The following is a 55,558-nucleotide window of genomic DNA, read 5'->3' on the forward strand; positions in this document are numbered from 1 at the left end:
TGTTCCTCAACGGCTTCGAGATTCTCGACCACTAGGGCTAGCAGGGCGGCAAGATCGTCCTGATTGACTTCTACTGTCGGGATCGCGCCGTGCGGTTGGTACTCGACCAGTTCATGCACCAGGGCCAGTGAGCGACGGGCGCGCTGAAGTTGAGTCAGCGCGGTTTCATCGAGTGCCCACCAGTCACACAGGGCATAGGAACGCAGAGATTTGCGAATCATATCGGCTGCCTCACTCATTTACGGCGGCCCACCACTGGCGAGCCTCGGCTTTGCGCTGATCCAGGTACCCGGCGAGATCGCCGGCACTGACCAGCCACGGGGACTTTTGCGAATCGACGGCGCGATAGGCTGGCACTGGCAGAGCCTGGGCGGCAGCGCGGGCACTGGCCGTGCGCGCGTTGACGCCAAAATAGCGCGGCGCGACCTCCTCGAGAGGGATTTCGGCGCGACCGTCGAATTCGGCGAGCAAGCCAAAGTAGGTAGGTCCCATCACTTATCCCCCTTTTCGCTGAGTGAGTGGCCAACGTTATCGAGGTTGTCGGCGATTTCCTGAATGAGTTCGATGTGGCCTCGTGTTGCAGCGATGTCGATGTGACGGCCGATTCGACACTCTTCCTCTAAGGTGTGGGCCAGATGGCGAAGGGCGAGCTGGCTGGTCCTCAACTCGGCGTGGAGCTGATGGCGTAGCCGTGTCTTGGCGGCTTTCAGGTGTGCATTCATCAATGCACCTCCTCGGCTATCGAGGCCGTTGGAGCGGTGGTTTGATTGGGAGTTATTACAGGGTGGGAGTCGTCGAGCGGGTAGAGCAGCCGCAGTAGCTCGGTGTGCGTGGCTGGGTCGATTGCGCCGAGTACTAGTGCCATGCGAGCCATGCCCAGTATCTCTTCACGTTGCTCGGGTCGGCGATTGATTCGGTAGGCCACCAGGCGGGCACCAATGGCGTGGACGGCACGCTGATGCGCGGAGACCTGACGGTAATAGCGGTGGGCACCAGAATTGCATTCCGGGCAAGAGTTGATAATATCCATGATGTCTGTTCCATCCCAATAGTGTTCGGACATTGAGGCCCTGGGTGTTGGCGCACCTGGGGTCTCGTCGTTTCTAACCGGCACGCTGTGTGCTGTGTTGCATGACTTCCTTCAGTAGCTGATTGATCAACCAGGTTTGGGGTCGATCATCCGCTTTCGCTTTTGTCTCGATCCAGGCTTTCACCGCGGGCTCTAGCCGGATCTTCATCTGTGGATCTGTTCGTTTCATCGTCAGGTCCTTAGTGCACCTAGTAGGTCCTTGAAATGTACCTACTAGGTTTATTGCCGTCAACACCTATGTGGTCCATTATTCACATCATGACGACACAGCAGACCGACCCTCAGTACAAACTGCGCATGCCAGCGGAGTTGCGGGACTCTCTCAAAGAAGCCTCGAAAGCGAATAACCGATCTATGAACGCGGAAATCGTTGCGCGTCTTCAGCAGAGCTTCGAGGTAGAGCATCGCGAGGCTATGTACGATGATGTGCCGCCCAAGCTGATGCTGAAGTTATTGGAAGGCTTCCGTTATCAGCTGATGGAGCAAATCAAGGATGGCACTGCCGAACCAGGCTTCCCTCACCTGGACCCTGGCTATGTGGAGATAAAAACGGGCCCGGATGAGGATGACTCCGGCTCTAAGTCTTAGGGAAAAGCCCATCCCGCACATAGCAAAGCGCCGCCCATCTGGGCGGCGCTTTTGTTTGGGCTCGTGCCTGAGGCTGTCATTGCCGGTAGGCTGGCCGGTGCCGACCTTAACCAGGAGTAAGCGCGATGCGTGTCAGATGCCCACACTGCGATGAAGGACTCAAGACCCAGCCGGAGAAGCTAGACCCGGCTCCGATCGATGAGGCGACGACGGTGCTCGCACAGTGTGCCAACCCGTTCTGTGGCTGGGGTGGACATCTGAAGGTCTCGTTGGAGCGGGTCACGAAGTCCAGCCGTTTGGAAGCCGCCACGGAAGCTACCGACGTCTAGAAACGCGAGCGCCCCGCCGACGACAGCCGGCGAGGCGCTATCTTGTTCACACGATTGATGTGGTCAATGGCTTGGTCGCGACTCGGGCTCGCCAGCGGCCCTGATGATGGAGAGGGTTACACGTGGAAGCCGCGGTGTGTACCGTCAGGCATCTCTACATCCAGGCGGACTTTCCCACCAATGGCCTCAACGTAACGCTTGAGGGAGCTCAACCGGAGATCCTGACCACTTTTCTCCATACCTGCAATGGTCGGCTGTTTGACGCCTAGAGCCTCAGCCATATCCGCTTGCGTCATTTCGACCAACTGGCGAATTTCCGATAGGCGGAGTTCTAGGAGCATTGCATCAGCTTTCGCCTTGGCGCGATTGACGAGCTCCGGATTCTCGTTGGCGACGAGTTGGTTCAGTGTACGAGCCATAGTTTTCACCTCACTTCAGTGACTCCAGGTGGGCAGCGTACTCCCGGTCTGCCACTGGGATCATGTCATCATAGAAACGCTTATTGCCGCTCTTGTTCCCGGCGCAGAGCAGTACACCTGTCCGCTGAGGATCGAAGGCGAAGAAGGCCCTTAGAGGCTGGCCCTGGCTCTGAATCCTCAGCTCCTTCATGTTGCGATATTGCGAGCCGTTCACAGTGTCAGCGTGAGGACGAGGCAACATCGGCCCTCTTTCCTGCAGCATCAAGAGCGCTGCAAGTACGTTCTCCCGGTTGATGTCGTCCAGTGAGAAGTACCACTCTTCAAACGTCTCGGTCTGCTCTATCGGCCACATTGCTTCACCCTTCACTTATAGGATTAAGGCTATATAGGTTAAATCCTATTGTCAAGCCGACGCGGCCTCTGCCCAGATTCCGGCGTGCCAGCTGTTCGAGAGGTTTTGTGGTGAAGGCTACCAGCGACGTTTAGAACAACCGTGCAGGCGCTGCCCGAGACTCGGAGGGAAAGTGGATCAAGCCATTTTCTGTGTGTCGTTGCTACGGATTCGCTACAGAATGTCTGAAAGTCCCGCCGTTTAGGGCTTTAGGTCCAATCCATCATCGGGGCCACGGAAAATCGGCGGGCCCGCGCTAGCGAGTCTTGCGCTGATTTTTCAATCATGTATGGCCTCCAAGAAAAAGGATGTACAGAACGGTAGCGGGTGCAGTGGCCGCGTATTGTACGCCATACAGGGCGATCGACAATATCAGGGAGTTTGAGAGGACGGTTCCACTGGCATGTGGTGCTGGAGGCGTCTTTTACACTCTGAAACTTTAAAGTGGCATTGTTTAATCCAGATCAGTTTAACTACTGAAATTCTTCTGCCATGGTGAAGATGTCCGCCATGGAAAGGTGGAGAGCAAGGAAGACAGGTAAAAAGGACGCCTAAAGAAGCACGGAAAGCATAGAGTACGAACAGGAAGTTCGTGACAACTGCAAGGAAATGCAGATTTGTGCGAAAGCCCGGCCGGTATCGGTCGGGCTTTTTTGTGTCAGGGTGATTGGTTGCGTTGATCTCTGAGCTCACGTTGCGAGTCTTCCAGACGGCGCCGAGAGCGCTTGAGTTGACGCTCTTGCCGCTGGCGCTCGTCGAAACGTTCATCGCGATGTTCGCTGCGGTTCAGTGACTGGCGACGCTCGATCGTGGTGGCGCGGTCGCTGCTGACGTCACGTTGCAATTGATTGCGTTGTCGACTTTCGTTGAGTGAGTCGCGCTGACCAACGTCATCAGCCAGCACCGGCCATGCCAGGGCAAACAGTGTCACCAGCAGAATGGCTTTCATCATGATGCCTCCCGTTGATGAGGTCTGCACAGTATGGACCAAGACGTACTCCATGGTATCCCTGAGACGGTCGGAAAAGCCTGCCGGTGGGTGTCAATCGCTGTCGTTACGCTGTTTCCAGCGAGCTTGAAGGCGCCCCGCGATTCGAAAAGGGAATGGCTGGTTTGGGTCGACGGTCGTGCTATGCGAAGGGTCGACGATGCGCAACGTTTCCGGCTCCGGCTGGCTCAGGTATTGGATCATGAGCGCATGGCGCCATTCGAGCAGGTAAAGACCTTCCTGCTGGAAGCTTGAGGTGGGCCGAATGGCGGCGATATCGCCTTCCTCGAGATAGGCGAATGTCTCACCTGCGCCTGGTGTTACTAGGTGACATCCCCGCACGAGGGCGTCGATGGCGGTGCCCGAGGCGGGGAGAGGGGCGGCGAGCGTGTGAGCTTCCCACGGCACCGGGGGCATGGTGTGTAGTGCCAAGAGGCGTGCATTGCCGAGCACGTCCTCGGTGATACGTTGAGAGGCCGTGGGTGTTGCGACGGCAGTGCTATCTTCGAGTAGCCGTTCAAGCGGACAATGCAGCGCATCGGCCAGCGCGATGAGTCGCTCGTGTCCGACTTGTTTTATCGTGCCGGATTCCCAATAGGAAATCGTGACATCCGATACGCCGACACGTCTGGCTAAGGCGGCCTTGCTCAAGCCGGCGTCTATCCTTAGCTGCTTGATCCGGGGTCCCAGTGCGTCCATGTAGACATCTCGCCATGAGGTGAACGCGTTAGCATAGCCAGCCAATGCCAAAGTATGTTTCGGGTTGGGGGTTATGAACTGCACGCAGTGCGTATGCCCTATCTGGATTGCAGTGTAGGGAGGGAGAGAATGAGGAAGAAAAGAGCGCCGGCCGTCCCGGAGAACAGCCTAATGGCGCAAAGAAAAGCTCGTTTCACTGAAGACACCACACGGCGCAGGAAAGCCGAAGCCGTCGAGCACCGTTAGCGTGCGCGTGGCAACTTCGCTAGAAAAAGCCACGCATGTCGGGAGCGATACATCGCTTGCCCGAGCGCACCCAGTATAGGCAGTCGGCCTTTGCGTAATAAGAGGGTACAATCGAAAACTAGTGTTTCCGATTTGGAAACTAGTATGTCGGAGTATCTTCAACATGACGACACTGGATGCATTGCGTGTCTTCGTCGAGGTCGTTCGTGCGGGCAGTTTTACCGCAGCGGCACGGCGTCTGAGTATTTCCAAGTCGTTGGCTTCCAAGCGCGTGGCTGCACTCGAGGATGAGTTGAGCGTCAGTCTATTAAATCGCTCGACGCGTTCACTGCGCCTCACGGAAGCCGGACAGATCTATTACGAGCATGGGCTGCGGGTCATCGAAGAGTTGCAGACGGCGGAGGCGCAGGTACAGTCGGTGACGTCGCAACCTCGAGGGCAACTCAAGGTCAGTGCCCAAGTGAGCTTCGGCTTCATGTACTTGGCGGCGCCGACCACGGCCTTCATGCGTCGCTATCCCGAGATGTCGGTGGAAATCCTGCTCGAGGATCAGCGCTTCGAGCCCATCGATGAGTCGGTGGATCTGGCCATTCGCATGGGGCCGATGCCGCCGTCGAGTCTGGTGTCGCGTCCACTGTGCAAAGTGGTCTATGGCTTGTATGCCGCGCCGGATTATCTGGCCCGCGTTGGGCGGCCGCTGCACCCCAAGGACATCGCCGAGTTCGATACAGTGTTCTACGGCAATTACGATCTCGGCGCTCACTGGCGCTTTTCGCTCAATGGACAGCCGCTGGATATCGAGCCTAACTCTCGTCTGGTGATCAATAATCTGCTGGGCGTGGTCGAAGCGGCCAAGGCGGGATTCGGCTTGGCCTATCTGCCGACATTCGCGGCGCGTGCGGCGGTGGAGGAGGGGCAGCTGACACCCCTCTTGCAGCCGTATTGGAACGAGCATGGCAGCATGTTGGTGTTGTTTCGCTCGCGCAAATATCTGCCCGACAAGACCCGGGCTTACCTGGATTTCATCACGGAGTGGTTTCGCGAGCACCTGGCCTTGTGAAGAACGTGCTGGACGAGTGCCATAGGGCCTATCCGATGCGTTTGTCTCGGCGGTACTGATGCCGGGTAGGTGCATGCGTATAATGATGCCATCGTCAGTCACCAATGATCGGGAACTTCATGACCGTACGTACACGTATCGCGCCGTCGCCGACCGGCGATCCTCATGTCGGCACGGCCTATATAGCGCTGTTCAACCTATGCTTCGCGCGTCAGCATGGCGGGCAGTTCATCCTCCGCATCGAGGATACGGACCGAGTGCGCTCGACGGCCGAGTCGGAGCAGATGATCCTCGACTCCCTGCGCTGGCTGGGACTCGAGTGGGATGAAGGTCCCGATATCGGCGGTCCTCATGGTCCGTATCGGCAGAGCGAGCGTGGCGATATCTATGCGCAATATGCACAGCAATTGCTCGACGCCGGGCATGCTTTCAAGTGCTATCGGACCAGCGAAGAGCTCGATGAACTGCGTGAGACGCGTAAGGCGGCGGGGCTGCACCTGGCGCTCAAGCCCGCCGATCTGGCGCTTGCCGACGAGGAAGTAGCGCGTCGCGAGCGTGAGCAATGGCCTTATGTAGTGCGCATGAAAGTGCCGGGCGAGGGCAGTTGCATCGTCAGCGACATGCTGCGGGGTGAGATCGAAGTCGACTGGGCGCAGGTCGATGCCCAGATCCTGCTCAAATCCGACGGTATGCCGACCTATCACTTGGCCAATGTCGTCGACGACCATCTGATGGGCATCACGCATGTCATGCGCGGTGAGGAGTGGATTAACTCGGCGCCCAAGCACAAGCTGCTGTATGAGTACTTCGATTGGCCGATGCCGACGCTGTGCCATATGCCATTGCTGCGCAATCCAGATAAGTCGAAGCTATCCAAGCGCAAGAACCCGACCTCGATCAATTATTATCGGCACATGGGCTTTTTGCCTCAGGCGGTGACCAACTATCTGGGCCGCATGGGTTGGTCGATGCCCGATGACCGCGAGAAGTTCACCCTCGAGGAAATGATGGAGAACTTCGATATTCAGCGCGTGTCGCTGGGCGGCCCGGTGTTCGATCTGGAGAAGCTCACTTGGCTCAACGGCGTCTATATCCGCGAGGATCTGGACGATGCCGCCTTGCTGGAAGCCCTGAGAGAGTGGGCCTTCAACGAGGAATACGTTAACCAGATCTTGCCGCAGGTACGTCCGCGAATCTCGACGCTCTCCGATGTCATGCCGCTGGCCGGGCATTTCTTTTCGGGGGTACCGCCGCTCGAGGCGTCCAGTTTCGAAGGCATTAAGCTCGAGCATGAGGACCTGCTCAAACTTCTGCAGTTTTTGACCTGGCGTCTGGAGGGCGTCCCCCGTTGGCACAAGGATGTCTTGCTCGACGAGGTCAAGTTCCTGGCCGAGGCGTTCAATATGAAGATGAAAGCGTTCTTGGCGCCGGTCTTCATCGCCGTCACGGGTAGTGCGACTTCCACCTCGGTGCTGGATGCCATGGCGATTCTCGGTTCGGACATGACACGGGCGCGCCTGCGTCATGCCACCCAGGTGCTGGGGGGCATTTCCAAGAAGCAGGCCAAGCGCTTCGAAAAAGAATATCGGGAGCTGTAAGCTCGAAGAGCGATGCTGCGCGCCTGGAAGAAGGGAGGACGTTGCTACGCAGCTTGAAGGGGGAAGAACAACCCAGATACTGCCTTCTTCCTTCTTCCTTCTTCCTTATCGAAAGATATTGACGAAGCCAGGGGGAATCAGTATTCTACGCACCGTCTTGAGGCGCGGGGCCTTAGCTCAGATGGGAGAGCGCAACACTGGCAGTGTTGAGGTCAGCGGTTCGATCCCGCTAGGCTCCACCAAGCATCAAGACAATGCGTCCCATTCGTCTAGTGGTCCAGGACACCGCCCTTTCACGGCGGTAACAGGGGTTCAAACCCCCTATGGGACGCCACCTTTTTTCTTGCCCGCAGTAGTGGCGATATCGAGACGCGAAAGCGTCTTTTTTTGTCTCTGCTTCCCGTTCGTGATTAGACGTTTTTATACGTTTTTCCCCTTGACACCTCTGTGACCTTGTCCACTGCCGTGCAGTCTTTGCCTTCGTGTTGTGCATAACACCGGCGAAGGCCCGTCATGTTGCGCGTTTTTGAAAAAAATGCCGTTTTTCAACTACTTATAATAGGTCAAAAATTAATCGATTTGAGCGTAACCGCCTTGTCATGGTGTTTCTGGCGAACTACCTAAAGGTTTTGAACAGGTTTATCCACAGAAAGTGTGGAAAACGCTCAGAGGCGTCAGAACAGAAGAGCAAGGCGGTGGGAGCGAGGGGTTCTAGGGGGCGAGAACCCGGGAGTCAAACGCAACGGACCGCCTAGAAGGCGGTCCGTGATGTTTGCATGCAGTAAACCTGGCTAGGAGCTTCTCAGCCGGTTTTAGGCTAGCAAGTTACTTGGCGGGGTAGTCCCGCTGGGAATGGCCGATATAGAGCTGACGCGGGCGGCTGATGCGATAGCTACCGCTGATCATCTCGTTCCAGTGAGACGTCCAGCCAATAGTCCGGGCCATAGCGAAGATGACGGTAAACATGTTGGTCGGAATGCCAATCGCCTTGAGGATGATGCCGGAATAGAAGTCGACGTTCGGGTAGAGCTTGCGCTCGATGAAGTAGTCGTCTTCCAATGCGATCTGCTCGAGCCGCTTGGCGATCTTGAGCTGCGGGTCGTCGGCCATGCCGAGTTCGCCCAGCACCTCGTCGCAGGTTTCCTTCATGACCTTGGCGCGCGGGTCGAAATTGCGATAGACGCGGTGGCCAAAGCCCATCAGCTTGAATGGATCATCCTTATCCTTGGCGCGGTCGATGAAGCGTTGGATGTTCTCTTCGGACTCATCACCGATCTCGTCGAGCATGTTGAGTACGGCTTCGTTGGCGCCACCATGGGCCGGGCCCCATAGCGCAGCGATGCCGGCACTGATGCAAGCAAAGGGGTTGGCGCCCGTTGAGCCCGCCAGACGCACCGTGGAGGTGGAGGCGTTCTGTTCATGGTCGGCGTGGAGCATGAAGATCCGGTCCATGGCCTTGGCGAAAACCGGATTGACCTCGTAGCTTTCACACGGATTGCCGAACATCATGTAGAGGAAGTTTTCCGCGTAATCGAGATCATTGCGCGGATAATTGAATGGCTGTCCGATATTATACTTGTAGCACATCGCAGCCAGGGTCGGCATCTTGGCGATCAGGCGAATTGCACTGACGCGGCGCTCTTCTTCCTTGGTGATGTCCAGATTGTCATGGTAGAAAGCGGCTAGGCCACCGACGACGCCGCACAGGATCGCCATCGGGTGGGCGTCGCGGCGGAAGCCCTTGAAGAAATTGACGAGTTGTTCGTGGACCATGGTGTGATTTCTCACGGTGGCCGCGAAGTCGTCGTATTGCGCCTTGCTGGGGAGCTCGCCGAACAACAGCAGATAACAGAGCTCGACGTAATTGGAATGTTCGGCCAGTTGGCCGATGGGGTAGCCGCGGTGCAGAAGAACACCCGCAGCACCATCGATATAGGTGATGCCTGATTCGCAGGAGGCGGTGGCGACGAAGCCTGGGTCGTATGTGAACAGACCTTCGCTGGTCAGGCCGCGGACGTCGATCACATCAGGCCCGACGGTGCCGGAGTAGACAGGGAACTCGATCGTCTTGTCCAACCCTTCTACCGTCAACTGCGCTTTCCTGTCAGCCATTATGGCCTCCTCTTTTACCTAAGTCTTTGTCTTGCTTGCCATGCCAGCGAAAATAATGCGCCTACTATAGAACCACGCGGTGGATTGTCAATTGGGCCTAGGGCGCCTGTGACCATGGCGCCGCCGCGCATCTCGTGTCCCGGCGTGGCGATAGGTGGCGATAGAATAAGGGGGCGAGCAAGGTTCCTACCCGGAAGTGCCACCCTATTTGACGCGTCCATGGGGATGGCTGCAAGAGCTATCTCATTTGTCATGACATCGCCCGGTCCTTATAATCTTATCCCGCGCGACTGGCAGGAGCATGGCTTGGTCATGTAAGCCCTCGACCAAGGCCTCCCCCTCAAACCACCGCCCGCACCGGGTACAGCCCTAGCCGCTGGCGGGCCAAGAGAGTGTGATGAGCCGTGAATAGCAAAAGACCCGTAAATTTAGACCTGACGACGATAAAATTTCCACTTCCCGCACTGACCTCCATTGCCCACCGCATTACCGGTGTCATCCTCTTCGTGGGATTGATCTTCGGTTTCTGGGCCCTCGACGCGTCACTGTCGTCTCCCGAAGGATTCGAAGCAGTGCGTGACACCCTCGCCAACAACGTACTCGCCAAACTGATCGCCTGGGGACTGCTCTCGGCGCTTGGCTTCCACTTCGTGGCCGGCATCAAACACCTGCTGATGGATGCAGGTATTGGCGTGGATCTCGAGGGCGGACATCGCAAGGCGCAGATCACGGTCGTGATCAGTGCCATCTTGGTGGTTCTGGCAGGAGTCTGGGTATGGTAACCAACATCACGAACCTCGGTCGTAGTGGCCTGTCCGATTGGCTGATCCAGCGAGTCTCGGCCATTATTCTAGCGGTCTATGCCGTGTTCATGGTCCTGTATCTACTGTTCCATCCGGGGCTCGATTACGCCACGTGGAGCGGCCTCTTCTCGCAGACTTGGATGCGCATCTTCTCCCTGCTGGCCTTTATTTCCATCGCGGCGCACGCATGGGTCGGTTTGTGGACGGTGTCCACCGACTATCTCAAGCAGGCGGGTGCACGCTTTGCATTTCAAGCGGTCGTCATGCTGGCCATCTTCGTTTTTCTGGTGTGGGGCGTTCAAGTCCTTTGGGGAGCCTAATCCATGTCCAATATGCGTAGCCTGACATTCGACGCAATCATCATCGGTGGCGGTGGCTCCGGCCTGCGTACCGCGCTCGAGCTGGCCAAGTCTGGCAAGAAGACCGCGGTGCTTTCCAAGGTCTTTCCAACGCGCTCGCACACCGTTTCCGCCCAAGGCGGTATTACCTGCGCCATCGCTTCCGCTGATCCCAACGACGATTGGCGCTGGCACATGTACGACACCGTCAAAGGCGGTGACTATATCGCCGACCAGGACGCCGCTGAGTATTTGTGTTCCGAAGGCCCCAAGGCGGTCTTCGAGCTGGAACATATGGGACTGCCGTTCTCGCGTTTCGATAACGGCCGCATCTATCAGCGCCCTTTCGGTGGCCAGTCCAAGGACTTCGGTAAGGGCGGCCAGGCCGCGCGCACATGCGCTGCTGCTGACCGTACCGGCCATGCGCTGCTACATACGCTGTATCAGAACAACCTGAAAAATAACACCGTATTCCTGAATGAATGGTACGCGGTGGATCTGGTCAAGAATGCTGATGGCGATGTCGTGGGCTGTATCGCCATGTGCATCGAGACCGGCGAAATCGTGCATATCAAGTCTAAGGCGACGGTGTTGGCGACCGGCGGCTCGGGCCGCATCTACGCGTCCACGACCAACGCGCTGATCAATACCGGTGATGGTATCGGCATGGCGCTTCGTGCTGGCTTCCCCATGCAGGACATGGAGATGTGGCAGTTCCACCCCACCGGTATTTACGGGGCAGGGGTCTTGGTCACCGAAGGCTGTCGTGGCGAGGGTGGCTACCTGATCAACAAGGACGGCGAGCGTTTCATGGAGCGTTATGCGCCGAACGCCAAGGATTTGGCCGGCCGCGATGTCGTGGCTCGCGCCATGGTCATGGAGATCCTCGAAGGGCGCGGTTGTGGCGAAAATGGTGATCACGTCATGCTTAAGCTTGATCATCTGGGTGAAGAGGTCCTGGGTAAGCGTCTGCCGGGCATCGTCGAACTCTCCAAGACATTCGCCCATGTCGATCCCGCCCAAGACCCGATACCGGTCGTGCCGACGTGCCATTATATGATGGGCGGCGTGCCGACCAACGTCCACGGCCAGGCGATCATGCAGGACGCCGATGGTAACGATCAGATCGTCAACGGACTGTTCGCCTGTGGCGAAGCGGCATGTGTATCCGTACACGGCGCCAACCGCCTGGGCGGCAATTCACTGCTCGACTTGGTGGTCTTCGGACGTGCCGCTGGCATGTTCATCGAACAAGCGCTCAATGAAGGGATCGATTACCTCGAGGCGGCTCAGTCCGATATCGATAGCGCTATGGCCCGTCTCAACCGTTGGGATGAATCGAGCGGCGGCGAAGCAATTCCTGAGCTGCGTGCCGAGCTGCAGGAGGTCATGCAGAACGAGTTCGGCGTCTTTCGTCAGGAAGACACCATGCAGGAGGGCGTAAAGAAACTGGCCGACCTCCGCGAGCGCATCGGTAACGCGCATCTGGCCGATAAATCCAATGCCTTCAATACCGCGCGTGTCGAAGCGTTGGAGCTCGACAATCTGCTCGAGGTAGCGGAAGCCACGGCAATCTCCGCTTTGGATCGCAAGGAAAGCCGCGGCGCACATTCGCGCTACGACTATCCGGATCGCGACGACGCCAATTGGCTCAAGCACTCCATGTACTTCCCGGTCGAGAAGCGGCTGGGGCAGCGTGACGTGAACTTTGCGCCGAAGACCGTCGAGACCTTCGAGCCGAAAATCCGCACCTACTAAGGGGTTGTCCAAGATGTCTACGCTTCAGATATCCATTTATCGCTACAACCCGGAAACCGATTCCGTGCCCTACATGCAGGAGTTCCAGCTGGATACGCAGGGCCGCGACATCATGGTTCTCAATGCGCTTGAAATGATCAAGCAGCAGGACAGCTCCATGGCGTACCGGCGTAGCTGCCGCGAAGGGGTTTGCGGTTCCGATGGTATGAACATGAACGGCAAAAATGGCTTGGCTTGCGTCACGCCTTTGTCCGAGGTAGTCAAGGACAATAAACTGGTGCTGCGCCCGCTGCCCGGTTTGCCGGTTATCCGCGACTTGGTGGTCGATATGGGGGTGTTCTACAAGCAGTACGAGAGCATCCAGCCCTATCTGCAGAACGATACCACCGAGCCGACGATGGAGCGGTTGCAGTCGCCGGAAGAACGCGAAAAGCTCGATGGGTTGTACGAGTGCATCCTATGTGCCTGCTGCTCTACGGCCTGCCCCTCCTTCTGGTGGAATCCGGACAAGTTCGTGGGGCCGGCTGGCTTGCTGCAGGCTTATCGCTTCCTCGCCGATTCGCGCGATACCGCCACGAGCGAGCGTTTGGCACGGCTCGAAGATCCGTTCAGTCTGTTCCGGTGCCGTGGCATCATGAATTGCGTGGCGGTGTGCCCTAAAGGGCTCAATCCGACGCGAGCGATTGGCAAGATTCGTGAGATGTTACTGTCTAATGCCACTTAAATCGCGCCGCGTGGCTTGTTATCATTGGCAACAAGCCTCTTCCTGCGACATGGCGTCGCAGGAGGCCGGTCCTGCGACCGCCGTTAGCCGGTGCCCTGCGCACCGGCTTTTGACGATAAGTGGACCCTAGCGTCGCGTGTGACGCCAACCTGCACCCGCAGGTCCCAAGTGACGCCGGCACGTCCGGGCGTGCCAGCGCCAAGAACACCCATCAGTGCATAGGGTGACCAAGAGATGCAAGAAGGCATAATGGAGTTGATGTGGCGCACTTCCCATGTCAGCGGCGGTAACGCCCACTACGTGGAAGCGCTCTACGAGCAATACCTCGTCGAGCCCTCTGAGGTTCCCGACGAATGGCGTAACTATTTCGATCAGTTACCTCGTCCGGAAGGCGCCCCCACTCATGACGTTCCTCTCAGTCCGATTCGAGATCAGTTCTATCAGTTGGCACAAAACCGTCGTGGCAAACCCGCCGCCGGTGTCGCCGACAGCAGCGAGAACAAGAAGCAGGTCAAGGTTCTCCAGCTGATCAACGCATACCGCTTCCGCGGCCATCAGCGTGCCGATATCGACCCGCTGGGGCTTCGCAGCCCGACCCCGATCCCTGATCTGGATCTTTCCTTCCATCAGCTGACCGACGCTGACATGGAGACGTCCTTCCAGACTGGCTCGCTGTTCCTGGGCAAGGATCAGGCGCCGCTCAAGGAAATCGTCGACGTCCTTGAGAAGACGTATTGCCGCAGCATTGGCTGCGAGTTCATGCATATCGTCAACACCGACGAGAAGCGTTGGTTACAGCAACGCTTCGAATCGGTGCGTTCCAAGCCGGACTACAGCGTCGATGTGCGCAAGCACATCCTCGAACGTTTGACGGCGGCGGAAGGATTGGAAAACTATCTCGCGTCCAAGTATCCAGGCACCAAGCGCTTCGGTCTGGAAGGCGGCGAGACCTTCATCCCGATGGTCGACGAAATCATCCAGCGCACTGGCAATTATGGCACCAAGGAAGTCGTCATCGGCATGGCGCACCGGGGCCGCCTCAACCTGCTGGTCAACTTGTTGGGTAAGAGCCCGTCGGAACTGATCGATGAGTTCGATGGCAAGAAAGTCATCCAACAAGGCTCAGGGGATGTGAAGTACCACCAAGGCTTCAGTTCCAACGTCATGACTGAAGGTGGCGAAGTTCACCTGGCATTGGCATTCAATCCCTCGCACCTCGAGATCGTCTCGCCGGTAGTTGAAGGCTCCGTGCGCGCTCGTCAGGATCGTCGCGAAGACGGTGAGGGCGCCAAGGTGTTACCGGTGGTGGTGCATGGCGATGCCGCCTTTGCCGGCCAGGGCGTGGTCATGGAGACATTCCAGATGTCTCAAACTCGCGGCTACAAGACCGGCGGTACCGTGCATATCGTCATCAATAACCAGGTCGGTTTCACCACATCACGGCCCGATGACGCACGCTCCACTGAGTACTGCACCGATATCGCCAAGATGGTCCAGGCGCCGATCTTCCATGTGAACGGCGATGACCCCGAGGCGGTGGTGCATGCCACTCAGGTAGCCGTCGATTATCGTTACCAGTTCAACAAGGACGTGGTGATTGATCTCGTCTGCTACCGCAAGCGCGGTCACAACGAGGCCGACGAGCCTTCCGGGACTCAGCCGCTGATGTACCAGAAGATCAAGTCGCACAAGAGTTCGCGTGAGCTCTACGTGGCGCGCTTGGTACAAGAAGGTATGATCAGCGACGACGACGCGGCCGCCATGGTCGAGAAGTATCGCGATGATCTGGTGGCTGGCAATCACGTCGCCAATGCGCTGGTCAAGAAGCCTAACACCGAGCTATTCGTCGACTGGACGCCCTACCTTGGGCACACCTGGACTGGCGACGCCGATACGTCGATCGACATGGCGCGTATGCAGGCACTTGCCTCCAAGATGTGCGAAGTCCCCGACGATGTTCAGGTACAGCGCCAGGTGGCCAAGATCTATGAGGATCGCCGCAAGATGGCCGCTGGTGATCTTGCCATCAACTGGGGCTTCGGCGAGACGCTGGCGTATGCCACCTTGCTGGATGAAGGTCACCCGATTCGTCTGACGGGCCAAGATACAGGGCGCGGCACCTTCTCGCATCGTCATGCCGTCGTGCATAACCAGAAAGACGGTTCGACCTATGTACCGCTGGAGTACATCAAGGAAGATCAGCCGAATTTCACCATTCGCGACTCCCTCCTGTCCGAGGAAGCGGCGTTGGCGTTCGAATATGGGTATTCCACGACCGCGCCCAAGGCTTTGATCATTTGGGAAGCCCAGTTCGGTGACTTCACCAACGGGGCGCAGGTGGTGATCGACCAGTTCATCTCCTCTGGCGAGACGAAATGGGGACGGCTGTGTGGCCTCACCATGCTGTTACCGCATGGCTATGAAGGGCAGGGCCCCGAGCACTCCTCGGCGCGTCTTGAGCGCTTCTTGCAATTGTGTGCCGAGCACAATATGCAGGTCTGCATGCCGACCACGCCGGCCCAGATCTTCCACCTCCTGCGGCGTCAGGTGATTCGTCCGCTGCGCAAGCCGCTGGTGATCATGTCACCGAAGAGCCTGCTGCGTCACAAGGAAGCAACTTCGACGCTGGAAGATCTGTCCAACGGCCGCTTCGAAATGGTACTGCCGGATCAAGGCAAGCTCGACGCGGAGAGTGTCAAACGCGTGGTGTTGTGCTCGGGCAAGGTCTACTACGACCTGGCGAGCTACCGTGCCGAAAATGGCAGCAACGATGTTGCGATCGTGCGTTTGGAACAGGTTTACCCTTTCCCCAAGGAAGAGCTGTACGAGGTCTTCAAGACCTATCCGAACCTCGAACAGGTCGTTTGGTGTCAGGAAGAGCCGCTCAACCAGGGTGCCTGGTATCAAAGCCAGCATCATATGCGTCTGGTGGCCGATATGGTGCAGGAAGGCTTGGGGCGCGACCTGAAGTTCGCGGGGCGTCCGGCATCCGCTGCGCCGGCATCTGGATACATGTCCGTCCATGTTGAACAGCAGCGCCAGCTGGTGGAAGACGCTATTACTGGCTGAGGCGTTCCATCGGGATCGAGAGAAAACACTAAGGAAACGACATGGCTACTGAGATCAAAGCGCCGAATTTCCCGGAATCCGTTGCCGAGGGCACTATCGCCACTTGGCACAAGAAGGTCGGTGATAGCGTTGAACGTGATGAGCTGATTGTCGAGATCGAGACGGACAAGGTCGTTCTCGAAGTCGTGGCGCCTGACGCCGGCACCGTGACCGAAATCAAGGTGGAAGAAGGCGATACGTGCGACTCTGAGCAGGTGCTTGGGATGCTGGGCGCCGCGAGTGAAGGCGGCGGCGAAAAGCCCGCTGAAGGCTCTAAATCCGCTGAGGGCTCTAACAAAGAAGAGATCGGCGAGAAGCAGGACGCGCCAGCCGCCAAGTCTGACGATGCCAAGCCGGCAGCGTCCGGTAAGCAGCATGACGTCAAAGCGCCGAGCTTCCCGGAATCCGTTCAGGAAGGGACCGTGGCCACCTGGCACAAGCAGGTCGGTGAAGCGGTGAAGCGCGACGAGATCCTCGCGGACATCGAGACCGACAAGGTGGTGCTCGAAGTCGTCGCCCCGGCCGATGGCGCCCTCAGTGAGATCAAGGTGCAGGAAGGCGAGCAGGTCGAGTCCGAAGCGGTGCTAGCGTCGTTTGCCGAGGGCGCTGGCGGTGATACGGGGGGTGGCGAGACTGCTGCATCCGACGATACGGCGAGCGAGTCGAAAGACACTGGTGGCGGCGACGAAAAAGTCGGCGACAAGATCCTGGCTCCGGCGGCGCGTAAGCTGGTCGCCGAGCACGATCTGGACGCCAGCAAGATCGAAGGTACTGGCAAGGGCGGTCGCGTTCTGAAAGAAGACGTTCAGAAGGCCATCAAGGACGGTTCCGCCAAGAAGAGCGCCAAATCCGAGGGCGGCGACGTCAAGGCGGCTGCCGCGCCCGCGCCCGCTGTCGAGGGCGAGCGCCCCGAGCAGCGTGTTCCGATGAGCCGTCTGCGTCAGACCATCGCCAAGCGTCTGGTGCAGGCGCAGCAGACCGCCGCCATGCTGACCACCTACAATGAGGTGGACATGAGCGCGGTGATGAACCTGCGCAGTCAGTACAAGGAAACCTTCCTCAAAGCGCACGATACCAAGCTCGGTTTCATGGGCTTCTTCGTCAAGGCGTGCACCGAGGCCCTCAAGCGGTTCCCCGACGTGAACGCGTCGATCGACGGCAGCGATATCGTCTATCACGGCTATCAGGACATCGGTGTCGCCGTGTCCACGCCGCGTGGCCTGGTCGTGCCGGTGCTGCGTGATACCGACAGCATGAAGCTCGCCGATGTCGAGAAGAGCATCGTCGACTTCGGTAAGCGCGGTCGCGACGGCAAGCTCGGCATTGAAGATATGCAGGGCGGCACCTTCACCATCACCAACGGCGGTATCTTCGGGTCGCTGCTGTCGACACCGATTATCAATCCGCCGCAGACCGCGATCCTGGGTATGCACAAGATCCAGGAGCGTCCGATGGCCGTCGACGGCAAGGTTGAGATTCGTCCGATGATGTATCTCGCCATCTCCTATGATCACCGCATGATTGACGGCAAGGACGCGGTGCAATTCCTGGTCACGATCAAGGAACTGCTCGAGGATCCCGCACGCTTCTTGCTCGACGTGTGATGGTTGTCGCCGAACAATGCGTTGCGACTAATTAACTGAATTCGAACAGGATGATTTCATGGCCGATAAATTCGATGTGATCGTTATTGGTGCCGGGCCTGGCGGGTACGTGGCGGCCATTCGCGCTGCTCAAATGGGCCTGAAGGCCGCGTGCGTCGAGAAGTGGGTCAACAAGGAAGGCAAGACCGTCCACGGCGGTACCTGCTTGAACGTGGGCTGCATTCCCTCGAAGGCCTTGCTGGAAACCTCTCACAAGTTTGTCGAAGCCCGCGATCATTACGCGGAGATCGGCATCGATGTGGGCGAGCCGACTCCCAACATTGCCAAGATGCAGGAGTTCAAGGAAGGCGTCATCGCCAAGAACGTGGGCGGCATCAGCGCGCTATTCAAGGCCAATGGCGTCACAGCGCTGGAAGGCGCCGGTAAAGTCGTCTCCGACAAGCAGGTCGAAGTTACCGGTCAAGATGGCGAGACGACCACCTACGATGCCGAGAACATCGTGATTGCTTCCGGCTCCGTGCCGGTCGATATCCCACCGACGCCTTTGACTGAGGGCTTGATCGTCGATTCCAGCGGCGCGCTCGAGTTCAACGAAGTACCCAAGCGCCTCGGTGTGATCGGTGCCGGTGTCATCGGCCTCGAATTGGGCAGTGTCTGGAATCGCCTGGGCAGTGAAGTCACGGTCCTCGAGGCGATGGACACCTTCCTGCCAATGGTTGACAAGGACATTGCCAAGGAAGGCCAGAAGCTGTTCAAGAAGCAGGGCATGGACATCAAGATGGGGGCTCGCGTGACGGGCTCCGAGATCAAGGACAAAGAAGTCGTGGTCAAGTATTCCGACGCCAACGGCGAGCAGGAACAGACCTTCGACAAGCTGATCGTGTGTGTGGGACGTCGTCCCTACACCGAGGGCCTCCTTAGCGATGATGTCGGCATCAAGCTCGATGAGCGCGGTTTCGTGTTCGTCGATGATCAATGTCGCACTAACGTATCGGGTGTCTACGCCATCGGCGACGTGGTGCGTGGCCCGATGCTGGCGCACAAGGCTTCCGAAGAAGGCGTAATGGTGGCCGACATCATCGCTGGCCACAAAGCCGAGATGAACTATGACGCTATCCCCAGCGTGATCTATACCGCGCCGGAAGTCGCCTGGGTCGGCATGAACGAGCAGGACGCGAAAGAGGCCGGTATAGAGGTCAAGACCGGCTCCTTCCCATTCTCTGCCAACGGACGTGCGCTGGCCAATAATGCATCAGAAGGTATGGCCAAGGTCATTGCCGATGCCGAGACCGACCGCATCCTGGGGCTGCACATCATCAGTCAGCATGCCGGGGAGCTCATAGCGCAAGGCGTCATCGCCATGGAATTTGGCTCCAGTGCCGAAGACCTGGCCCTGACTTGCTATGCGCATCCGAGCACCTCGGAAGCCGTGCACGAAGCGGCGTTGGCGGTGGATGGCCATGCCATTCACATGGCCAACCGCAAGAAGCGTAAATAAGCGCTTCAACGAGCGTTTCAGTGTAGAGACGCGTCGCTCCCGCCGAGGCGGGAGCGAACAGGGGTAGCGGTGGCCTGAGGCTTTGAAAGCTCGAGGCCATCGTTATCATTCGAGTCACATGCAACCAATGGCATGACACGATGAACCTTCACGAGTATCAGAGCAAACAGCTGTTTGCCGATTATGGTCTACCGGTGTCCAAGGGTTTCGCCGTGGATACCCCCGAAGAAGCTGCCGATGCGTGCAAGAAGATTGGCGGTGACAAGTGGGTCGTCAAAGCCCAGGTTCACGCAGGTGGCCGTGGCAAGGCGGGCGGCGTCAAGCTGGTCGAAAGCGCCGCGGATGCCAAGGCGTTCGCCGAAAAATGGCTGGGCGAGAACCTGGTGACCTTCCAGACCGATGAGAAGGGCCAACCGGTCACCAAGATCCTGGTCGAAAACTGCACCGATATCGCCAACGAGCTTTATCTGGGCGCCGTCGTCGATCGCGGCACGCGTCGTATCGTTTTCATGGCCTCCACCGAAGGCGGCGTTGAAATCGAGAAGGTCGCCGAAGAGACGCCTGAGAAGATTCTTAAGGCCGAAGTCGATCCGCTGGTTGGGGCTCAGCCGTACCAGGCGCGTGAACTGGCTTTCTCTTTGGGCCTGGAGGGCGCACAGATCAAGCAGTTCACCAAGATCTTCTTGGGCCTGGCCAAGCTTTTCGAGGAAAAAGACCTCGCGCTGCTCGAAATCAATCCGCTGGTGATCAACGACAGCGGCGACCTGCACTGCTTGGACGCCAAGATCGGCCTCGATGGCAATGCGCTGTATCGTCATCCCGATTTGCAAGCCATGCGTGACCCGTCTCAAGAAGACGAGCGTGAGGCGCACGCTCAGGCGTGGGAGCTCAACTACGTCGCTCTGGAAGGTAACATTGGCTGCATGGTCAATGGCGCCGGTCTGGCCATGGGCACCATGGACATCATCAAGCTCAATGGCGGGCAACCTGCCAACTTCCTGGATGTTGGCGGCGGTGCCACCGAAGAGCGTGTGGGCGAAGCCTTCAAGATCATCCTCTCCGACGATTCCGTGAAGGCCGTTCTGGTCAACATCTTCGGCGGCATCGTGCGTTGCGACATGATCGCCGAAGGCATCATCGGTGCCGTCGAGCAGGTCGGTGTCAACGTGCCGGTCGTGGTGCGTCTCGAAGGCAACAACGCCGAGCTGGGTGCCGAGAAATTGGCCTCCAGCGGACTGAACATCATCGCTGCTACCAGCTTGACCGACGCGGCCCAGCAGGTCGTCAAAGCAGCGGAGGGCAAGTAATGAGTATCCTGATCGACAAAAGCACCAAGGTCATCTGCCAAGGCTTCACCGGTGGCCAGGGGACCTTCCACTCCGAGCAGGCGATTGCCTACGGCACTCAGATGGTGGGTGGCGTGACGCCGGGCAAGGGCGGCCAGACGCACCTCGGTCTGCCGGTGTTCAACACCGTCAAGGAAGCCGTCGACACGACTGGCGCCGAAGCTTCCGTGATCTATGTGCCCGCACCGTTCTGCAAGGATTCCATCCTTGAGGCCGCCAATGCTGGCATCAAACTGATCGTGTGCATCACAGAGGGTATTCCGACTCTCGACATGCTCGACGTCAAGGTCAAGTGCGACGAGCTGGGCGTACAACTGATTGGCCCGAACTGCCCGGGCGTAATCACGCCGGGCGAGACCAAGATCGGGATTATGCCAGGGCATATTCACAAACCCGGTAAGGTCGGCATCGTCTCGCGCTCTGGCACCTTGACCTATGAAGCGGTCAAGCAGACCACCGATCATGGCTTCGGCCAGTCCACTTGCGTGGGCATCGGTGGCGACCCGATTCCGGGTTCTACCTTCATCGACATCCTCGAGAAGTTCGAGCAGGACCCGCAGACCGAAGCGATCGTGATGATCGGTGAGATCGGTGGTACTGCTGAGGAAGAAGCCGCGGCGTATATCAAGGAGCACGTCTCCAAGCCGGTGGTCTCCTATATCGCGGGCGTGACGGCGCCTCCAGGTAAGCGCATGGGCCATGCCGGCGCCATCATCGCGGGAGGCAAGGGCACGGCGGACGAGAAGTTCGCGGCGCTTGAATCCGCGGGCGTCAAGACCGTGCGTTCGCTCGCCGAGATCGGCGATGCGCTGAAGGAAGCGACTGGCTGGTAAGTTGCCTCCCTCTCTAGCGGTCCATGGGCCGCTGGGCAGCGAGCATGACGAAGGGCATCCCCATGGGATGCCCTTCGTCGTTAGAGGTGCTACACGAACATGGCCTGCGTTCGCCGCCTTGCGTAAAAATGCGCGCGTGATTACCGACGACGGGCCAGCAACTTGGCGAAGGCTCGACCTGCCATTGCCAAGAAGACCGGCGCGCCGGCGATGAGGTAGAAATAGTAGGTCACGAAGCGCCAGATGAGAACGGCAGCAGCGGCGCTTTGCTTGCCGATCAAGGGCGCTAGCAAGGCGGTGGAGGTCAGCTCGGCGCCGCCTGCGCCGCCGGGCAGAAAACTCAATTGGCCCGCTGCCATGGAGAGCATCTGTACCAGAAAGGTCCAGGCCCAGTCGATGTGCGCACCCAGCCCCTTCACTGCCAGATACAGGATGCTGTAACGCAGCATCCAGTGGGCACAGCACAGAGCGAAGACCGACAACAAGGTTAGACGAGGCAGGCGCAGCGTCTCGATCAAGGCATTACGGAAATGCAGTAAGCGGCGGGCGAATCCGAAGCGTGCCTTGCGACGCACCTTGAGACGTTCGAGCCAACCGCCGGTTATCTGCAGTACGCGCGTGTAATGGCTTATGACCAACCACAGCAGGATGAAGCCGCACACCAGCAACAACGACGGCAGACCCACCAGCCAGCCGAGGTTGAGATCGATGGCCTCGATGACGACATAGAGCGCGACGCCGATCAATGCGGAAAGAAAGAAGAGCAGGTCGGTCAACTGGTCGACGGCAAAGATCGCCGAGGCTTGCACGGGACGAACCCCGCGCCGGGCCAACAAGCCTAGGAGCGTCAGCAAGCCCCCGGTACCGCCGGGTGTGGCGCAGATGGCAAACTCGGTGGACATCACGATGCCTACCGCGCGTGTCTGGCCGAGACGTCCGGCGCGCCCCGCCAGCAGCAGGCGAAGCCGCAAGGCATTGATGTTCCAGCAGATAACGATCAACAGCAGCATCAATACCAGTTGTTGTAAGGGGAATGCGGCGAGCTCGCCGAAAAGCGCGCGCCCACCGAACAACAGTGGGATGCTGATAGCCGCCACCAACCCGATAACCAGCAATATCACCAGGCGCTTCATGCGGCGTGCTGCTCCCTCCGACGTTGCCCCGTCACCCAATCGTATTTGGTGATGGGGCGACGTCCTTCGTGGATCAGGCGCTCCAGGACAGCGAGCCAGTAGGCCTGAACGCGAGCATGACGCATGTCGACGGGGTGTAGTCCCAGGCGCAGCAGCGGTGCCTGGCGGCTACGCCAGCGCTGTGTTTCGCTGGCCAGTCGTGACAAACCACGACGCCAGGCGCTACGGGCACTCCAGACCAGCCCTGGCGCCTCGAGGCGCGTGAAGTTGGGCAGCATATACAGATGTTGCGGGTCGCTGGTGTAGCAGAAGTCGCGCTGGGCCAGCGCGCGTCGCGCCCCTTGGCTCATCAGCCAGGCCGGTGCCACGAATCCGGTGAGTGGCCAGCCCTGTGATCGAAAGAGCTCTATGCCCTTGTCCAGCCGCTGTGCTGCCTCGTTTTCGTCGAGGGCGTAGAACTCGCCTTCCCAGGTATAAAAACGCCGCATGAACCAGTCGCGAGGCGTGCGCGGTGAGGGCGCGTCGTCGCAATGGTAATAGCCGTGCAATGCCAGTTCATCGCCCATGGCTCGACGGCGTTGCAAGTTCTCGAGGAAAGCGCCATCGCGGCGACAATCACCGCGATGATGAAAATCGGGCACCACCAGCCAGGTGATAGGAATCGGACCATGTCGACGTGCCAGGGCGTCGACCTTGGCCACGAAGTCGATGTAGTCGGGCCAGGTCTCCGGCGCGATATCGTGGAGGACGAGGGAAAGGTGGCGATCAGCCATGCTGAAGACTCTCCGTGTTGACGCGTTGTCCGGTCAATTCACGATAATGATGCATCAGACTGGAGACCACGATATCCCAGTCGTGGTGGCGTTCGACATGCAGGCGGGCATGCCGCCCTTGTTCCTCGGGCGCATTGGCGCTGAGTTCGCGCACGGCGCGCGCCATGTCGTCCGCCGAGTGAGGTTCACATAGCAGTCCGCAGCCTAGGGGTACGTTCTCGGCCAGAGCACCTGCGCGTGCCGCGACGACCGGAATGCCACTTGCCATGGCTTCCAGGGCGACCAAGCCGAACGTCTCCTGAGTACCGGCATGCAGCAGCATGTCGCTGCTGGCCAGCCACTCGGCGACATCGACGGTGGCCGTGTAGCGGCCGATGACGCTGACGTTGTCGGGAACGCGTTGCGGCATCTGCGGCCCGATCAACAGAAGGTGATAACCCTTGCCAAGGCGTCGCGCCGTTTCCAACAGGACCGGCAGGTTCTTCTCGCGGGAGCCGCGTCCCACGAAGATCAGCAGGCGCGTATTGTCGTCGAGTCCCAAACTCTGGCGGTAGGAATCTTGGCGGCGCTGGGGCGAGAAGGTTTTCAAGTCGACCCCTAGCGGCTGCAGGGCGACATTGTCGAGGCCGAGGCCATGCAATTTATCGGCGATGACGCGGCTAGGTGCGAGGACACGGCTGCAATGCCGATAGAGGTTTTCGACATAGCGCTCAAGGGCCATGCGTGTCCAATTCCCGAGACGGTTGCCGATCAGGCTAGGAAGGTCGGAATGGTAAAATCCGACCACGGGCACGTCCAAGGTCCGGCCGGCATCAAGCGCGGCCCAGGCGGTAACATAAGGGTCGCCGGCTTCGATGAGATCCGGCGCCATCTGGATCAATTCGCGTCGCCAGCCCTCTCGTTTCAGCGGAAAGCGATAACCTTGGCTGAAAGGTAGCGGTGGCGCAGGGATTTCATGAATGGATTCACTGACCGCATGGTGGGCGCCGGGAATCAGTAGGCTGGACGTCACGCCAGGCAGTATCGCCAAACGGTTGCGTTTGGCCTCGAGATAGGTACGCACTCCACCGCTGGCAGGGGCGTAGAACATCGTGATATCGGTGATATGCAAAGCGTGACTCCTTGAAACCTTCCCGGTTGGTTACGGAGTGTGACCGCTCGGTCCTGTAGGGCTTGTCGTAGGAGTGTCACCGCGCTGTCATGAGATTACGCTGGCACATGCCATGCCTTGCGTCCACTTCTTGAGACGCAAGGCATAGCGAGCTTCAGACGGCGGGACGCGCGACCAATGAGCGTGTCGCCTCGACAGCCTCGGCCAGTGCGACCTGAACGCTGTCGCCGAGCTTGTAGCGCGGCTGGCCCTCGATCTGGATACGGCCTTCCTTGTCGTCGATGGCGACCTTGTCGCGTTCACTGTGCATGAAGGGCGCCGGGATGAACGCCGTGGCGCCATTGGCGGAGAGCCGCACCCGCATGCCGCCACGGTTGATGGCGATGATCTCGGCGTCGAAGACTTCGCCATTTTCGGCGGAGGGGCCGAGATAGCGAACATAGAGCCAATCCTTGACGTCACGTTCCGCCATACGATTCAGACGCCGACGCTCGGTGAGCTGCTCGGTCAATGTCTGACTGGCCTCGGCGGGTGCGTCCTCACCTTTGAGTACGCGCTTGATCAAGCGGTGATTGACCATGTCGCCATACTTGCGGATGGGCGATGTCCAGGTAGCGTATGCCGGCAGTCCCAACCCAAAGTGCGGGCCAGGCTGGGCGGACATGTTGGTATAGCCTTGGAAACGGCGCAGACGTGCGTCGAGCCAGGCATCCTCACGTGCTTCCAGGGCGCGGCGCAGCTCGCGATAGCGCGAAAGCTCCAGCAACTGTTCGCGTTCCACGCTGATGTCCTGGGCGGCCAGGAACTCGATCGCCTGATCGGCCTTCTCGGGCTCGAACGCCTGGTGCACGTTGAAGATGCCATGGCCCACGCGCGAGGCCAGTAGGTCGGCGCAGCAGGCGTTGGCCGCGATCATCGACTCCTCGATCATGCGCTGAGCGGTGCGACGTTCCTCGATACGGACCGCCAACACGTTGCCCGCGTCATCGACGTCGAAGGCATAATCGGGGCGATCCTTGAACACCAGCGTGTGTTCCTCGCGCCAGGCGTTGCGGGCCTCGGTCATCGTGGCCAAGGCCTTGAGCTGCGTGGCCATGGTCTCGTCGTCGGGAGCCCAATCGCCTTGGCCTTCCAGCCAGTCGGAAATCTGGTCATACACCAGACGGGCATGCGAACGGACATTGGCGGCGAAGAAGCGATAGTCGCCGAGGGTGCCGTCGCGCTGGATATCCAATGTGCAAACCAGGGTCGGGCGATCCTCGCCTTCCTTCAGCGAGCACAGCTCATTGGCAAGCGTTTCCGGCAGCATGGTGACGTTCTGGCCGGGTAGATACACCGTGAAGGCCCGTGTTTGCGCTTCCAGGTCGACCGGGTCGCCCTCGCGGACATAGGCAGTGGGGTCGGCGATCGCCACGCTGAGACGCCAGCCATCTTCGTGTGTCTCGATATGCAGCGCGTCATCCATATCGCGTGTCTTTTCACCGTCGATGGTGAAAAAGGGTGCCGCGGTCCAGTCCTCGCGCTCGAGACCTTCATCGTGCAGCGGCCATTGCTCGCCGAATTGCGGCGATGCCTGTTCCAACGCATGGCGTGCCAGAGTCACGCGCCATGGCACGGCAGGGTTATCGGCCTTGACGACGAGCTCGTCGACCTGAGCGAAGAACCCGCGGTCGTCAGGCTTGAGCGGATGACGCACCAAGTGTGCTACGACCCAGTCGCCGTCGCCGAGCGTACTTTCGTCGAGCGAATTCTTTAAGCGTGCGCGCAACTGGTTGTTGATCAAAGGATGATCGGGAACGACGCTCAGGCGCCCATCGCGCTTGACCAGTCGCGCCACGAAACGGTCGAGCCCCGCTTCGAGGAGCGTATCGGGCTCGGCGGAGGTCTTGTCTCCCTCCTGCTTGATCAGCGCATCGACGCGGTCGCCATGCAGTACCTGCTTCATGGCGGGCGGTGGAACGAAATAGGAAGTACCGTCCTCGGCTTCGAGAAAGCCGAAACCGCGATCGGTGGCCTTGATCACCCCTTGAACACGCGGGGTGGTTTCACGAATCTGTTGCTTGAGCTGTGCAAGCGCGGAGTTGTTCTGCAGCATCGAGACACATTCGGTTGGGGGGAGTAGGTCGATACTATACGGGTTCGTGTATTCCCCGCCAACCGACGGCTGGCGGGGAAAGGCGGGGATACACGTGATGTCCCGCCGAGCGCTGGATCAGCGCAGCGCCTCATCAATCGCCGTATTGCCATCGAGCAGGGAAAACTCACGTTGGCGCAGTTCGCGATTGCGCACTACCTCGAGCAACGCATGCGCGACATTGGCGCGTGAAATGCGATTGTCATCGGCGTTGGCGACATCGGTCGTGACACGTTGCGTCGCGGCCTCGTCGGTCAATCGGCCCGGCTTGAGGATCACGTAAGGCACCCTCGATGCACGCAGATGGGCATCGGCGGCATGCTTGGCGGCCATGTAAGGGCGTAGCTTGGCCGGTGCCTCAAGCACTTGATCGGCGCGCATCGCGCTGACCATGAGGAAACGCCCGATACCCAGTGACGCGGCCAGATCGATCGCGCTTAGCGCACCATATAGGTCGATCATCAACGTCTTGTCGGGGCCGGTATGCGGGCCCGAGCCCGCCGCGAAAACCACCTGATCGCAGCCATAAAATGCTTTGCGGAAGTCACCTTCCAGATCGGCGAGAACCGTTTCGATACCTCGCTCTTGGAACCACGCCTGCTGCGACGTATCGCGAATCATCGCGCGAATCGGCACGTCGGCCTCATGCGCGAGTTCACAAAATTGGCGGCCGATCTGGCCGTTGGCACCGATTACTAGCGTCTTCATGGGGCTCTCCTCAGTGTTGTCGATGACTATTGCATGCGGTTCTCGGCGCCGGTAATCAAGTCCGAAAGGCGCTTGTGTCTACCCGCTGCGCTCCTCACTCCTTTCTTCCTTAACGCCTTCTCTTCTTCCTTCTTTTTTCTCTTGCCTCTTCACATGGCTTTATAGATACCACTACAAGACCAATTGGTATTTGACTGGTATTAAGGAGGCTCTATATTGGTTATTAAGAACCGATATGAGAGAGCGTCTTCATGGACCCACGTTTTGTCGAGATGACGCTGGATCCCGATCTGGCGACGCCGCTTTATCATCAGTTGGCGCGGCAGTTGGGTGATGCCATCGAGGCGGGAGCCTGGCAGGCCGGCGAGGCTTTACCCTCAGAGCGCGCATTGGCTGAAACGCTCGAGGTTTCGCGCATTACCGCGCGCAAGGCGTTGGAACGACTCGCCGAGCAGGGCCTGATTCGGCGTACGCACGGTTCGGGTACGTTCATTGCGCCACGCTTCAATCAGCCATTGACGCGTCTGACGAGTTTTTCTGAGTTGTTGACGCAGCGTGGCTTCACGCCCCGTTCGCGTTGGCTGTCTCGTCAATTGGGCATGCCGAGTACCGAAGAGGCCTTGCGCCTCGGGCTGCGAGGCGGCACTCAGGTGGCGCGTCTCAAGCGTCTGCGCCTAGCCGACGACGTGGTGATGGCGGTCGAGGAAAGCTGCCTGCCCGAATCGATACTGCCTGAGCCGGAAGACGTCGGACAGTCGCTTTACGCGACGCTGGAAGCGCGCGGCAAGACGGTGGAACGCGCTCTGCAACACCTGACTGCCGTCAATGCCGACGCCGAACTGGCCGCTTTGGCCGAAGTGCCCAAAGGGGAGGCGTTGCTCAAGGTCACTCGACTCGGCTACCTCGCCGACGGCACCCCGGCGGAGCTGACCATCACGTACTGCCGCACTGACTACTACGACTTCATGGTCGAGCTTCAGCGGGCTCGATAACCAACGCGAACGCGCGTCTGTGGGCGCGTTAAAAAGGTAGGCCAATGCATTACGGCAACATCCTCACCCCCGAAGGCTGGCGCCTGGGCGATATCCACTGGTGCGATGGACGTATCGCGCGCATTGACGGTGCGCCGGTCGACCCGGCGGACAACGATGCCCTCTATATACTGCCTGGCTTCATCGACCTGCATGTGCATGGCGGCGGTGGCGCCGACACCATGGAAGGCGGCGAGGCGGTGACCACGCTGGCGCGTACCCATGCGCGCTTCGGCACCACCAGCCTTTTAGCGACGACCATGACCGCCACCGACGCCGAGATACGCCACGTACTTGGCGAAATCGGTTCCTTGATGGAGCAGTCACCCGGCAAGGGCGCACGCATACTCGGCGTACATCTCGAGGGGCCCTATATCAATCCCGGTAAGCTCGGTGCTCAGCCGCCTTATGCACGGCCTGGTGAAATCGCCGAGATCGACGCGCTGTGTGCGTTGGCGCCGATTCGGCTGGTGACCCTGGCGCCGGAACTCTCTGGTCACTATGCGCTGATTCGCCACCTGAGTGAGCGCGGCGTGCGCGTGCAGCTTGGCCATACCCTGGGCACCTACGAGCAGGGCGTGGCGGCGATGGAGCATGGCGCTTGCGGTTTCACCCACCTTTATAACGCTATGACCGGTTTGCATCACCGCCATCCGGGGATGGCGGGAGCCGCCTTGGCACATGCCGACTTCGCCGAGCTAATCCCCGACTTGTTGCACGTCCATCCCGGGGCGATTCGCGTCGCGCTCCGAAGCATCCCGCGTCTTTACGCCGTCACCGACTCGACCGCTGCGGCCGGCATGCCCGATGGCGAGTACCGGCTTGGCGAGCAGGCGGTGACTAAATGTCTAGGCGGGGTGCGCCTAGCCGACGGCACGCTCGCCGGAAGTACCCTGACCATGGATCAGGCGCTGCGCAATCTGGTCGAGATCGGCCTATCACTGGCCGAGGCCAGCGAGCGCGTATCGCGCCATCCTGCTGACTTTCTTGGTCTGCATGATCGCGGCCGGTTGGCTGCTGGCTGTCACGCCGATCTGGTCGTGCTCGATCGCAATCTGGCCGTCGACTGTGTCTACGTCGAGGGCCAGTGCGTGGCTGGCGATCATCCCCAAGACGCTTCAACGACCCGCCCAGGAGACGATGCATGAGTTCGATGATGCTCAATGAAGCGCATGATGCTCCCGAACGCGTCGCCGCTCAATTGACCCACAACGCCGAACCGCTGGCCGAACTCGGCGAGTGGCTGCGGCAATGCGACCCGCAGGGTGTGGTCACCGTGGCGCGCGGTAGCTCCGACCATGCTGCCAGTTACTTCGCCTATCTATGCATGCAGAGCCGAGGGATTCCGGTGGCCTCGCTGCCGCCGTCGCTGACTACCCTGGCGCGGGCGCCGTGGAAGCTTGACGGCCAGCTGGCGCTAGCGATCTCGCAGTCCGGCCAGAGCCCTGATCTGATCGAAACCCAAAAAGCGCTGGCCGCTGGCGGAGCGCAGACGCTGGCGCTGGTCAATACGCCCCAGTCACCGTTGGGTGAGGTCAGTGATCGCGAGATTGCGCTGCATGCCGGCGAGGAGCGCAGTGTTGCCGCGACCAAGAGCTACCTGGCCACGCTATCGGCCTGCGCTCAGTTGCTCGGTCACTGGAACCGGGATCGTGAATTGCTCGCCGTGCTCGAGGCGCTACCTACACGGCTACGCGTGGCGGCCGAGCAGAATTGGTCGCCGGCCATCGAGGCACTGCGCGATGCCGACAAATTAATGGTGGTAGGGCGCGGCGCCGGGTTGGCCGTCGCCCAGGAAGCGGCGCTCAAGTTCAAGGAGACCTGCGCCCTCCAGGCTGAGCCATTCAGCGGTGCCGAGGTCAAGCACGGACCGATGGCGTTGATCGGCCCCGGCTACCCAGTGCTGGTATTCGCCCCACCGGGACCCGAGCAGGCCGGCCTACTTGAGCTCGCCGAATGGCTTAAAAGCGTCGGCGCGCGGGTGTTGCTGGCCGCCGACGAAGATGTTGCCCAGCGTGAGCTGACAGTCACCGATGCTGGCCATGCGGTGCTTCAGCCGCTGTCGGTCATCCAGAGTTTCTACGTCATGGCCGCTCAGCTAGCGGTGGCACGGGGTAGCGATCCCGATCAACCGCGTCATCTCAAGAAGGTGACCCGTACCCGCTGAGCGTTGTCCATCGCTCTCAGCCAAACGATGCGCGACAACGATTCTTTCTAAACGTCGTTTCCTACAGCGACACAGCGACGTTCTTTACAACAACAATGCCGGAGGCAACATGGCTTCATCACTCGATATTCAGGCACCGGTGGATGGCGTGCTCGTCGCCCTCGACGCGGTGCCCGATCCGGTCTTTGCCGGCGGCACGCTCGGCGAGGGCATGGCCATCGATCCGCTCGGCGACACGCTGCATGCGCCTTGCGACGGCGAGATCGTGCATTGTGCACGTACCGCCCACGCGGTGACGCTTCGCAGTGCGGGTGGCGTCGAGCTGCTCATTCATCTGGGGCTGGATACCGTCAATCTCGACGGTGCGGGCATCGAGCTGCTGGTCGAGGCCGGGCAAAGGGTCGAGGCCGGCGCGCCGTTATTGCGTTTCGATGCCGACCCAGTCGCCCAGCAGGCGATGAGCCTGATCACGCCATTGATTATCGCCGAACCGTCCGGTTGGCGTCTGACACTCCTCAGTACACAGCACAGCGGTGACATGGTGCGCCAGGGCGAGTCGATCATGCGTCTCGAAGCGGCTTCTACCTCACCGAACATTGCGCCGGAACCGGTCGAGGCATCGCCTCGGCAAACGCAGGAAGCGACCCGCGAGGTGACGCTGGGACTGGCGACCGGATTGCACGCGCGGCCTGCGGCCCGGCTACGCGCCATCGCCCACGAACAGAATGTCGATCTCGAACTCGTCCACGGCGAAACGCACGTCGATGCGCGCAGCTTGAGCCGGTTGATGAATCTAGGGCTGGTGAACGGCGATCGTGTAACGCTGATCGCGCGAGGCGAATGTGCCACGGCGGCGTTGGATAACGCCGAGCGGCTGCTGAGCGAAGCCGAGGCCGATGATCCCGTAGCTAGTACTGCCGAAGTGCCTGCCGCCGAGGCTGGGGTAGGGCAGTTGGCTGGGCTCGTCGCTAGCCAAGGGCTCGCGGTCGGGCCGCTGCATCATTATGTGGCGGCATTACCCACAGTGCCGCAAGTCGGAGGCGTTCCGGCGCATGAGCGCGAGGCGCTGGGCGTGGCATTGGAGAACGTCGGTCATTCGCTCGAGACGGCGCTGGAGCAAGCCAAGCGCAGCGCACGAAGCAGTGAGGCCGAGATCCTCGAGGCGCACTTGGCCTGGCTCGATGATCCGGCGCTACGCGAGGCCGCAGAAGGTTACATCGACAGCGGACGCAGCGCCGGGCAGGCCTGGAAGGAGGCCCTCGATGATGAAGCGGTGCGTCTGCAGGCGATTGGCAACCAACTGCTGGCGGCGCGAGTTGCCGACCTGCGCGACCTACAGCATCAAGTGATGGCGCACCTGGGGTCGGCGCCGAGTGTCCCACAGGTGCCGGCCGACGCCATCGTCATCGCCGACGATCTGACGCCGTCGGAACTGACGGCCTTGGCCGCTCAGCGTCCGGCGGGCATCTGCTTGGTGGCGGGGGGCGCCACGTCGCACGTGGCGATTCTCGCCCGTGCCCGGGGCCTGCCGTGTTTGGTGGCGATGGGCGCGATGCTGGAGTCGGCCGAAGGAGAGATGGCGATTCTCGATGCTGAACGCGGCCTGCTCGAACCGCAACCGGATAGCGCCAGTCTCGAGGCCATGCTTGAGCGTATCGCTGAGCGTGAGCGGGCTCGAGGCGCTGCCCGCGAGTCGGCAAGACAGCCTGCGACGACCCGTGACGGGCGCACTATCGAGGTATGCGCTAACGTCGCCGGCGGCGCCGAGGCGTTTATCGCCGCCGAGGAGGGCGCCGACGGTATCGGCCTGCTGCGCAGCGAATTCCTGTTCCTCGACCGTGATCGCGCGCCGAGCATCGGCGAACAACGCGATGAGTATCAGGCCGCGCTCGATGCACTAGGCGGCAAGCCGGTGGTCGTACGAACGCTGGATATCGGCGCCGACAAGCAACTGGGCTACCTACCGCTGCCCAGCGTTGCCAATCCGGCGTTAGGCGTGCGCGGCATTCGCCTGTGGGCAAGCCAAGCGAAGCTGCTGGAGAGTCAGTTACGCGCTTTACTCGCGCTTGAGCCAATCGGCTCGCTGCGCATCATGCTACCGATGGTCAGTGGCGTCGGGGAGTTGCGGGCATTGCGTCAACGACTTGAAACGCTGGCCAGTGAACTGGGCGTGAGCCGCCTGCCGCAACTTGGGGTGATGATCGAGGTGCCCTCAGCCGCACTTTGCGCCGCCAGCCTCGCCGCCGAGGCCGATTTCCTGTCGATCGGCACCAACGACCTGACGCAGTACACGTTGGCCATGGACCGTGAAGATCCCGGACTTGCCGCACAACTCGACGTGCTCCATCCGGCAGTACTGCGGCTGATCAAGACAACCGTCGATGGCGCCGCCGGGCGCTGCCCGGTGGGTGTATGTGGCGCCGCTGCCGGTGATCCGCTGTCGCTGGCCGTGCTGGTGGCACTGGGGGTCGACGAGCTCTCGGTGGAGCCAAGCCGCGTGCCGGCAGTCAAGGCTTCACTGCGTGAGCTAGATGCTGGCGCACTCGCCGCGCAACTGTCGGCCTGGTTGGAACTGGACGACGGCGCCGCCGTGCGCGCGCAAGTCAAGGCTTGGCTGGAAGCACCGGTCACCGTCTGACGCGCCCGTTCGGAACAACGACATTCTGGACAACAACAAGAGTGGGAGAAACGATCATGCGACTCGATATCATGGGCGGCCTACAGAAACTGGGTCGTTCGCTCATGCTGCCCATCGCGGTGCTGCCGGTTGCCGGTCTGCTGCTGCGCTTGGGGCAGCCAGACCTGCTCGATATTTCCTTCATCGCCAATGCCGGCGATGCGATCTTCGCCAATCTGGCGCTGATTTTTGCCATCGGCCTAGCGGTGGGCTTCGCTAGCGATAGTAACGGCGCCGCCGGTCTTGCGGGAGTCGTCGGCTATCTGGTACTCGATGCGGTCCTGCACACGCTCAACGAAGACATCAACATGGGGGTGCTGTCGGGCATCATCATCGGCACCGTGGCGGGCCTACTCTATAACCGCTTCAAGGACATCAAGCTTCCCGATTACTTGGCTTTCTTCGGCGGGCGGCGCTTCATTCCGATCGTCACCGGGCTAGCTGCGGTCATCCTGGGGATGATCTTCGGGGTGATCTGGCCGACGGTACAGACCGGCATCGACACCCTCGGCCAGTGGTTGATCGACGCCGGCGATCTGGGGCTTTTCGTCTACGGTGTGCTCAATCGCTTGCTGATCGTCACTGGGCTGCACCACGTACTCAATAGCTTCGTGTGGTTCGTGTTCGGCAGCTTCGATGGCGCGACCGGCGACCTCAACCGCTTCTTCGCGGGTGATCCCAGCGCGGGTAGCTTCATGGCGGGCTTTTTTCCGGTGATGATGTTTGGCCTCCCGGCGGCGGCGCTGGCGATGTATCACGCTGCGCCCAAGGGTCGTCGTGCCCAGGTCGGTGGCTTGTTGCTATCGCTGGCGTTGACCGCCTTCCTGACCGGCGTTACCGAGCCGATCGAGTTCACCTTCATGTTCCTGGCGCCGTTTTTGTATGTGTTGCATGCGCTGCTCACCGGCCTCTCGCTGGTGCTCATGAACCTGCTAGACGTCAAACTTGGCTTTACCTTCTCGGCTGGTGCCTTCGACTACGCGCTTTCCTACGGGCTCTCGACCAACGGCTGGCTGATGATTCCGGTGGGGCTTTGTTACTTCGCGCTGTATTACACGGTGTTTCGCTGGGCGATTGTGCGCTTCGATCTACCCACGCCAGGGCGTGAACCGGAAACCGCAGGTGCCACTAGCGCCCCGACCGATCTCGGGGAGCGTGGCCCAGCTTTCGTGCATGCCTTGGGTGGGGCAGCCAACATGACCAGCGTGGGTGCTTGCACCACGCGCCTGCGACTGGTGCTCGTTGACGACAAAGCCATCGATGAACCGGCGCTCAAGCAGCTCGGTGCACGTGGCGTGCTGCACCTACGCGGCGGTGGCTTGCAGGTAATCCTCGGACCGATAGCCGACGGCGTTGCCGACGAGATTCGCGCCGCGATGAGTGCCGAAGGCGCCGCGCCGGGTGAGGCACCAGCGGTCAGCGAGGGGAGTGGCTCGGATATGTCTAGCGTGGAGCGACTGAGTGCCGAACAACTCGACCACTGGTTGACGGCCCTGGGTGGGCGCGGCAACGTCCAGGAAGCCACCGCCGTGGCCATGACCCGCCTGCGGCTTCGCCTCGCCGATGTTGCGTGTCTCGACGAAGCCGCGCTCAAGACACTCGGCGCGCAAGGCATTCAACGCATCGACGGCGGTCTGGTCCACATACTGCTCGGCGAACGCGCCCCCGGCGTCGCCGCAAGCCTGGGGGATCGCTGAACGCAGCGGCGTGTGAAAGCCGATCAGCTTGGGCCGGGCAAAATTGCCCGGCCTTTTTTGTGCCTTGAGGGATGCCCAAACCGCCGTTTCACACTGATTTTGTCACTTCCTGCTGGTGGCCCTAAATTCGGTTCACTTTAATACTCGCTGCTGGCCGGTCAATGGAGACTCCATTACAGCGTTTCTTCCAGGAGCTGGGACAGTCGCTTGTGGTGCAGGTCATCGGCGGCTGTGTCGTAGGAAGGGGCGTCCTTGGCCGTGAAGCCATGGGCCGCGCCCTTGTAGAGCTCGGTGGTGAAGTGCACGCCGGCGGTGGCGAGGGCTTCGTCCAGGCGAGCGATCTGCTCGGGGGGCAGCAGTTCGTCTTTGTCGGCGTGGCCGAAATAGACGCGCCCTTCGATATTCCCGACGACGCTCATGGGGCTGTTCGGGTCGTCTGCCTCGGCCAGTCGCGCCGAATGGAAACCGGCTGCAGCAGCCACGCGGTCGGCATGTTCGGCCGCCATGCGCAGGGCGAAGGCGCCGGTCATGCAATAGCCGACCACGCCGATCTTGCCGTTCGCGAACTCGGGCTCATTGTCGATGCAGTTCAGCAGGGCGTCGAAGTCGCGGGATTGTGCCTCGGGCGTGAGATGGCCGGCGTATTCGAGCAGCGTCGGCCGCACATCCGGATCGCGGAAGGACTTGCCCTCCGGCACGATGTGTCCGCGCGCATCGCGGTAGTAGACATTGGGCATCAACACGGCATAGCCGTTATCGGCGAGTCGCTGGGCCTTCTCGTGGTAGCAGGGGCGCAGGCCACCGATATCGGTGAACAGCGCCACGGCCGGAAGAGGGCCGTCGGCGTTTTCGGGCGTGAAGATATGCGCGTCGATGGTGCCGTCGGCGGCGGGAATTTCGATAGCACGAGACATGGCTGAGCTCCGTATTGTTGGTGGCGACTTGATGCCATCCAAGGCGAATGTCGCTAGAGACGAATCTAACCGGAGACAGGATCGATTGACGAGCCCGTGTCTTTCCCGCTGCGGTGATCATTCGCAGCTCCAGATAAATAAAACGTATAAGACTTGCAGTGAAATGCATTATTCGGACGACGAGCGGAAATGACACGCTTTCAAGTACATGCACCTGGTGCCAGCACCACTTGAGAGCACCTGGAGGATCGCTTGCATCGTCAGTTCGCTACTAGTCAAACGTTGAGGAACACTCATGGAGCATTGTAACGATATCGCGCATCTTGCCCACGTCGAGATGCTGACCGACCATTTTGAGGAGAGTCTGGATTTCTTCACCCGCGTTTATGGGCTAAAACTATCCGGACAGGACGCGACCAGCGCCTACCTGCGTGCCTGGGACGACTACGAGTATGCTTCCCTGAAACTGACACGGGCCGGCGCTACCGGGGTTGGGCACATTGCCTATCGCGCCGCATCTCCGGAGGCTCTGGAGCGTCGGGTCAAGGCGATCGAGGCTTCAGGCTATACGACCCACGGCTGGATCGATGGCGATCAGAGCCATGGCAAGGCGTTTTGTTTCGAGGATCCATTCGGTCACGTGTTCGAGATCTACTACGACACCGTGTGGTATGCGCCGCAGGAAGATACCGAACGTCCTGCGCTGAAGAATACCGCCTCGGCTTTCACCGGTGCGGCGCCTCGAAGGATCGATCATGTCAACCTGCTTGCTGAAGACGTGAGTGAATTTCGGCGCTTCATGGAAACGTGCCTGGGCAGTCGCGTGACGGAGCTGATCCAGCTCGACAATGGTCGCCTCGGCGGATGCTGGTTCACGATCAATGACAAGAGCTACGACCTTGCCTGCACCGAAGAGCATGGTCGAGGTCAGGGGCGCTTGCACCATGTCACCTACGCCACCGACCAGCGCGAGGATATCCTGCGCGCTGCCGATATCTTCCTGCAGAATGGGGTGCATATCGAGACTGGCCCCCACAAGCATGCAGTACAAGGCACCTTCTTTCTCTATGTGTGGGAGCCTGCGGGCAACCGTGTGGAACTAGCCAATGCTGGCGCTCGCCTGATCCTTGCGCCGGATTGGCAACCTATAGTCTGGACGGAAGCCGAGCGCAAGAAAGGCCAAGCCTGGGGAATGAAGACCATCGAGACATTCCATACACACGGCACGCCGCCAATGAACGCGGATTGATCCCGTCTGAAGCGATTGACGGGACGTTCCTGATGCTGGGAAGGAGACCAGCGTTCATCACTGGGCAGGCTCATAGCGGCTGACTTCCAGCCCTGAGCCCACCGGTAGCAACACGCTCGTCATGCCCGGTGCTGCACGTACTGCGGCAGCGTATTCGGCTTGGCCGCTGCTATCGCCACCGCCGCCACGGATCATGTTGTCGGCCACCAGAATGGCGCCGGGGGCGAGCTTGTCGCGAAAGGCCTCGAAACTCGGCAGGTAAAGATCTTTCCAGTGATCGACGAGCACGAAGTCAAAGGGCCCGTCGAGGCTGTCGATCAATGCCAGGGCGTCTCCCACTTGATAATTGACCCATTCGGCGAGCCCCGCGCCTTCGGCCATTTCCTTGGCAATCGCAGATTTTTCCGCTTCCAATTCGATCGTGGTCACTTGGCCGCCCGTAGCGCGGGCGGCATCGGCGAGCCAGATTGTCGAGTAGCCCAGAGAGGTGCCCAGCTCGAGGATGTGCGGTGCGTCGAGGCTGCTGGCCAGCAAGTTGATGAAACGCCCGGCCGCTGGCCCTACCGCCATATGGCGATGTGGGCCACCATATCCTTGCTTTTCCTCTTCGATACGCTGGTGATAAAGGGCGAGGGCATGCCGCATGGCGTCGTCCATATCGAGTCGAGGGTCGAAGGTAGACATGGGTTCTCCTTGGAAAAGATGCCCACCGACGGTGAGCGAGTAGTGCAGGTTTAGAGGGTGATCATCGGTACGACGGGCCATGTTAATACAAGCCGGCTTGATTCACTGTGCCTGCACATTTTTTCCAGGCGACACGAGGCGCGCCGATATGCGGTAACCTTGGGGTGTCGAGAACCAACCGGGAAGCCGCATGCAGCCTCATCTGATTGTCACGGATCGGGATAACACCTTGCTCAATGCCGAGCACGATTTCGATGACGCGACTCTTGATGTCACTTTCGATGCCTGGATGGTCCGTCAGAATGAAACGTGGTGATTAACCGGGCGACCGTGACGAAATTCGGTATCTGGCTGGCCGAGCCACCGCTGTCGGAAGAGCTGCGTGCCGCGCTGCTCTCACAAACGGACTGACGTGGCAGATGCCTGGAGCCTAACGGACGCGTAGACGCCCACGCCCATGACGCCGCAGTGTCGCGCAGAGCATCGTGATGTTTGGCTTCAGTTAGTGGCCTGAAATCTGCCAGACTGGCCTCATATATCCCATGAATCCGCAAGAGAGAGCCTCAATGAGCGAGACCAACCACCCTTGGAACCGGCCCATGCCGGAGCAGCAGTTCAAGCTGATGCGCGAAATCCTCGACGCGCCCAGCCCGGTGGGGCTGGAAGGTGCGATGACTTACGGCGTGCTCAAGCCGCAGTTCGAGTCGTTCGCGCCGAGCGATTGGCAGCTTCATCAGTACCAGGGCCACGCCGGCGTGGTGCTGGATACCCATCCCGGCCGCGACGACCTGTTCAAGGTGATGCTGATCGGTCACGCCGACAAGATTCGCATGCAGGTGCGCTCGATCGGCGATGACGGCAAGATCTGGATCAATACCGACTCCTTCCTGCCCACGGTACTGATCGGCCACGAGGTCAAGCTGTTCAGCGAAGATCCCGACAATCCCGGCAGCTACCGGGTGATCCAGGGCGGTACGGTGGAGGCGCTGGGCGCCATTCATTTCACCGACCCGGCGGTGCGTTCGGGTGACCGGGGCATCAAGAAGGAGCAGATCTACCTGGATCTGCAGATCCACGGCGAGAACAAGAAGCAGCAGGTACTGAACCTGGGCGTGCGGCCTGGCGATTCGATTATTTTTGATCGTCCCATCCGCCCCGGCTTCAGCCCCGACACCTTCTACGGCGCTTACCTGGACAACGGCCTGGGTTGCTTCGTCACCAGCGAGGTCGCACGGCTGATCGCCGAGGCGGGCGGCACCGAGCAGGTACGCGTGCTGTTCGCCATCGCCAGCTACGAGGAGATCGGCCGCTTCGGTAGCCGGGTACTGGCCGGGGAACTCGAGCCGGACGTGCTGATCGGCGTCGACGTCAATCACGACTATATGGCGGCGCCCGGCATCGGCGACCGACGCATGCAGCCGCTGGAAATGGGCAAGGGCTTCACCATGGCGGTGGGCGCGATCGCCAGCGAGCAGCTCAATCGGATCATCGAGAGCACCGCTAAGCAGCACGACATTCCCATGCAGCGCGACATGGTCGGCGCCGACACTGGCACCGACGGCATGGCCGGTGTGCTGGCGGCGGTAGATTGCGCCGCCACCTCGATCGGCTTTCCGATCCGCAACATGCACACCATCTCCGAGACCGGCAATACTCAGGACGTGCTGGCGGCGATCCATGCGTTGACGTACACCATCCAGGCGCTGGACGCCCTCGACGACCCGCACCGCGAGTTTCTCGACAACCATCCGCGTCTCGACCGGGCCACGCCGCTGGAGCACCAAGGCTCGGCCAAGCCCGATGAAGGTGATGAGAATAGCGCTCTCTAGGCATTTAACTGTTCAGCATTTATCCGCCATGCTCCGCACGAAGAAAATGCTGAACAGTTGGGCGACTCAAGGACAAAGCACGGAATGATCGGCCACACTGGAGTTGGAGTCGTCGATATCGCTCTTTCTGCATATGGGGCTGTCCTGTTGTGAGATGCACCTTGACCAACAGTACGTGGCGCTAACGCCAGTCCCCAGCTTCAGGCCGATATGCGGTAACCTTGGGGTGTCGAGAACCAACTGGGAAGCCGCATGCAGCCTCATCTGATTGTCACGGATCTGGATAACACACTGCTCAATGCCGAGCACGATCTCGATGAATTGACCATCGAGACCTTTCAGGCCTTGGCCGCCGAGGGCCATCATCTGGCGCTGGCATCGGGGCGTCACTTTCACGATATCACGGCGTTCCGCCGCCGACTGGGCGTGCCCGCCTATATATTGAGCACCAATGGGGCACATCTCTACGCGCCCGACGATAGCTTGATCGCCGAACAGTGGGTGCCGGCGGAGCTGGTGCGAGCGTTGGTCGAGCTGCCACGCGATGCCGATATTCGGCTCAACCTGTATACCGGCGACGAGTGGTTGATCGATGCGTCGGCGCCGGAGTTGAAAGCCTTGCACGCGCATACCGGTTTTCATTATCGGGTCGCCGATCTCGAGGCACACGATGGCAATGGGGTGGGCAAGGTGCTGTGCATCGGCGATCCCGTCGCGCTGGCGTCGTTGGAGCAGAGCATCAACGAGGCGCTAGGCACACGGGTACATGTGACCTATTCGATGGCCCACTCACTGGAAATCATGGCGGAAGGCGTCAACAAGGGCGCCACGCTGGAGCGTCTGTTGACGCATCTCGAGCTACCCGCGACGCGCTGCTTGGCGTTCGGCGACAACCTCAATGATGCCGAGATGCTGGCGTTGGCCGGCCACGGCTTCATAGTGGAGAACGCCCACCCGGATTTGCCGAGACGCGCACCCGGTGCCAGGCGGATCGGTCACCATCATCCGTTCGGTGTTGCACAGCTGTTGCAGGAGTTTTTCGAGTTGAAGGTCATCGCCAAGTAAGCCGAGTTTCATTCATATTCGCATGACAAGGAGTGTCATTCGTGGGAGAGCCGACGCACCACTATATGAGCGAATATGCGCGTAAAGTCTGGATCGCTGCCGGCATAGTCGCTGTCACCATGACGATATTGGCCGCACTCTGGTTCGGTTTCAGAATTCTGCTGATGGTCTTCGTCGGGCTGCTGCTGGCATTGGCCTTTTCGCTGCCGGCAGGCTGGTTGTGCCGTCACAGTTTCCTCTCTCGGCGTTGGGCATTGGTGGTCGTATTGTTCGTCGTTTCTGGCTTGTTTGCCGCCTTCAGCGTGAACTTTGCCTTCAGTATCAGCCAGCAATTCGAACAGCTTGCCAAGACACTGCCCAACTCGCTGGCCGACTTGAAACAAACGATAGGCCAGTGGCCGCTGGGATCGCAGTTTATCGAACGAGTAAGCGATAATTCGTCGTCCGAGAATGTGCTGGGCAACTGGTCCGCACGCGTTTCCACCGTTTTCTCGACCACGCTGGGAGCATTGCTCAATGTAGTGGTGGTGGTATTCATTGGGCTGTTCATTGCGTTCGACCCGGCCATTTATAAAGCCGGTGTGTTGCGGCTCATCACGCCTTCTCGGCGGGAAGGGGCTGCCGACCTAATGGATGTCATCAAGCGTAAGCTTGCCTGGTGGCTATTGGGCAGGCTCACGTCGATGTCCGTCGTGGGAGTGCTGGTCGGCACTGGCCTCTGGATGCTGGGTATTCCCATGGCGTTGTCGCTCGGCCTTCTCGCGGCATTTTTATCGCTCATTCCCTACTTGGGGCCGGTGGTGTCGGCGATTCCTGCCTTGCTGGTGGCGTTCTCGATCGATTCCACGGCGATGCTGCATGTGGCCGTGCTTTATGTCGGCATCCAGGCGCTGGAAAGTTACCTGGTCACGCCGCTCATCCAGCGCGAGGCGGTGAGTATTCCACCTGGGCTTTTGTTGGTGATGCAGGTATGGCTAGGGTTGGTCGCTGGTTTGATAGGTGTGTTGGTCGCCGAACCGCTGGTCGTGCTGGGTATGGTGCTTATCCATCGCTTGTATGTGAAAGGCTGGCTGGAGCAGAGAGGGCATGCGCTTGAGCGAACACTCAAGCCAGCCACCGACAAATAAGGGTGGCCGGCATTGATTCGCAATGGTTGGCGGACAACAGGTAGATCAATGCACGCTGATCACGTGGCAGGGAGCGGTGTGCGATACCTTGTGCGAGACGCTGCCGACGACGAGCCCCGCGATGTCGCTCAAGCCACGGCTGCCCATCACGATGGCGTCGGCGTCTAATGTCTTGGCTTGCTCAATGATCACCCGTGCCGGGTCGCCCTGATGCAGCGAGCCTTCGACATCGGTGATACCGCGTTCTCTAGCGGCCTGAGTAGCGGCATCGAGCAGTTGCCGGCCGGCACGCTCGAGTTTCTCGGCGCTGGCCTCCATTGGCACCGCGCCGACGCCCCAGACGAGGAGAGTGTCGTGGGCCAGCGATTCGGGAATATGCAGGATATGTAGGCGTGCACCGTCGGCGCTGGCCAGCTTGCAGGCGATATCGAGCGCCGTGCTGGCTGTTTCCGATCCGTCAACGGGAACCACGATGGTCGAGAACATAGCAACCTCCGTCTATGCTGGCGTGAAAGTCGACACTCGCGAAGCGCTTGGAGGCAATCACGAGTGCACTCACTCTAGCTTAGTTGCCAAGGACGCGCCGAATCGTGATTTGGATCAAGATGACGTAGGTTGTTGGTTATCGCTTTGAGTTTCCAGCCGGCGCAGGCGATGCCAGAGTTCGCGACGCAGGTCCGCGAGGCGCGGGGCTTCGCTTTCGTCGAAGGGGATTGGGCGTGTCATGCGCAGCGTGCGCAATCCGAGCCGCGCGGTGAGAAGGCCTGCGCCGAGCCCTTGGCCGGCGCGAGTGGAAAGCTTGCCAGCTACGTTCATCGAGAGCAGGTCCATCCCGGCATCCGTGGCGATCTCGCTAGCGCCGGCGAAGGCCATGTTGTAGAGCACTGCGCGAAACAGGCGCAGGCGGCTGGCGTAACCCAGCTCTAAGCCGTATAGCGCGGCGAGACGGTCTATAAGCCCAATGTTGCGCCACGCCATCAGGGCCATGTCGAAAAAGGTGACCGGGCTGACGGCGACCATGACGGCGGTTTCACTGGACATGCGCGCGATCAATCGGCGTGCCTGGCGGTCGCGCGGGGCCAGGAGGTGGTGCGCCAGCAGGGTGCGTGTTTCCTGAGCGTCGTGGTGCGGCTGATGTGCGGCTTGAAAAGCGCGCCAGTGGGGGTCGTCGTCGCCGAGTTGCATTTGGCGCCGCAAGCGTTCGGCGAGCGTTTGCATGTCTTGGGGCGTTGCTTCTTCGGGGGAGTCGAGTTGGTCACGCAATCGGGTGTGCCGCTTTAGACGCCGCAGACGCCATAGTTCGCGTAATAGTGCCACGGCACCTAAGCCCAGCGCCAAGATACCCAGTGCGCTCCAGGCGCCTGCCAGCCAGTCGCCGTCGAGGGTGGCGGTATACAGATGACGCGCGACTTCCACGCTGCCTAGCGACAGGGCTCCCCCGAGTAGGGTCACCAGCCCCCAGCGGCGCTTGCGGGGTTTGCCCAGGCTGGCTTCGAGGGGAACGTCCGGCTCACTATCCTGTGCGGCGAGCGGATGAGAAACGCTGTCCGGGGAAAAGCGTTCCCCAGGCTCGGGGGTAGCCGTAAAGTGGGGCGGGGACTCAGGATCGACGCGAAAACGTTGTCCGGGGCGCGGCTCGCTCATTTCAATTTATCTCCAATCAGCCAGTCGAGCGCTGCATCCATGCGTACATGCGGTAATTCGGGCGTGTCGCGGTGCGGGGGCCGAAATGCCGTGAAGTCGAACCCTTGGCGGGCCCAGAAGTCGTGCTCAGGTAAGCGGGACGGCACGTCGCCGGGGAACAGCAGTACGTCTTCGCCTTCCAGGGTGGTACCACGCAGGGCGGCGCGGCGTTGGCCATCATTATCCACTTCGCGTGGCTCGGTGGCACGCACCGCCGCCAAGGACAGCGCCTTCACCGGCACATCGGCATAGCGCAGATCCTTGAGTGGCTCGGCAAGCAGGGATTCGAGCAGGGCGACGACATTGGGATGCTGTTCTGGCGTGACGTGGTCGGCCTTGGTCGCGGCGATGGCAAGACGATCGATGCGCGGCGAGAACAATCGGCTCATCAGGCTGCGTTTGCCGTAATCGAAACTCCGCATCAGGGTGCTCAGCGCCCGAGAAAGATCCTCGAAGCGTTCCGGACCGGCGTTGAGCGCGCCCAGCACATCGACCAGTACGATCTGGCGGTCGAAGCGCCGGAAATGCTCACGGTAGAACGGTTTGACCACGTGGCGGCGATAATGGTCGAACCGCCGCGCCAGCGTCTTGTAGACGCTTGTCTCGGGCAAGGCGTCGAGCTCGGCGCGGTTGGCTTCGCGCACGCCGGGAAGCGGAAAAAATTGCAGTACCGGCGCATCTTCCAGATCGCCCGGGAGTAGAAAGCGCCCCGGTTGCAGATCGGCGAAGCCGGCCTCGCGCGAGGCGCGCAATGCGTTGGCGTAATGGCTGGCGATCTCGGCGAGTTGGCCTTCGTCGGCTTCGTCGTCCGGGGCTAGGGCCTCGGCGGCGCTCAACCAGGTCGCGGCGAGGCGTTGGCGCTCACTGCCCATGGTGGTCTGCTGTGCCTCGCTCCAACTGAGGAAGTCGTGCTCGAGCAGGGGCAGGTCGAGCAACCATTCACCAGGGTAGTCGATCAAGTCGAGGGTGAGCGTCGCCGTATCGCCCAGCAGGCCCCGGGCGCGCCGTGTACGGTGCTTGATGGTCAGGCGCAGCTCACTGATGCCCCGCGTGGGCGCTGGCCAGTGCGGTGGTGTGCCGTCGAGGGAGGCCATGGCGGCGTCATAGGGAAAACGCGGCACGCCGAGGTCGGGCTGAGCGACCCGCTGGGCGCCAAGCAGGCGACCCTCGCGGGCGGCGCGCAACAGATCGAGGCGTGCTTCCAGGCCCGCATGGCGCAACTGATGCACTAGCGAGGTCAGGAAGGCGGTCTTGCCGGCCCGGGAAAGACCGGTAACGGCGAGACGCAGTTGGCGGTCTCGGCCGCGCTCGATGAAATTGTGCAATTCCTGGGTCAGGTGACGTCGCATTACGGTATCCGACTGAAGTTCTGCTTCGAATGTGCGGGTGAATCGTGCTCAAGGCAAGAGGCGATAGTCTTCTCAAATAGTAATAATTGTCATTATTGATGCGAATGGTCGCTATCTTGACGCTAACATAGCGTTCGAAGCCGTGAACTCGTCGGCTCTCTTCACATCGAATCCATAGAGGACTAAAATGGTCCTCAATAGAGCATCCGTGGAGTGAGGGCATGTTGAAGCTTTCCAAGCTAACCGACTATGCCGCTGTGGTAATGGCGCAGATCGCGCGTTACCCGGAGCAGGCACACGCCGCCACCGAGCTGGCCGATGCGGTGCAGTTGCCACACCCCACCGTCAGCAAGACGTTGAAGATGCTGGTGAGAGCCGGGCTTCTGGAATCGCGGCGCGGCTCGTTGGGCGGTTATCGGTTGGCGCGACCGGCGGCGTCCATTACCGCCTCCGATATCATCGGCGCCATCGAAGGGCCGGTAGCGATGACCGAGTGCAGCCACGCCGATGGCGACTGCGATCTGGTCAACACCTGCGGCGTCGCTGATAACTGGCAGCGTGTCTCGCTGGCTATTCGCACCTTGCTCGACAGCGTGACCCTGGCGCATCTAGCCCAGGAAGCACCGCTGAAACTGCCCGTTCAATTGCCCATACAGAGCGTGACCTTGGCGAGTCGCGCCGAGATTTGATTAGACGATATCGGGGCCGTGGCGATGGCCACGCGCCGAGAGCATACCGCTCGGGAGGAGAGACACCATGGCAAGTCAGGAAATGGAAGAGCTTGTTCAGCGCGAATATACCCAAGGGTTCGTGACTGACATCGAAAGCGATACCGTACCGCCGGGGCTGGATGAAAACACCATCGCCTTCATCTCGAACAAGAAAGGCGAGCCCGAGTGGATGCTGGAATGGCGCCTGGAGGCTTATCGTCAATGGTTGACGATGACTACGCCTTCTTGGGCGCATCTCGACTATCCGCCTATCGATTATCAAGCGATCTCCTATTACAGCGCGCCCAAAAAGCAGGAAGACAAGCCGCAGAGCCTCGACGAGGTCGATCCCAAGCTCCTGGAAACCTATGAGAAGTTGGGGATTCCGCTGCACGAGCGCGCGGCGTTGGCCGGGGTCGCGGTGGATGCGGTGTTCGACTCCGTCTCCGTGACGACCACCTTCAAGGAGAAGCTGGCGGAAGCGGGTGTCATCTTCTGCTCGATTTCCGAGGCGATTCGCGAGTATCCGGAGTTGGTGCGCCAGTATTTGGGTAGCGTCGTGCCTCAGGGTGATAACTACTTCGCCGCGCTCAACTCGGCGGTGTTCACCGACGGTTCCTTCGTCTATGTGCCCGAAGGTGTCGAGTGCCCCATGGAGCTGTCCACTTATTTCCGCATCAATGCGGCGAATACCGGCCAGTTCGAGCGCACATTGATCGTCTGTGATAAGCGCGCCCAGGTGTCCTATCTGGAAGGCTGCACCGCGCCGCAGCGTGACGAGAACCAACTGCATGCGGCGGTGGTCGAGCTGGTGGCGCTGGAAGATGCCAACATCAAGTACTCGACGGTGCAGAATTGGTACCCCGGTGACGAGGACGGCAAGGGCGGTATCTACAACTTCGTCACCAAGCGCGGCGATTGCCGGGGCGATCGCTCCAAGATCAGCTGGACGCAGGTCGAGACCGGTTCGGCGATCACCTGGAAGTATCCGTCCTGCATGCTGCGCGGCAAGGACAGTGTCGGCGAGTTTTATTCCGTGGCGGTGACCAACGGTCGCCAGCAGGCCGATACCGGCACCAAGATGATTCATATCGGCGAAGGAACGCGCTCCACCATCATCTCCAAGGGGATCGCCGCCGGCCGCAGCGATCAGGCGTATCGTGGCCTGGTCAAGGTCGGTCCACGCGCTAAGAACGCGCGCAACTTCACGCAGTGCGATTCGCTGTTAATCGGTGACCGCTGTGGCGCGCATACCTTCCCGTATCAGGAAATCGGCAATAGCTCGGCGACCGTGGAGCACGAGGCGACCACCTCGAAGATCGGCGAGGATCAGTTGTTCTACTGCCAGTCACGTGGCATTTCCGAAGAAGACGCCGTCAACATGATCGTCAACGGCTTCTGCAAGGACGTCTTCCAGGAGCTGCCGATGGAATTCGCGGTGGAAGCCGAGGCGCTTCTCAATGTGACGCTGGAAGGGGCAGTCGGGTAACGCACCCGAGATGCTGCCAGGCGCACAGTCAAGGTCTCAATCCATGTATCGGAGTCGCCGGGCGACTCGAACGCAAGCAAGGTATCAAGATGCTCGAAGTCAAAGATCTGCATGTCACGGTGGAAGGTTCGGAAATCCTCAAGGGGCTGAACTTGACCGTCAATCCCGGCGAGGTTCATGCCTTGATGGGCCCCAACGGGGCGGGCAAGTCGACGCTCTCGGCGGTGATTGCGGGTAAGGATGGTTACGAGGTAACCAGCGGGGAAATACTGTTCGAAGGCAAGAATCTGCTGGAAATGGAAATCGAAGAGCGCGCGCTGGCCGGTATCCTGCTGGGGTTCCAGTACCCCGTGGAAATTCCGGGCGTGAAGAACATCTACCTGCTCAAGGCGGCGCTCAACGCTCAGCGAGTCGCGCGTGGTGAAGAGGAAATTCCGGCGCCGGAATTCATGAAGCTGGTACGCGAGCAGCTGAGCTTCATGAAGATGGACGGCAGCTTCTTGCAGCGTGCGGTCAACGAGGGGTTCTCGGGCGGCGAGAAGAAGCGCAACGAGATCCTGCAGATGCTGGTGTTGCAGCCCAAGCTGGCGATGCTCGACGAGATCGACTCGGGGCTTGATATCGACGCCATGAAGGTGGTCGCCGAGGGCATCAACTCGCTGCGCAATGCCGATCGCGCAATTCTCATGGTGACGCACTATCAGCGTCTGCTTGAGCATATCGTGCCGGATCGCGTCCATGTCCTGGTGGACGGCCGTATCGTCAAGTCCGGCGATAAGGATCTTGCCAACGAGCTTGAGGCCCGTGGGTATGAATGGGTGCTGGAGGAGTCTGCGGCATGAGTGCAGCACACGCTTTTCTACAGCGGCTCGGCGAGCGAGCCGATGACGAGCCGACCTGGGTGGCGGCACGCCGCCAGGCCGGGGCGGCACGCTTCGAAGCCTTGGGATTTCCTACCAAGCGTGACGAGGCCTGGAAATATACCGACGTTCGGCGCATCGCCGAAGGCGAATTCACGCTGGCCGATGACGCCGAGCTCGACGAGGCGCGTTTCGCGGCACTCGGCATGCCGCTGGACGCGCATCGCCTGGTATTCGTCGATGGTGTCTTCTCGGCGGCTTTGTCCGACCTGACAGATCTGCCCGACGGCGTTTCCGTCGAGCCGTTAACCACGGCAATGCGTACTAACCACGAGGCGATCGGTGGCGCCATCGGGCGTCTCGCAGGGGTCGACTTCTCGCCGTTCACCGCGCTCAACGTGGCGCTTTCCGAGGAAGGCGCAGTCGTGCGTATCGGTCAGGGCGTCGTGGTCGAAAAGCCAATCTATGTGGTTTTCGCCTCGCGCGCCAATGAATCGGCACGGATGAGTCATCCGCGCGTGTTGGTGATGGCCGGAGCGCGTAGCCAGTCCACTGTGATCGAGCATTACGCCGGCGAAGCGGGCGCGGCCAACTTCACCAACGTGGTCAGCGAAGTCATGCTCGAACGCGGCGCCATCGTCGATCACTACAAGCTTCAGGAAGCCTCTAGTGAGGACCTGCATGTGGCGAGCATCCATATCGAACAGGGTCGAGATTCGCGCTTTACGTCGTTCAACTTGAACTTGGGCGGCGCGCTGGTGCGCACCGACTTGGTCACGGATCTCAACGCTCAAGGCGCGGAGACCAATTACAATGGCTTGTTCTTCGTTCAGGGTCGTCAGCACGTCGACAATCACACCCTGGTCAACCACAACGCGCCGAACACCTTCTCCAACGAGAACTACAAGGGCATTCTCAACGACCGTGCCCGGGGCGTGTTCAACGGCAAGGTGATCGTCAAGCGCGATAGTCAGCAGATCGAGGCGTATCAGAACAACGCCAACCTGCTGTTGTCCGACCGCGCCGAGATCGATACTAAGCCGGAGTTGGAAATCTACGCCGACGACGTCAAGTGCTCGCACGGCGCGACGACCGGCCAGCTCGACGAGGAAGCCGTCTTCGCATTGCGCACGCGCGGCATTGACGAGCAAATGGCGCGCGGTCTCTTGACGTTGGCGTTCGCTGGCGAGGTGATGGACCAGGTGCGTTTGCCGGTCATTGCCGAGCGTGTCGAGCGTGCCGTGGCGGGGAAATTGCCTGAGCGCTTCAATCTCGCGGATCTGGTCGAGGTTTCCGACGCGCTTGAGGAGGCTTGAGCCCATGAATGCCTTTGCCGAGACGATGCTTGATGTGGCGCGTGTGCGTAGCGACTTCCCGATCCTCGAACGGGAAGTTCACGGCAAGCCGTTGATCTATTTGGACAACGCGGCGACCAGCCAGACGCCGTCGGCGGTCATCGACACGCTGGACGATTACTATCGGCGCTATAACGCCAACATCCATCGTGGGTTGCATACCCTGGCCGACGAGGCCACGGCGGCTTACGAGGGCACGCGCGAGAAGGTGCGTGCATGGCTGGGGGCGGCGTCGCATCGCGAGATCGTATTCACGCGCGGCACCACCGAGGCGATCAATCTGGTCGCCAATAGCTGGGGTCGAGCTAATCTGCGCCCGGGTGACGAGATCATCGTCTCGTTGATGGAGCATCATTCGAATATCGTACCTTGGCAGATGCTGGCCGAGGCGCTGGACGTCACGCTCAAGGTGATTCCGGTCGATGAGCGCGGCGTGCTCGATCAAGCGGCTTATCGGGACATGCTGGGTGAGCGTACGCGTTTGGTGTGTGTCAATCACGTTTCGAATGCGCTGGGCACCGTCAATCCGGTGGCAGAAATGGCGCGCGCGGCGCATGAGCATGGTGCACTGATTCTGGTTGATGGTGCCCAGGCGGTGCCGCATCAACGCGTTGATGTTCAGGCGCTGGACGTCGACTTCTATGCGTTCTCGGGCCACAAGGCTTATGGCCCTACCGGCGTGGGTGTACTCTATGGTCGTGAGGCCTTGCTCGAGGCGATGCCGCCTTGGCAGGGCGGTGGCGAGATGATCAGCCGCGTGTCCTTCGAGAAGGGCACGGTTTACAGCGAGATTCCGCACAAGTTCGAGGCTGGCACTCCGGCCATCGCGGAAGTGATCGCTCTGGGGGCGGCACTCGATTGGATAGCGGATACCGGCATCGATCTGATGGCGGCGTGGGAGCATCACCTGCTCGAGCGTGCCACCGACAAGTTGAAGGCGGTCGATGGCCTGCGCATGATCGGCACGGCGCCTGACAAGGTGAGCGTGCTATCGTTCGTGGTCGACGGCGCGCATTCCCAAGATATCGGCCTGCTGATCGATCAGCTTGGCGTGGCGATTCGTACCGGGCATCATTGTGCCCAACCGATGCTTGCCAGCATGGGACTCGACGCGACATGCCGCGCCTCTCTGGCCGCGTACAACACGCCGGAAGAGGTCGATGCGTTCGTCGAGGCCTTACAGAAAGTCATCGCCATGGTGCGCTAACGGAGACGGCATGGATCAACTGCAAAGCCTCTACAAGGGGCAAGAAATGCCCTTGCAGCGCGATGTCGAGGCGATCTCGATTCCCTTCGGCAAGAGCGTGACCTTGACCGAGGATAGTATCGTCTCGGTGATGCAGGCCAAGGGTGGAACGGTCAGTGTCGGCTTCGAGGGACGCATGTTCCTGATCGAGGGACACGACCTCGATGCCCTGGGGCTCGAGGCAGTGTCGCGTGCGTTCCTGCCCGAGGGAGCCAGCGACGAGGAGCTCGAGGCCTACATCTGGGCGCAGCTGCGGACCTGTTTCGACCCGGAGATTCCGGTCAATATCGTCGATCTGGGGCTGGTCTACGGATGTCGTATCGAGCATCTTCTAAGTGGCGAGACCATGGTCACCATTCGCATGACGTTGACCGCGCCAGGCTGCGGCATGGGAGAGGTGATCGCCGAAGATGCCCGGCGTAAGCTCCAGGGGGCCGCGCAAGTGTCCAAGGTGCATGTCGAGATCGTTTTCGACCCGCCCTGGAGCCGTGAGATGATGACGGAGGAGGCGAGGCTGGAGCTGGGCATGTTCTAGGACGATGCCTTCGTCGCTCTCTTTCTCATGGTGGGGCGTGGCTGACGCCCTTTTATTCGTTGGAGATCCGCATGCCGCGAGAAAACGGTCGCCGGGGGCTGATCCGATGGGGATGGCGACTGCTCAAGTGGTGTCTTGTCGGCGTGATCTTCATATTCGCCGTGGTGGTGGCGCTCAACGTCTGGGTGTTCGCCAAGACGGCTGGCCGTATTCATCACGATACGCTCGTGTGCGACGCCGAGCCGGTCGGGCTGGTCTTCGGGACCGCCGAGGGACTTCGTGGCGGCGGCCATAACCCCTATTTTGCTGCGCGCATGGAGGCCGCTGCGCAACTGCTGCGCCTGGGGCGTGTCCAGCACCTTTTGCTGTCCGGTGACAATCGCACGCGTTACTACAACGAGCCCGTGTCGATGTGGCGCTCATTGCGTGCGCGTAATGTCGATAGTGACGATATGACGCTCGACTATGCCGGTTTCAGCACCTTCGACAGTGTGGTGCGAGCGCGCCGTGTCTTCGGGGCTGAGCACGTGCTGATGATTTCGCAGGCTTGGCACTTGCCGCGTGCTCTGTTTATCGCCGATGCGGTCGGCTTGAAAGCGGAAGGCTGCGCTGTGCCGGACGGTCGGGTCGGGGGCGAGTGGCAGCTTTGGTTGCGCGAATGGTTGGCACGTGCAGCGACCGTCGGTGATATCTATCTGTGGGGTAGGGTACCTTACTTTCTCGGGCCGCCTGAAACGTTGCCTATCCGCAAGAAGGAGGAGTGACGGTGCCCGAGATCGGGATCAACGCTTATGCTGTGCGTTGAGCTCGCGAATCAACGCTCGACAGTTCTTCCAGCAGCGCTCCAGCGCCGGCTCCACGGCATCCGGGAGGGGGTGGGTGAATGCCGTGCCCATCGCCTGCATCAACACGCGCTCCTGCTCGAGTAGCTCGCCTAACAGTACCTGACTGTCGTTGCCCACGAAGCTCTTGATACGACTCCATAGCCAGAGGTAGTCATCGCGCTCCACGTCGGCATCGCGCGGCAGAATATCGAGATGCTCCTTGGCCAGTTTCTGCAGCTCGCGCATGGCCTGGCCGCGCTCTTCATAATGCGGCTTCAGACGATCGCGCAGCGCAGGACGCAGGCGCTCGAAATTGTCCTGGAAATAATCGAGACTGTCGGCCAGCGCTTCCAGCACGCTGTCCATCGCCACTTGGCGATTATCGAGAAACATGGGCGGTCACCTCCTCCGGTGACGCAAATTGTGCGGGTGGAAACAGCGTTTTGCTACCCCGGCGGCAAGAAAATTTCCCCGTGTGGCACGGCGCACGACGGATGCCTCGCTCAGCCTTTGGGTTTGGGAGGCGCCTTGCGTGGGGTGACACCATTTTTCGCGATGTAGTCGATGATCTGTCCGGCAATATCCTTGCCTGTGGCGGTTTCGATACCTTGCAAGCCCGGTGAGGAATTGACTTCCATGATCACGGGGCCGTGATTGGAGCGTAGTAGATCCACACCGGCGACGCGCAGGCCCATTGCCTTGGCGGCGCGGATGGCCGTGGAGCGTTCTTCCGGGGTGATACGTATGACGCTGGCGGTGCCGCCACGGTGAAGATTGGAACGGAACTCACCTTCGAGCGCCTGACGCTTCATGGCGGCGACCACCTTGTCGCCAATGACTAGGCAGCGCACATCGGCGCCCTTGGCCTCCTTGATGTACTCCTGGACCATGATGTTGGCTTTCATACCCATGAAGGCCTGGATGACCGATTCGGCGGCCTGGTTGGTTTCCGCCAGAACCACGCCGATGCCCTGGGTACCTTCGAGCAGTTTGATGACCAGCGGTGCACCCTTGACCATGGTGATGAGGTCTGGAATATCGTCCGGTGAGTGGGCGAACCCAGTGACCGGCAGTCCCAGCCCCTTGCGTGACAGCAATTGCAGAGAGCGTAGTTTGTCGCGCGAGCGCGTGATCGAGACTGAGTCGTTGAGGACATAGGTGCTCATCATCTCGAACTGGCGCAACACGGCGCAGCCATAGAAGGTGACGGAGGCGCCGATGCGCGGCACGATGGCATCGAATGGTTCGATTTCCTCGCCTTTGTAGTGAATCGACGGCCGGTGTGAGGCGATGTTCATGTAGCAGCGCAGCGTATCGACCACCCGGGCGGTGTGCCCGCGCGCTTCGGCAGCCTCGATCAGACGCCGCGTCGAGTACAGTCTGCGATTGCGTGAAAGAATGCCGATGTGCATGGTCGTCTCCACTCGATAGCGATGCCGGCGGGATCAGGGTTCGCCGTGCAGAAAGGCCGCGCCAGGCGCGACCAGAAGGCGGCGCAACGCGCGCCGTCCAAGCAGCATGGGGTGGCGCATGCTACGCCGGTCGGTCAAGGTCAGTTCGATAGGATAGTCGAGCCCCCCGAGCTGCATGTGCGTTCGGATGACGAGGCGCCATTGCTCGAACCCGTTGGAATTCTTGACCTTGCGTCGGTCATACAGCGGGAGTTCTAGCGTGTGCGCTGGGGCGTCGGGGCCGCCGCTGCGCGTAATGAAACGCACCCAAAGATGCCCTTGCCGCTCGAATGTCTCGATGTTTTCGGCGTGCAACGCCGAGGTGCGCGCCCCCGTATCGATTTTAGCGCACAGCGTTAGACCCAGCTCCGGAAGGGTGACCATTTCGCGCCGACCGATGACGGCCTTGGCTTGATAGGGCAGTGCTTTCATGCATCAACGATCCAGTTCGGCCAAGCGCAAGCCGATAGGGGAGTCGGCACTCGCTTGGCGCAGCGTCATTAATACCGGTAGGCGCAAGCGTGGCACAAGCGCCAGATCACGTACCAGTGCGGTAAAGTTTGCTTGTGGCGTTTCCGCTAGTCGTGTGAGAAACCGCGGTAAGCGTTGCTCATCCTCGAGATGTGTCCAGCCGCGCGCGGCGATGGCGGCAAGGACATCGGGCCCGCAGGCCGCTGGGTCGTCGAGTAGCGTATCGTACCAGGCGCCGACCCGCGAATCGCGACTGCCACCCAGAGCGCGAATTACCGCGCACACAGTTTCGAGATCCCCTGAGCGCGCTGCTTGTTCGGCGCGTTCGCGAAGCGGCTCCACGCATGCCGAAGCCACGTCTCGATGCTCCATACAGTAGCAAAGCGGTTGCAGGGCCTCGACCGGTAGCGTGGGGATCTGCTCGGCCAAGCGAACTTCTTCCCCACTGTCGAGGCGGGCAACGAAATCGGCAATTCCCTGGAGGCCGAGCATTCGCCAGTTGACGCTGGTGTCGGCATCGATCAGGTAGGCGTAGACCAGCGCATGGTGCTTGCTGGCCGGTTGGGCAAAGTCGCGGACGGCCTGGGCATGCAACATGGCTTGCTGTGTGAGCTCGGGGGTAAAGACCAAGGGATTGTCGTGCATCAAGTTGTCGATGTGTGGTGCATCGTCGCGCCCGACGCTTTCCACCGTGCGGCCCAGGGTCTCGACCAGGCGTTCGAGAAAGGCGTCGCGGGGCCCGGGGACCAGCATGCCTTGCTCATCCAAGGGCAAAGCCAAGAACCAGATCAAGGGCTCGCTTGCGGTATCGTTGCCCAGGCGGAATGCGCATGCCAGGCGCGCTTGGCCGTTCCAGGGCAAGGGCCAGGGGGTAGTTCCGGCTTCGAACTCGGTGAGCCGTGATAATTCGAAAGGCGCGATGCGGCGCCCCATGTCGAAAAGGCGTACTTCCGCACCGGTACGTTGGAAAAATTCACTGAGCGTGGTGATCGACTGCATGCTGCCTCCGGGATCGAGGCCGGCACTGTAGCGTTCAAGGATGGCGTTGACCAGCCCAGATTGGTTAAAAAATAAACGCTTTCTGCCAGGCGGCGTCATCCATGGCCAAACGAGGGTTGTCCCACGTTTATCCACAATCCCGTCCCAATGAACTGTGGGTAAACGACGTATTGAGGAGAAACCGTTGTTGAGGTGGCCAATCGCCTAGGGTGAACGCGATAATGGAGCTGTGTTTACCCTTTTCCAGGAGACGAGATGACGGCTCATGACGCCTTGATGCAGGCATTGGAAAACTTGGTCGCGACGTTACGCAGTGTCGATATGTGGCGAGTGGAAGAACCAACCGCAGCGGCTTTCGCCAGCCAGCAGCCATTTTGCGTCGATACCATGGCGATGCCTCAGTGGCTGCGCTATGTCTTCGTGGCGCGGCTCGAAACGCTGGCCGAAGCTGAGTCACCGTTACCGGCGTCCTGCGATGTCGCGCCCGCCGTGGATACCTGGCTTAAGGACGCCTCGCCCAGCGTGCGTCGCGTGGTCACCGAAGCCGTGGCCGAGGTAGACCGGGTCGTCACCGAGGCGTGATGTACATGGCCAGACACGAAAACGCCGGGCGAGAGCCCGGCGTTATATCAACTTGCTGACGCATCTTACTTAGAAGCGATAGCTGAGGCCGCCACCCACGGTGACCGGATCCAGATCGACTGAACCGGCTGAGCTGCCATTGATGTCGACGTCAGAGTCCACATCGGTGTAGC

The 55,558-nt window shown here is 60.3% G+C and carries 56 protein-coding genes and 2 tRNA genes (2 of these 58 cut by a window edge); 33 read left to right on the top strand and 25 right to left on the bottom strand.

The features are described from left to right. The 5 genes from LUN51_RS13100 to LUN51_RS13120 form a co-directional block, all read right to left on the bottom strand. Positions 1 to 221 carry the 5' portion of a hypothetical protein gene (locus LUN51_RS13100; protein WP_277811623.1) on the bottom strand. The gene continues 67 nt to the left of window position 1, outside the view, so only the first 221 of its 288 coding nucleotides appear in the window; its start codon is at positions 219 to 221; the stop codon falls past the left edge of the window. A gap of 10 nt (positions 222 to 231) precedes the next feature. After that, positions 232 to 492 (bottom strand): pyocin activator PrtN family protein, encoded by a 261-nt coding sequence (locus LUN51_RS13105; protein ID WP_246920983.1) that lies wholly within the window; start codon positions 490 to 492, stop codon positions 232 to 234. Continuing rightward, complete coding sequence (locus LUN51_RS13110) at positions 492 to 722, bottom strand: hypothetical protein (RefSeq protein ID WP_277811624.1); 231 nt, start codon at positions 720 to 722, stop codon at positions 492 to 494. Before LUN51_RS13110 ends, LUN51_RS13105 begins: the two co-directional genes overlap by 1 nt. Further along, on the bottom strand, positions 722 to 1,030 hold the full coding sequence (locus tag LUN51_RS13115) for a hypothetical protein (RefSeq protein ID WP_246920760.1): 309 nt from the start codon (positions 1,028 to 1,030) through the stop codon (positions 722 to 724). Before LUN51_RS13115 ends, LUN51_RS13110 begins: the two co-directional genes overlap by 1 nt. A gap of 73 nt (positions 1,031 to 1,103) precedes the next feature. Continuing rightward, positions 1,104 to 1,259, bottom strand: a complete 156-nt coding sequence (locus LUN51_RS13120; RefSeq protein ID WP_277811625.1) for a hypothetical protein — start codon at positions 1,257 to 1,259, stop codon at positions 1,104 to 1,106. A gap of 35 nt (positions 1,260 to 1,294) precedes the next feature. Here LUN51_RS13120 and LUN51_RS13125 point away from each other — a divergent pair, with 35 nt between their 5' ends. Then, a complete protein-coding gene (locus LUN51_RS13125; protein WP_277811626.1) occupies positions 1,295 to 1,678 on the top strand; it encodes an Arc family DNA-binding protein in 384 nt (127 codons plus the stop codon). A gap of 125 nt (positions 1,679 to 1,803) precedes the next feature. Beyond that, entirely contained in the window at positions 1,804 to 2,007 is a 204-nt protein-coding gene (locus LUN51_RS13130; protein ID WP_277811627.1) for a hypothetical protein, read from the top strand. Between the two features lie 116 nt (positions 2,008 to 2,123). Here the strand turns inward: LUN51_RS13130 and LUN51_RS13135 are convergent, their stop codons facing one another. From LUN51_RS13135 to LUN51_RS13150, 4 genes are all read right to left on the bottom strand, one after another. Further along, entirely contained in the window at positions 2,124 to 2,426 is a 303-nt protein-coding gene (locus LUN51_RS13135; protein ID WP_246920768.1) for a helix-turn-helix domain-containing protein, read from the bottom strand. 10 nt (positions 2,427 to 2,436) lie between these two features. Next, positions 2,437 to 2,778 (bottom strand): type II toxin-antitoxin system RelE/ParE family toxin, encoded by a 342-nt coding sequence (locus LUN51_RS13140; RefSeq protein ID WP_246920771.1) that lies wholly within the window; start codon positions 2,776 to 2,778, stop codon positions 2,437 to 2,439. A gap of 697 nt (positions 2,779 to 3,475) precedes the next feature. Beyond that, positions 3,476 to 3,769, bottom strand: a complete 294-nt coding sequence (locus tag LUN51_RS13145) for a hypothetical protein (protein ID WP_277811628.1) — start codon at positions 3,767 to 3,769, stop codon at positions 3,476 to 3,478. Positions 3,770 to 3,859: 90 nt separating this feature from the next. Continuing rightward, a complete protein-coding gene (locus LUN51_RS13150; RefSeq protein WP_277811629.1) occupies positions 3,860 to 4,504 on the bottom strand; it encodes a helix-turn-helix domain-containing protein in 645 nt (214 codons plus the stop codon). A 409-nt stretch (positions 4,505 to 4,913) separates the two neighbouring features. Between LUN51_RS13150 and LUN51_RS13155 the strand changes: the two genes are divergently transcribed. The 4 genes from LUN51_RS13155 to LUN51_RS13170 all read left to right on the top strand — a co-directional run bounded on the left by LUN51_RS13155 (position 4,914) and on the right by LUN51_RS13170 (position 7,742). Next, positions 4,914 to 5,810, top strand: a complete 897-nt coding sequence (locus LUN51_RS13155) for a LysR family transcriptional regulator (protein WP_075369618.1) — start codon at positions 4,914 to 4,916, stop codon at positions 5,808 to 5,810. A 119-nt stretch (positions 5,811 to 5,929) separates the two neighbouring features. Beyond that, positions 5,930 to 7,408, top strand: coding sequence for a glutamate--tRNA ligase (gene gltX / locus LUN51_RS13160; protein WP_277811630.1), 1,479 nt, complete (start codon positions 5,930 to 5,932; stop codon positions 7,406 to 7,408). Positions 7,409 to 7,574: 166 nt separating this feature from the next. After that, positions 7,575 to 7,650: transfer RNA gene (locus LUN51_RS13165), tRNA-Ala, on the top strand. Between the two features lie 16 nt (positions 7,651 to 7,666). Beyond that, a tRNA-Glu gene (locus LUN51_RS13170) sits at positions 7,667 to 7,742 on the top strand. A 491-nt stretch (positions 7,743 to 8,233) separates the two neighbouring features. Here LUN51_RS13170 and gltA read toward each other — a convergent pair. Next, positions 8,234 to 9,520 (bottom strand): citrate synthase, encoded by a 1,287-nt coding sequence (gene gltA / locus LUN51_RS13175; protein ID WP_277811631.1) that lies wholly within the window; start codon positions 9,518 to 9,520, stop codon positions 8,234 to 8,236. 404 nt (positions 9,521 to 9,924) lie between these two features. Here gltA and sdhC point away from each other — a divergent pair, with 404 nt between their 5' ends. From sdhC to sucD, 9 genes are all read left to right on the top strand, one after another. Continuing rightward, positions 9,925 to 10,302, top strand: coding sequence for a succinate dehydrogenase, cytochrome b556 subunit (gene sdhC, locus LUN51_RS13180; RefSeq protein ID WP_097022418.1), 378 nt, complete (start codon positions 9,925 to 9,927; stop codon positions 10,300 to 10,302). After that, positions 10,296 to 10,643 carry a succinate dehydrogenase, hydrophobic membrane anchor protein gene (sdhD, locus tag LUN51_RS13185; protein WP_040244087.1) on the top strand — a complete coding sequence of 116 codons (348 nt, stop codon included), beginning with the start codon at positions 10,296 to 10,298 and terminating at the stop codon, positions 10,641 to 10,643. Before sdhC ends, sdhD begins: the two co-directional genes overlap by 7 nt. Positions 10,644 to 10,646: 3 nt before the next feature. Next, positions 10,647 to 12,419: a succinate dehydrogenase flavoprotein subunit gene (gene sdhA, locus LUN51_RS13190; RefSeq protein ID WP_277811632.1), complete on the top strand. Its 1,773-nt coding sequence runs from the start codon at positions 10,647 to 10,649 to the stop codon at positions 12,417 to 12,419. A gap of 13 nt (positions 12,420 to 12,432) precedes the next feature. After that, positions 12,433 to 13,143, top strand: coding sequence for a succinate dehydrogenase iron-sulfur subunit (locus tag LUN51_RS13195; RefSeq protein ID WP_277811633.1), 711 nt, complete (start codon positions 12,433 to 12,435; stop codon positions 13,141 to 13,143). A gap of 234 nt (positions 13,144 to 13,377) precedes the next feature. Further along, positions 13,378 to 16,212, top strand: coding sequence for a 2-oxoglutarate dehydrogenase E1 component (locus LUN51_RS13200; protein WP_277811634.1), 2,835 nt, complete (start codon positions 13,378 to 13,380; stop codon positions 16,210 to 16,212). 41 nt (positions 16,213 to 16,253) lie between these two features. Continuing rightward, positions 16,254 to 17,855 (top strand): 2-oxoglutarate dehydrogenase complex dihydrolipoyllysine-residue succinyltransferase, encoded by a 1,602-nt coding sequence (gene odhB / locus LUN51_RS13205; protein ID WP_277811635.1) that lies wholly within the window; start codon positions 16,254 to 16,256, stop codon positions 17,853 to 17,855. 58 nt (positions 17,856 to 17,913) lie between these two features. After that, positions 17,914 to 19,353, top strand: a complete 1,440-nt coding sequence (gene lpdA / locus LUN51_RS13210) for a dihydrolipoyl dehydrogenase (RefSeq protein WP_277811636.1) — start codon at positions 17,914 to 17,916, stop codon at positions 19,351 to 19,353. A 140-nt stretch (positions 19,354 to 19,493) separates the two neighbouring features. Next, on the top strand, positions 19,494 to 20,660 hold the full coding sequence (gene sucC / locus LUN51_RS13215) for an ADP-forming succinate--CoA ligase subunit beta (protein ID WP_040244076.1): 1,167 nt from the start codon (positions 19,494 to 19,496) through the stop codon (positions 20,658 to 20,660). Then, positions 20,660 to 21,532 (top strand): succinate--CoA ligase subunit alpha, encoded by an 873-nt coding sequence (gene sucD / locus LUN51_RS13220; protein WP_277811637.1) that lies wholly within the window; start codon positions 20,660 to 20,662, stop codon positions 21,530 to 21,532. Before sucC ends, sucD begins: the two co-directional genes overlap by 1 nt. A gap of 140 nt (positions 21,533 to 21,672) precedes the next feature. Here the strand turns inward: sucD and LUN51_RS13225 are convergent, their stop codons facing one another. From LUN51_RS13225 to LUN51_RS13245, 5 genes are all read right to left on the bottom strand, one after another. Continuing rightward, entirely contained in the window at positions 21,673 to 22,665 is a 993-nt protein-coding gene (locus LUN51_RS13225) for a lysylphosphatidylglycerol synthase transmembrane domain-containing protein (protein ID WP_277811638.1), read from the bottom strand. After that, a complete protein-coding gene (locus tag LUN51_RS13230; RefSeq protein ID WP_277811639.1) occupies positions 22,662 to 23,438 on the bottom strand; it encodes a polysaccharide deacetylase family protein in 777 nt (258 codons plus the stop codon). Before LUN51_RS13230 ends, LUN51_RS13225 begins: the two co-directional genes overlap by 4 nt. After that, positions 23,431 to 24,549, bottom strand: coding sequence for a glycosyltransferase family 4 protein (locus LUN51_RS13235; RefSeq protein WP_277811640.1), 1,119 nt, complete (start codon positions 24,547 to 24,549; stop codon positions 23,431 to 23,433). Before LUN51_RS13235 ends, LUN51_RS13230 begins: the two co-directional genes overlap by 8 nt. 154 nt (positions 24,550 to 24,703) lie before the next feature. Next, a complete protein-coding gene (locus LUN51_RS13240) occupies positions 24,704 to 26,644 on the bottom strand; it encodes an exoribonuclease II (protein ID WP_277811641.1) in 1,941 nt (646 codons plus the stop codon). 117 nt (positions 26,645 to 26,761) lie between these two features. Continuing rightward, positions 26,762 to 27,391, bottom strand: coding sequence for an SDR family oxidoreductase (locus LUN51_RS13245; protein WP_277811642.1), 630 nt, complete (start codon positions 27,389 to 27,391; stop codon positions 26,762 to 26,764). A gap of 251 nt (positions 27,392 to 27,642) precedes the next feature. Between LUN51_RS13245 and LUN51_RS13250 the strand changes: the two genes are divergently transcribed. The 5 genes from LUN51_RS13250 to nagE all read left to right on the top strand — a co-directional run bounded on the left by LUN51_RS13250 (position 27,643) and on the right by nagE (position 34,963). After that, positions 27,643 to 28,383: a GntR family transcriptional regulator gene (locus LUN51_RS13250; protein ID WP_277811643.1), complete on the top strand. Its 741-nt coding sequence runs from the start codon at positions 27,643 to 27,645 to the stop codon at positions 28,381 to 28,383. A 44-nt stretch (positions 28,384 to 28,427) separates the two neighbouring features. Next, a complete protein-coding gene (gene nagA, locus LUN51_RS13255; protein ID WP_277811644.1) occupies positions 28,428 to 29,570 on the top strand; it encodes an N-acetylglucosamine-6-phosphate deacetylase in 1,143 nt (380 codons plus the stop codon). Then, complete coding sequence (locus LUN51_RS13260; RefSeq protein ID WP_277811645.1) at positions 29,567 to 30,589, top strand: SIS domain-containing protein; 1,023 nt, start codon at positions 29,567 to 29,569, stop codon at positions 30,587 to 30,589. The genes nagA and LUN51_RS13260 overlap by 4 nt, the downstream gene beginning before the upstream one ends. Positions 30,590 to 30,698: 109 nt before the next feature. Then, entirely contained in the window at positions 30,699 to 33,227 is a 2,529-nt protein-coding gene (ptsP, locus tag LUN51_RS13265) for a phosphoenolpyruvate--protein phosphotransferase (protein WP_277811646.1), read from the top strand. 56 nt (positions 33,228 to 33,283) lie between these two features. Beyond that, the gene (gene nagE, locus LUN51_RS13270; RefSeq protein WP_277811647.1) at positions 33,284 to 34,963 is read left to right on the top strand and encodes an N-acetylglucosamine-specific PTS transporter subunit IIBC; all 1,680 of its coding nucleotides are present in this window, start codon (positions 33,284 to 33,286) and stop codon (positions 34,961 to 34,963) included. 173 nt (positions 34,964 to 35,136) lie between these two features. Here nagE and LUN51_RS13275 read toward each other — a convergent pair whose 3' ends face one another. Next, complete coding sequence (locus tag LUN51_RS13275) at positions 35,137 to 35,877, bottom strand: dienelactone hydrolase family protein (protein ID WP_277811648.1); 741 nt, start codon at positions 35,875 to 35,877, stop codon at positions 35,137 to 35,139. Between the two features lie 295 nt (positions 35,878 to 36,172). Between LUN51_RS13275 and LUN51_RS13280 the strand changes: the two genes are divergently transcribed. Further along, positions 36,173 to 37,126: a VOC family protein gene (locus tag LUN51_RS13280; protein WP_277811649.1), complete on the top strand. Its 954-nt coding sequence runs from the start codon at positions 36,173 to 36,175 to the stop codon at positions 37,124 to 37,126. 57 nt (positions 37,127 to 37,183) lie between these two features. Here LUN51_RS13280 and LUN51_RS13285 read toward each other — a convergent pair whose 3' ends face one another. Beyond that, the gene (locus LUN51_RS13285; RefSeq protein WP_277811650.1) at positions 37,184 to 37,810 is read right to left on the bottom strand and encodes an O-methyltransferase; all 627 of its coding nucleotides are present in this window, start codon (positions 37,808 to 37,810) and stop codon (positions 37,184 to 37,186) included. Between the two features lie 190 nt (positions 37,811 to 38,000). On the opposite strand from LUN51_RS13285, the gene LUN51_RS13290 reads away from it, so the two are divergent. The 4 genes from LUN51_RS13290 (at position 38,001) to LUN51_RS13305 (ending at position 41,831) form a co-directional block, all read left to right on the top strand. After that, positions 38,001 to 38,126 (top strand): hypothetical protein, encoded by a 126-nt coding sequence (locus LUN51_RS13290; protein ID WP_277811651.1) that lies wholly within the window; start codon positions 38,001 to 38,003, stop codon positions 38,124 to 38,126. A gap of 250 nt (positions 38,127 to 38,376) precedes the next feature. Continuing rightward, positions 38,377 to 39,639, top strand: coding sequence for a M20/M25/M40 family metallo-hydrolase (locus tag LUN51_RS13295; RefSeq protein WP_277811652.1), 1,263 nt, complete (start codon positions 38,377 to 38,379; stop codon positions 39,637 to 39,639). A 252-nt stretch (positions 39,640 to 39,891) separates the two neighbouring features. After that, complete coding sequence (locus LUN51_RS13300; RefSeq protein ID WP_277811653.1) at positions 39,892 to 40,704, top strand: Cof-type HAD-IIB family hydrolase; 813 nt, start codon at positions 39,892 to 39,894, stop codon at positions 40,702 to 40,704. 41 nt (positions 40,705 to 40,745) lie between these two features. Continuing rightward, positions 40,746 to 41,831 (top strand): AI-2E family transporter, encoded by a 1,086-nt coding sequence (locus tag LUN51_RS13305; RefSeq protein ID WP_143333961.1) that lies wholly within the window; start codon positions 40,746 to 40,748, stop codon positions 41,829 to 41,831. A 45-nt stretch (positions 41,832 to 41,876) separates the two neighbouring features. Here the strand turns inward: LUN51_RS13305 and LUN51_RS13310 are convergent, their stop codons facing one another. From LUN51_RS13310 to LUN51_RS13320, 3 genes are all read right to left on the bottom strand, one after another. Next, positions 41,877 to 42,317 (bottom strand): universal stress protein, encoded by a 441-nt coding sequence (locus tag LUN51_RS13310; protein ID WP_277811654.1) that lies wholly within the window; start codon positions 42,315 to 42,317, stop codon positions 41,877 to 41,879. Positions 42,318 to 42,431: 114 nt separating this feature from the next. Then, positions 42,432 to 43,475: a YcjF family protein gene (locus LUN51_RS13315; protein WP_277811655.1), complete on the bottom strand. Its 1,044-nt coding sequence runs from the start codon at positions 43,473 to 43,475 to the stop codon at positions 42,432 to 42,434. Beyond that, complete coding sequence (locus tag LUN51_RS13320) at positions 43,472 to 44,863, bottom strand: YcjX family protein (protein ID WP_277811656.1); 1,392 nt, start codon at positions 44,861 to 44,863, stop codon at positions 43,472 to 43,474. Before LUN51_RS13320 ends, LUN51_RS13315 begins: the two co-directional genes overlap by 4 nt. Positions 44,864 to 45,084: 221 nt before the next feature. On the opposite strand from LUN51_RS13320, the gene LUN51_RS13325 reads away from it, so the two are divergent. The 7 genes from LUN51_RS13325 to LUN51_RS13355 all read left to right on the top strand — a co-directional run bounded on the left by LUN51_RS13325 (position 45,085) and on the right by LUN51_RS13355 (position 51,822). After that, a complete protein-coding gene (locus tag LUN51_RS13325; RefSeq protein ID WP_040244045.1) occupies positions 45,085 to 45,552 on the top strand; it encodes an SUF system Fe-S cluster assembly regulator in 468 nt (155 codons plus the stop codon). Positions 45,553 to 45,619: 67 nt separating this feature from the next. Next, on the top strand, positions 45,620 to 47,062 hold the full coding sequence (sufB, locus tag LUN51_RS13330; protein ID WP_040244044.1) for a Fe-S cluster assembly protein SufB: 1,443 nt from the start codon (positions 45,620 to 45,622) through the stop codon (positions 47,060 to 47,062). 89 nt (positions 47,063 to 47,151) lie between these two features. Beyond that, positions 47,152 to 47,904 carry a Fe-S cluster assembly ATPase SufC gene (gene sufC / locus LUN51_RS13335; protein ID WP_040244042.1) on the top strand — a complete coding sequence of 251 codons (753 nt, stop codon included), beginning with the start codon at positions 47,152 to 47,154 and terminating at the stop codon, positions 47,902 to 47,904. Beyond that, positions 47,901 to 49,238, top strand: a complete 1,338-nt coding sequence (gene sufD, locus LUN51_RS13340) for a Fe-S cluster assembly protein SufD (RefSeq protein ID WP_040244040.1) — start codon at positions 47,901 to 47,903, stop codon at positions 49,236 to 49,238. The genes sufC and sufD overlap by 4 nt, the downstream gene beginning before the upstream one ends. A gap of 4 nt (positions 49,239 to 49,242) precedes the next feature. Next, complete coding sequence (locus LUN51_RS13345; protein WP_277811657.1) at positions 49,243 to 50,484, top strand: cysteine desulfurase; 1,242 nt, start codon at positions 49,243 to 49,245, stop codon at positions 50,482 to 50,484. Positions 50,485 to 50,494: 10 nt separating this feature from the next. Next, positions 50,495 to 51,058: a putative Fe-S cluster assembly protein SufT gene (gene sufT / locus LUN51_RS13350; RefSeq protein WP_277811658.1), complete on the top strand. Its 564-nt coding sequence runs from the start codon at positions 50,495 to 50,497 to the stop codon at positions 51,056 to 51,058. A 71-nt stretch (positions 51,059 to 51,129) separates the two neighbouring features. Beyond that, positions 51,130 to 51,822: a SanA/YdcF family protein gene (locus LUN51_RS13355; protein WP_277811659.1), complete on the top strand. Its 693-nt coding sequence runs from the start codon at positions 51,130 to 51,132 to the stop codon at positions 51,820 to 51,822. Between the two features lie 18 nt (positions 51,823 to 51,840). Here LUN51_RS13355 and LUN51_RS13360 read toward each other — a convergent pair whose 3' ends face one another. The 4 genes from LUN51_RS13360 to LUN51_RS13375 all read right to left on the bottom strand — a co-directional run bounded on the left by LUN51_RS13360 (position 51,841) and on the right by LUN51_RS13375 (position 54,803). After that, positions 51,841 to 52,275 (bottom strand): hypothetical protein, encoded by a 435-nt coding sequence (locus LUN51_RS13360; RefSeq protein WP_040244032.1) that lies wholly within the window; start codon positions 52,273 to 52,275, stop codon positions 51,841 to 51,843. A 110-nt stretch (positions 52,276 to 52,385) separates the two neighbouring features. Continuing rightward, entirely contained in the window at positions 52,386 to 53,294 is a 909-nt protein-coding gene (gene rimK, locus LUN51_RS13365) for a 30S ribosomal protein S6--L-glutamate ligase (RefSeq protein ID WP_040244030.1), read from the bottom strand. Positions 53,295 to 53,327: 33 nt separating this feature from the next. Next, positions 53,328 to 53,765 (bottom strand): ATP-dependent zinc protease family protein, encoded by a 438-nt coding sequence (locus LUN51_RS13370; protein WP_277811660.1) that lies wholly within the window; start codon positions 53,763 to 53,765, stop codon positions 53,328 to 53,330. A 3-nt stretch (positions 53,766 to 53,768) separates the two neighbouring features. Next, a complete protein-coding gene (locus LUN51_RS13375) occupies positions 53,769 to 54,803 on the bottom strand; it encodes a DUF3549 family protein (protein ID WP_277811661.1) in 1,035 nt (344 codons plus the stop codon). 255 nt (positions 54,804 to 55,058) lie between these two features. On the opposite strand from LUN51_RS13375, the gene LUN51_RS13380 reads away from it, so the two are divergent. After that, positions 55,059 to 55,385 (top strand): YqcC family protein, encoded by a 327-nt coding sequence (locus tag LUN51_RS13380; protein WP_277811662.1) that lies wholly within the window; start codon positions 55,059 to 55,061, stop codon positions 55,383 to 55,385. Between the two features lie 69 nt (positions 55,386 to 55,454). Here LUN51_RS13380 and LUN51_RS13385 read toward each other — a convergent pair whose 3' ends face one another. Continuing rightward, positions 55,455 to 55,558, bottom strand: the end of a protein-coding gene (locus LUN51_RS13385; RefSeq protein ID WP_277811663.1) for an OmpW/AlkL family protein. The gene runs 484 nt beyond the window's last position; 104 of the gene's 588 nt are visible here — the last part of the coding sequence; its start codon lies off the right edge, out of view; its stop codon occupies positions 55,455 to 55,457.

Origin of the sequence: Chromohalobacter canadensis, from assembly GCF_029544075.1 — a bacterium.
In the GTDB taxonomy this organism is placed as follows: domain Bacteria; phylum Pseudomonadota; class Gammaproteobacteria; order Pseudomonadales; family Halomonadaceae; genus Chromohalobacter; species Chromohalobacter canadensis_A.

What these genes read in the sequence shown, in the direction of transcription:
- LUN51_RS13345 (WP_277811657.1), top strand. Translation starts at nt 49,243, where the DNA reads ATGAATGCCTTTGCCGAGACGATGCTTGATGTGGCGCGTGTGCGTAGC.
- sufD (WP_040244040.1), top strand. Translation starts at nt 47,901, where the DNA reads ATGAGTGCAGCACACGCTTTTCTACAGCGGCTCGGCGAGCGAGCCGAT.
- LUN51_RS13195 (WP_277811633.1), top strand. Translation starts at nt 12,433, where the DNA reads ATGTCTACGCTTCAGATATCCATTTATCGCTACAACCCGGAAACCGAT.
- LUN51_RS13375 (WP_277811661.1), bottom strand. Translation starts at nt 54,803, where the DNA reads ATGCAGTCGATCACCACGCTCAGTGAATTTTTCCAACGTACCGGTGCG.
- LUN51_RS13360 (WP_040244032.1), bottom strand. Translation starts at nt 52,275, where the DNA reads ATGTTTCTCGATAATCGCCAAGTGGCGATGGACAGCGTGCTGGAAGCG.
- LUN51_RS13120 (WP_277811625.1), bottom strand. Translation starts at nt 1,259, where the DNA reads ATGAAACGAACAGATCCACAGATGAAGATCCGGCTAGAGCCCGCGGTG.
- lpdA (WP_277811636.1), top strand. Translation starts at nt 17,914, where the DNA reads ATGGCCGATAAATTCGATGTGATCGTTATTGGTGCCGGGCCTGGCGGG.
- LUN51_RS13225 (WP_277811638.1), bottom strand. Translation starts at nt 22,665, where the DNA reads ATGAAGCGCCTGGTGATATTGCTGGTTATCGGGTTGGTGGCGGCTATC.
- LUN51_RS13380 (WP_277811662.1), top strand. Translation starts at nt 55,059, where the DNA reads ATGACGGCTCATGACGCCTTGATGCAGGCATTGGAAAACTTGGTCGCG.
- LUN51_RS13300 (WP_277811653.1), top strand. Translation starts at nt 39,892, where the DNA reads ATGCAGCCTCATCTGATTGTCACGGATCTGGATAACACACTGCTCAAT.
- LUN51_RS13135 (WP_246920768.1), bottom strand. Translation starts at nt 2,426, where the DNA reads ATGGCTCGTACACTGAACCAACTCGTCGCCAACGAGAATCCGGAGCTC.
- LUN51_RS13310 (WP_277811654.1), bottom strand. Translation starts at nt 42,317, where the DNA reads ATGTTCTCGACCATCGTGGTTCCCGTTGACGGATCGGAAACAGCCAGC.
- LUN51_RS13150 (WP_277811629.1), bottom strand. Translation starts at nt 4,504, where the DNA reads ATGGACGCACTGGGACCCCGGATCAAGCAGCTAAGGATAGACGCCGGC.
- LUN51_RS13105 (WP_246920983.1), bottom strand. Translation starts at nt 492, where the DNA reads ATGGGACCTACCTACTTTGGCTTGCTCGCCGAATTCGACGGTCGCGCC.
- rimK (WP_040244030.1), bottom strand. Translation starts at nt 53,294, where the DNA reads ATGCACATCGGCATTCTTTCACGCAATCGCAGACTGTACTCGACGCGG.
- sdhA (WP_277811632.1), top strand. Translation starts at nt 10,647, where the DNA reads ATGTCCAATATGCGTAGCCTGACATTCGACGCAATCATCATCGGTGGC.
- LUN51_RS13155 (WP_075369618.1), top strand. Translation starts at nt 4,914, where the DNA reads ATGACGACACTGGATGCATTGCGTGTCTTCGTCGAGGTCGTTCGTGCG.
- LUN51_RS13295 (WP_277811652.1), top strand. Translation starts at nt 38,377, where the DNA reads ATGAGCGAGACCAACCACCCTTGGAACCGGCCCATGCCGGAGCAGCAG.
- LUN51_RS13315 (WP_277811655.1), bottom strand. Translation starts at nt 43,475, where the DNA reads ATGAGCGAGCCGCGCCCCGGACAACGTTTTCGCGTCGATCCTGAGTCC.
- nagA (WP_277811644.1), top strand. Translation starts at nt 28,428, where the DNA reads ATGCATTACGGCAACATCCTCACCCCCGAAGGCTGGCGCCTGGGCGAT.
- LUN51_RS13115 (WP_246920760.1), bottom strand. Translation starts at nt 1,030, where the DNA reads ATGGATATTATCAACTCTTGCCCGGAATGCAATTCTGGTGCCCACCGC.
- sufB (WP_040244044.1), top strand. Translation starts at nt 45,620, where the DNA reads ATGGCAAGTCAGGAAATGGAAGAGCTTGTTCAGCGCGAATATACCCAA.
- LUN51_RS13355 (WP_277811659.1), top strand. Translation starts at nt 51,130, where the DNA reads ATGCCGCGAGAAAACGGTCGCCGGGGGCTGATCCGATGGGGATGGCGA.
- sufC (WP_040244042.1), top strand. Translation starts at nt 47,152, where the DNA reads ATGCTCGAAGTCAAAGATCTGCATGTCACGGTGGAAGGTTCGGAAATC.
- LUN51_RS13230 (WP_277811639.1), bottom strand. Translation starts at nt 23,438, where the DNA reads ATGGCTGATCGCCACCTTTCCCTCGTCCTCCACGATATCGCGCCGGAG.
- LUN51_RS13110 (WP_277811624.1), bottom strand. Translation starts at nt 722, where the DNA reads ATGAATGCACACCTGAAAGCCGCCAAGACACGGCTACGCCATCAGCTC.
- LUN51_RS13140 (WP_246920771.1), bottom strand. Translation starts at nt 2,778, where the DNA reads ATGTGGCCGATAGAGCAGACCGAGACGTTTGAAGAGTGGTACTTCTCA.
- ptsP (WP_277811646.1), top strand. Translation starts at nt 30,699, where the DNA reads ATGGCTTCATCACTCGATATTCAGGCACCGGTGGATGGCGTGCTCGTC.
- LUN51_RS13145 (WP_277811628.1), bottom strand. Translation starts at nt 3,769, where the DNA reads ATGATGAAAGCCATTCTGCTGGTGACACTGTTTGCCCTGGCATGGCCG.
- LUN51_RS13200 (WP_277811634.1), top strand. Translation starts at nt 13,378, where the DNA reads ATGCAAGAAGGCATAATGGAGTTGATGTGGCGCACTTCCCATGTCAGC.
- LUN51_RS13370 (WP_277811660.1), bottom strand. Translation starts at nt 53,765, where the DNA reads ATGAAAGCACTGCCCTATCAAGCCAAGGCCGTCATCGGTCGGCGCGAA.
- LUN51_RS13280 (WP_277811649.1), top strand. Translation starts at nt 36,173, where the DNA reads ATGGAGCATTGTAACGATATCGCGCATCTTGCCCACGTCGAGATGCTG.
- LUN51_RS13130 (WP_277811627.1), top strand. Translation starts at nt 1,804, where the DNA reads ATGCGTGTCAGATGCCCACACTGCGATGAAGGACTCAAGACCCAGCCG.
- sucD (WP_277811637.1), top strand. Translation starts at nt 20,660, where the DNA reads ATGAGTATCCTGATCGACAAAAGCACCAAGGTCATCTGCCAAGGCTTC.
- LUN51_RS13260 (WP_277811645.1), top strand. Translation starts at nt 29,567, where the DNA reads ATGAGTTCGATGATGCTCAATGAAGCGCATGATGCTCCCGAACGCGTC.
- LUN51_RS13290 (WP_277811651.1), top strand. Translation starts at nt 38,001, where the DNA reads ATGCAGCCTCATCTGATTGTCACGGATCGGGATAACACCTTGCTCAAT.
- sufT (WP_277811658.1), top strand. Translation starts at nt 50,495, where the DNA reads ATGGATCAACTGCAAAGCCTCTACAAGGGGCAAGAAATGCCCTTGCAG.
- LUN51_RS13250 (WP_277811643.1), top strand. Translation starts at nt 27,643, where the DNA reads ATGGACCCACGTTTTGTCGAGATGACGCTGGATCCCGATCTGGCGACG.
- LUN51_RS13245 (WP_277811642.1), bottom strand. Translation starts at nt 27,391, where the DNA reads ATGAAGACGCTAGTAATCGGTGCCAACGGCCAGATCGGCCGCCAATTT.
- LUN51_RS13240 (WP_277811641.1), bottom strand. Translation starts at nt 26,644, where the DNA reads ATGCTGCAGAACAACTCCGCGCTTGCACAGCTCAAGCAACAGATTCGT.
- LUN51_RS13125 (WP_277811626.1), top strand. Translation starts at nt 1,295, where the DNA reads ATGTACCTACTAGGTTTATTGCCGTCAACACCTATGTGGTCCATTATT.
- LUN51_RS13285 (WP_277811650.1), bottom strand. Translation starts at nt 37,810, where the DNA reads ATGTCTACCTTCGACCCTCGACTCGATATGGACGACGCCATGCGGCAT.
- LUN51_RS13275 (WP_277811648.1), bottom strand. Translation starts at nt 35,877, where the DNA reads ATGTCTCGTGCTATCGAAATTCCCGCCGCCGACGGCACCATCGACGCG.
- gltA (WP_277811631.1), bottom strand. Translation starts at nt 9,520, where the DNA reads ATGGCTGACAGGAAAGCGCAGTTGACGGTAGAAGGGTTGGACAAGACG.
- gltX (WP_277811630.1), top strand. Translation starts at nt 5,930, where the DNA reads ATGACCGTACGTACACGTATCGCGCCGTCGCCGACCGGCGATCCTCAT.
- LUN51_RS13320 (WP_277811656.1), bottom strand. Translation starts at nt 44,863, where the DNA reads ATGCGACGTCACCTGACCCAGGAATTGCACAATTTCATCGAGCGCGGC.
- sucC (WP_040244076.1), top strand. Translation starts at nt 19,494, where the DNA reads ATGAACCTTCACGAGTATCAGAGCAAACAGCTGTTTGCCGATTATGGT.
- odhB (WP_277811635.1), top strand. Translation starts at nt 16,254, where the DNA reads ATGGCTACTGAGATCAAAGCGCCGAATTTCCCGGAATCCGTTGCCGAG.
- nagE (WP_277811647.1), top strand. Translation starts at nt 33,284, where the DNA reads ATGCGACTCGATATCATGGGCGGCCTACAGAAACTGGGTCGTTCGCTC.
- LUN51_RS13325 (WP_040244045.1), top strand. Translation starts at nt 45,085, where the DNA reads ATGTTGAAGCTTTCCAAGCTAACCGACTATGCCGCTGTGGTAATGGCG.
- sdhD (WP_040244087.1), top strand. Translation starts at nt 10,296, where the DNA reads ATGGTAACCAACATCACGAACCTCGGTCGTAGTGGCCTGTCCGATTGG.